Source organism: Thiomicrorhabdus cannonii (assembly GCF_013391695.1).
In the GTDB taxonomy this organism is placed as follows: domain Bacteria; phylum Pseudomonadota; class Gammaproteobacteria; order Thiomicrospirales; family Thiomicrospiraceae; genus Thiomicrorhabdus; species Thiomicrorhabdus cannonii.
Genome location: NZ_JACBGH010000003.1, coordinates 57672 through 115342, shown reverse-complemented (window position 1 = coordinate 115342; position 57671 = coordinate 57672). Strand labels below are relative to the sequence as shown.

Sequence of the window (57671 nt, the reverse complement as noted above, 5' to 3'; positions counted from 1 at the left end):
GATTTTCAATATCCCCGGCAGCATTACCGAACTGGCCGAATCGGTCAAGGTCGCCTCCGGACAATATAAAGAACTCTCGTATCTCAAAGGCCCGCTGACGGCGAGCTTCACGCTGATTCTGTCGATGGTGCTGCTGCTCACGGTCGTCACCGCCCTGCTCTTCACGATTCAGGCGGTGCAGAACCTGACACGTCCCATCCGCACGCTGGCGCGCGGTACCGCCTTGGTCGCACGCGGCGATTACAGCGTCAAAATGCCGGCCGACCGCCATGACGAATTCGGCAACTTGATCGACTCCTTCAACGACATGATCCAAAAGATCGCGCAGGCGCGTAACGACATCAAGATCGGCCATCAGCAGACCGAGGTGCAGAAACTCTATCTGCAAACCATCATTCAGAACCTCTCCAGCGGCGTACTCACGTTTGACATGAACAAACGCCTCAGAACCTGCAATGACGCGGCGGCCGTGATTCTCAACACCGATCTTAACCGCCATCTGGGCAAACGCCTTTTCGAGATTTCCGAACGCGAGGACAGCGGCCACTTGCACCCTTTGTTCGAAATGATCGAACCGATGTTCGACAAAGATGCCAAACCCTGGAGCCTGCAACACAAGTTTTCCTGCAAACAGGGCCAGAAAATCCTGCTGCTGCACGGTTCCACCCTGCCGAGCCTGGATAAAAAAATCGGCGGCTACGTTATCGTTATCGACGACATCACCCAACTGGTTCAGGCCCAGCTCAACGCCGCCTGGAGCGACGTGGCGCGCCGTTTGGCGCATGAAATCAAAAATCCGCTGACGCCGATCCAGCTGTCCGCGGAGCGCCTGCAATACAAACTGCAAGACAAGCTGACGAACGGCGACCGCGATCTGCTGGAACGCATGACCCATACCATCACGGAACAAGTCTCTACCATGCAAACCTTGGTACAGGCCTTCTCGGACTACGCCAACACCCCCGAAATCCAGCTGCGCAAGACCGATATCAACCGCCTGATCGGCGACATCACCCTGATGTACCAGGGTTCCAACGCCAAGTGGACGATTGAAAACCAGCTCGACCCGGAATGCCCCTTCATCCGCGCCGATGCCTCGCGCCTGCGCCAGCTGTTCCACAACCTCATCAAAAATGCGATTGAGGCCACCGAGAACACGCCTTCACCGACCATTACGGTGACCACCGACTGCGCCATCAACGCCACCGACCTTGAAATCCGCATTTGCGACAACGGCCCGGGCATCGATGAAGAAGCGCAAAACTGGATATTTGAACCCTACGCCACCGACAAACCCAAAGGCACCGGGTTGGGTCTGGCCATCGTCCGTAAAATCGTCGAAGAACATAACGGCCAAATTCAGTTACACTCTACGCCCGGCGAAGGCACCTGTTTTATAATTTATTTACCGATTATTTTGAGCGACACGGATACATGAAACCAGGCAAGATTCTGATTGTGGATGATGAAAAAGACATCCGTAACCTGATGCAGGAAATCTTTGAGGAAGAAGGCTATCAAATCGATACCGCCGGCAACGGCGTGCAGGCCAAAAGCGCCTGGAAAGCCAGCGTGCCCGACGTGATCTTTCTGGATGTCTGGATGCCGGACATCGACGGCATCACCCTGCTCAAAGAGATGCAGCAGGATCCGCTGCTGGAACAGACCAGTATCGTCATGATGTCCGGCCACGGCACCATCGAAACCGCCATCGAGGCCACCAAACTCGGCGCCTATGATTTCCTTGAAAAACCGCTTTCGCTGGCCAAATTGATTGTGGTGGCCGAACGCGCCCTGAAGCACACCCGCCTCAATCAGGAAAACCGCCAACTCAAACAGACCCTGCCCGAACAGATTCTGCCCATCGGCAAAAGCAAACTGATGAGTGCGCTGCGCGAATCCATCGAACGCCTTGCCAAATACAGCATGCCCATTCTGATTACCGGCGAAGCCGGCAGCGGCAAGAAGCACTTTGCCCGCGCCGTGCACAAAAGCAGCGAACGCAAGGAAGCCGGCCTGTTGACTTTTTACGCGCGCGATTTCAACACGCTGGTGCAAAAGGTGCTTGAAGCCGACGATCTGGAACTGCTCAACCAGCTGCGCCAGATCGACGGCGGCACGCTGGTGATTACCGACAGCGAACAGCTCAGCGAGGCGGCGCAGAGCCTGCTGATGCACCTGATTCAGCAACACAGTTTCATCACCCCCAATCACCGCGAAGGCACCCAGCTCGACCTGCGCCTGATCGCCTTGAGCAAAGCCGGACTGGAAGCCGCGCATGAACGCGGTGCGATTCGCGACGACCTCTATCAGCGTTTTCAGGTCATGACCATCGCCATCCCGGCACTGCGCCAGCACACCGAGGATGTACCCGAACTGATCGAGTATTTCATCAACTACTTCGTCACCCATGAAGGGCTGATCTACCGCCACTTCAGCGTGTCGGCACAGAACATCCTGCGCCAGTACGCCTGGCCGGGCAATATGCGCGAACTGCAGAACCTGATTCAGAAACTGCTGATTCTGGGCAGCGGCGATGTCAGCGACAGCGAAATCAAGTCCGCGCTGACCCAGTCAGAAAGCGCCGAACTGGGTTGCACCTCGGTGGACACCAGCCTCAATCTCAAGGACGCCAAAGACCAGTTTGAAAAGGCCTATTTAAGCCAGCTGCTGCGCGAAACCGGCGGCAATGTGTCCGACACCGCCAAGCGTTCCGGCGTGGACCGCACCAATCTCTACCGCAAGCTCAAAGCGCTCGGTATCGATCCGAAAAATCCGTTGTAAGAGGGCATGAGAACATGGTGGCCAACACAAAAAAACCATACAATAACCCGCACAATTTGTATTCAAGAAGATTCTGTCTATGAACATCGTCATTCTCGGTGCCGGCCAAGTCGGCTCTTCGCTTGCTGAACACCTCGCCAACGAAAACAATGATGTGACCGTTGTCGATCTCGAGCAAGCCAACCTGCAGCGTCTGCAGGACCGCCTCGACATCCGTACGGTCAGTGGCCACGCTTCTTACCCGGATATACTTGAAAAAGCCGGACTTGAAGAAGCTGATATGCTGATTGCCGCCACCCAGAACGACGAAACCAATATTCTGGCCTGCCATATCGCGCACTTGCTCTACAAAACCCAGACCAAAATCGCCCGCGTCCGCAGCCGTTCCTATCTCGACCACCCCGAACTTTTCAGCCGCAGCTACAACACCGACACCCTGCCGATTGACGTGTTGATCAGTCCGGAAACGCTGGTCACCAACTACATTTTGCAGCTCATTGAATATCCCGGCTCCCTGCAGGTCATCGACTTTGCCGGCGGCAAAGTGCGGTTGGTCGCGGTACGCGCCTTCAAAGGCAGCATCCTGGTGGACAAGCAGATCAAGGAACTCAAAAACTATCTGCCCAAAGGGGTCACAACCCGCATCGCCGCGATCTACCGCAAAGACGAGGTGGTCATGCCCACCGGTGAAGCCACCATCAAGGCGGACGACGAAGTGTTCTTTTTGGCCGAACCCAAGCACATTCCGTCGATCGTGGAAGAGATCCGCCGCCACAAGGAACGCCCCTCGCGCAACATCATGATCGCCGGCGGCGGCAATATCGGTTTCAGTCTGGCGCAGGGGCTTGAAAAGCACCACCAGGTCAAACTCATCGACCACAACATCCACCAGGCTCGCCGCGTCGCCGAAACCTTGGAAAAAACCATTATCATTCACGGCGATGTGGCCGACAAGGAACTGCTGCTGGAAGAGAACATCGACGAAATCGATCTGTTCGTCGCCGTGACCAACTCCGATGAAGCCAATATCATCTCCGGCATGCTCGCCAAAAAACTCGGCGTACGCCGCGTCATCGCGCTGGTCAACAACCAGTCGTATATCGAGCTGATCCAGCTCAACAGCATCGACGTGGCCATTTCCGCCGATCAGATCACCACCAGCAAACTGCTGCACTATATGCGTCAGGGCGACACCGTACAGGTCGCATCGTTGCGCCGCGGCGCCGCCGAGGCGATGGAAGTCATCGCCCACGGCAGCGAAAACTCCTCGCAGGTCATCGGCCGCCGCATCGGCGAGATTGATTGGCCCAAGGAGATCACCATCGGCTGCATTATCCGCGAAGAGCAGGTCATCATTGCGCACCGCGATCTGGAAATCGAAGCGGAAGACCATGTCATCCTCTTCCTCACCGATCCACAGGTCGCCCCGCAAATTGCCAAACTATTCTCACCGACAGAACCCAGGAGCTGGTTCGGTTAACAACTTGTCAGATCAGGATTTCTCAACCCAATGCAATCGACGCTCATCATCAAAATTCTCGGACTGCTGCTTATCATCTACAGCTTTAGTCTGGTTCCGCCGCTGGCCGTCTCATTAATCTACGGCGACGGCGCCACTTTTGCATTTGGCAGCGTACTGCTGGGCGTTTTGGTCACCGGATTGCTGTTGTGGTATCCGTTACGCCGCCACAAACGTGATCTTAAGATACGCGACGGCTTTCTGGTCGTAGTCATGTTCTGGACGGTACTCGGACTGGTCGGCGCCCTGCCACTCTATATAGAAGAGGACGTTCCGCTGAGCGTCACCGACGCCATCTTTGAATCCTTTTCCGGCCTGACCACCACCGGCGCGACCGTCATCAGCGGGCTGGACACCCTGCCGCACGCGATTCTGTGGTATCGCCAGCAATTGCAATGGCTTGGAGGCATGGGGATTATCGTTCTGGCGGTCGCCATTCTGCCGATTCTTGGCGTAGGGGGCATGCAGCTTTATCGTGCGGAAACGCCGGGACCGGTCAAAGACAACAAACTGGCTCCGCGCATATCCGAAACCGCCAAAGCACTTTGGTTGATCTACCTTGGATTGACCATTGTCTGCGGACTCGCCTACTGGTGGGCGGGCATGAATCTCTTTGATGCCATCGGCCACAGCTTCGCTACCGTGGCCATCGGCGGATTCTCCACGCATGACGCCAGTTTCGCCTACTTCAATAACCAGACGATTGAAACCATCGCCATCTTTTTCATGTTCTTTTCCGGCATTAATTTCGCGTTGCATTTCAGCGCCTTCCGTCACATGAGCGTCAACCCGTACCGTCTGGATCCGGAATTCAGAGTCTACACAGCCATGCTTCTGGTCGGCATCACGGTCAGCACCCTTTACCTGTACTTTCAAGACGTCTTCGCCAGCTTCAGCGAGGCTTTGCGTTACGGCGCCTTTATGACGGTTTCGGTGGCGACGACGACCGGTTTTGGCAACACCGATTTCGCCTCCTGGCCGGGCTTTTTACCGGTCATGCTGATCTTTATGGCGTTTATCGGTGCCAGCGCCTATTCCACCGGCGGCGGCATGAAAGTCATCCGCTTTATGTTACTTTTCAAGCAGGGCATCCGCGAAGTGCATCGTCTGCTACACCCCAATGCACTCATCTCCATCAAACTCAACGGCAGGCCGGTCGAAGAGCGCATTATCAGTGCGGTATGGGGCTTTTTCTCGATGTACGTGGCGATTTTTGCAGTGCTCATGCTGCTGCTCATGGCACTCGGACTTGACCAGGTCACCGCCTTTTCAGCGCTGGCGGCCACCATTACCAATCTCGGCCCGGGGCTGGGCGAGGTGGCCAGCAATTTCAGCAGTCTGAGCGACCCGGCCAAGTGGATTCTGACTTTTGCGATGCTGCTGGGTCGTTTGGAACTGTTTACCCTGTTGGTGCTCTTTACCGCCGCTTTCTGGCGCAAATAGACAGACGTTCATGACGATAACAACCGCCGAAAAATGGGATCAAAAATATCAACAGGCCAGTCTGAGCACGCCGGCCAACCCCTGCTTTGCGCTCAAGCAGCACAGCCGGCTGCTGCCCTTCAAAGGCAGGGCGCTGGAAGTCGCCTGCGGGCTGGGCGGTAATGCCCGTTTTCTGGCACAATGCGGTTTGAAAACCCAGGCGTGGGATATCTCCGATAACGCCCTGACCGTGCTCAACAACTGGGCGAGCCTCAACAAACTGCCGATTGAACCGCTGATTACCGACCTCACGCAGATGCTGCTGCCCTATCAGCAATATGATGTGATTGTGGTGAGCCGCTATCTCGACCGCACACTCTTCAAACAGCTGGAAAGCGCCCTTAAACCCAATGGACTGCTGATCTACCAGACCTTTCTGGCGCCGGTGCAAAGCAACGCGCCGCAAAATCCCGACTTTTATGTGCAACCGGGAGAACTGGTGCGCCTCTGCCCCCATTTGCAAACCCGGGTGTACGGCGAAGGCTGGCTGGCCAATGAAAACGACACCGCCGAACAGCCTGCCAAGCAGCGTTACGCCTGGTATATCGGCCAAAAGACGGCTTAACGTCATCTAACGCCATACGCACAAAAAACGCGCAAAATGCGCGTCAGAAAAGTGAACAGGCCGGGTCAGGCCTTGTAAATATCGTCGATTCCGGCCGGCGGTTTGCGGTAGCGTTTGTAGGCCCACAAATACTGGGCCGGAGCGATCTGCACGCACGCTTCCACCCCGCGGTTAAGCGCGGCCGCAGCCACCACATCATCGTCGGACGCGATATCGGCCTCTGCCGGCAGAAAATGCAATCGGAACCCCTCCGTCCCCGGCAGACGCTCCGCCATCACCAACAGACAGGCACACTGCGCCTTTTGCAGCAGTTTGGCCACCAATGTCATGGTGCGCGCCGGACGCCCGAAAAACGGCGCATAGACGCCGCCGTTATCGCCCGGATCCTGGTCGGGCAGAATACCGGTCACGCCGCTGTGCTTGAGGGCTTTGATAATCTCGCGCACGCCGCGCAGCTCGGCGGGAATATAGTGCCCGCCGAAACGGTTGCGCGAATCGAGCATAAAACCTTCCACACTGGCGATATTGGGCGGACGGTACATGGCGGTCAGCGGATAATGCAGCGCCAGCCAGTTGCCCACCAACTCCCAGGCACCGATATGCGGCCCCAGAAAAATCACACCGCGCCCTTCGGCAATGGCGGCGTCCAACAATGCTTGTCCCTTGACCTCTTTGACCAACGGCATCAATTTGTCTGCCGACCAGCACCACATCGGCCCCAGCTCGGCGGTGGCCATGCCCAGTTGCAACAGACTTTCGCGGCTTAATTGACGCTGCTCAGTCGGATTCAACTGCGGAAACGCTGCCTGAATATTGCGTTCGGTCACCTTTTTATTGCTATTGGGAATCCACCACAGCAGGCGCCCGATAAAACGCCCCAACAGGCGGTTAAGCGACAGCGGCAGCCAGCCCAGAAAACGCACCAGACCAATCAGCAACGCACCCTTGATGCGGTCGCCCCACCCGGCCTGTTGAGATTTTTTGGCGGTTTTTTGGCGCACGCTGCTCACCCGATCTTCTCCTCGGTGGCCGCGTCATCCACTGAATCCTCTGCGGTAAGATGCGCCAGACCGGCATGATTATCGTCGGCAATCAGCGGCTGCATCGCCGTCCACAGATTGGCATAAAGATGTTTGTTCTTTTTCTCCTGCTCTAGCAGCAGCGCCTTGGTTTCGGCGCGCGCCTGCGGCTTGGCATAACAGGCCGGGCAGTTGTCGGGAATGACCGGCAGGTTGGCGGCCTTGGCGAAATCGCGCGTCTGATTCTCGCGCACCCGCACCAGCGGACGGATAATGCGGATATCGCCGTCGTCGTTGAGGTAATGCGCTTTCATGGTGCGCAGCTGACCGGCATTGAAAGCCGACATAATGAAACTTTCCGCCAGATCGTCGAGATGCTGCGCCAAGGCCAGGACATTATAGCCTTCGCGGCGGCACACGGTGTAGAGTTTGCCGCGCTTCTGACGCGCGCAGAAACTGCAGAAGGAGTCGCCTTTCATATGCTGGTTGGCGAGCGCCACCAGGTCTTCGGCTTCATAAAAATAGGGCACGCCCAGCTTGGCGACCCACTCCTTCAGCGGGGACGGATCGAAACCGGGGATTTCCGGATCGATGGTGCAGGCGGCCAACTCGAACTTGATCGGCGCATGACGCTGCAGATGCTTCAGAATCACCAGCAACGCCAGCGAATCCTTGCCGCCTGACAACCCCAGCAATACGCGGTCGCCGTCGCGCAGCATACCGAACTGCGCCATGGCACGACCCACCGGCTTCATAATCGCCTTGGGCGGAATAATCCAGTCTTTGGTGCGCTCTTTTTTACTGGGTTTGGCCGCCCCCTCCACATCCGGGGTGATGGCCAGAGCCGTTTGTTCGACCATAATCTTGCTGTGTCCTTTGCCTTTTTTGAATCCTTATCCCGCGGAGTGAATTTTGAGCAACTCCAAAATCGCCTTGCGCCATGCCTCTGCCAACGCCGGATGTTTCACGACGGACTGCAGTATCAGCCATTCCTTCTCATTATGGTGGTAGAGTTTGGCGCGATACAGGTCGTACACCGTGATGCAACTGAAGGTGCGTCCCAAGGCTTCGGAATAGGGCTCCACCGTCACGCTATCGCCTTTATGCAACAAACCTTCCTGCAGCACGCGGCAGTAAAAACCGACACACCCCTTCTGCGAATAGGCGTTCGGCTCCTGCTCGTCCAGATTCCAACAGGGGGCACGCGGCTGCGACACCTCCAGCAATACACTGCCGATGCGCAAATGATCGCCCAAACAGACCTGACGCTCATCCAGACCTGAAATGGTGAGGTTTTCACCCAAGAATCCAAACGGCTCGCGCAACCCCAAGCGTTCGTATGCCTGGGCCGGCATCACAAACACCGCCTTGTCTTCTCCATCCTGCGGCTTCCCGACTTTAGAATCGCCTTCAAGACCGGTTTTATTGACCCTCACCAGACCGTGAAGCGCCCGGGGATGCACCCCCGACTCCTCACCATCGCGCCAGCGCAATGTTTCTACCGCGCCGACATTAATGGATTCGACCCGCATACGCCCCCCTTATAAGCGCTTGTCCGCATCACTCTTGCGCCGTTTTAATGTCAGGCGAAGAGAGTCGGCAGGTTTTTATAGAGAATAAAGACCCCCATCAGAATCAGGAAAACAGCAAAGCCTTTTTTGAGGTGTTCCTGATTCACTTTACTACTGATTTTATGCCCAAGCCAGCCGCCGATCACCCCTATCACCGAGAACAGACCGATGACACCCCAATCGAGCGTCAGATTCAATGTCTTCAGCACCGACAGGTACTCGATAAAACCGGCAAACGATTTGACCGCAATAATCACCAAACTCGTGCCCACCGCCAGGCGCATCGACAAACCGCCGAGCAGCACCAAAGCCGGAATAATCAGGAAGCCGCCGCCCACGCCGACCAGGCCGGTGACCGCCCCCACAATAAAACCGTCCAATGCGATCTTATACATGGCGCGCTCAACCTGCTCGCCTTCGTCGAGCTTCATCGGCTTATACATCAGGTAAGCCGCACCGATCATCAGCACCGCAAAAATGAGCATCTGCAGCGCATCGGCGACATAATGCGCCAGCCAGGCTCCCGCGACCGCACCGGCCATACCGGGAATACCAAACAAGACGACCGTGCGCCATTTAACCAGCTGCTGACGGGCATAGGGAATGGCCGAGAAGACACTGATGACACCGACGATCATCAAGGAACTGGCAATCGCCACCTTGGTTTCCTGCCCCACCAGATAGGTGAGCACCGGTACGGTCAGAATCGAGCCGCCGGAGCCCAACAAACCGAGGGTAATGCCGATAAAAAGTGCGCCAATCCAAGCTAATAACATCTTTTTTCCTTACAACTTACGCTTTACGTTTCAGAAACACGCCGCTTTCAATGTGGTGGGTATAGGGAAACTGGTCAAACAGCGCCGCTTCCAGCACATCGTGCGTTTGTAAAATGCTTTCCAGGTCACGCGCCAGGGTTTCCGGATTACAGGAGATATAGAGAATATGCTCATACTCCGTGACCATGTGACGCGTCAGATCGTCCAGCCCGGCGCGCGGCGGGTCAACCAGAATCGCCTGAAAAGCGTAACTGGCCAGATCCACCGCCTGCAAACGGTTGAACGCTTTGCCGGCCAGAGCCTCGCTGACCTCTTCGGCGGCCATTTTGATAATCGTCAGGTTTTCCACCTGATTGGCGGCGATATTGAACTGCGCCGAGGCCACCGACGTCTTGGAAATTTCCGTGGCCAGCACACGGCGGAACTTGTCGGCCAACGCAATCGAAAAATTGCCGTTGCCGCAGTATAGCTCGATTAAATCGCCCTGACCATCCAGATAGTTGGCGGCCATGCCGCGCGCCCAGCCGAGCATCTGCTGCGCCACGTAGGCATTAGGCTGGGTGAAGCTGTTTTCCACCTGCTGGTAAACAAAGGTTTTGTTATCCACCGTCAAACGCTCGACCACATAATCGCTGTCTTTGAGGACTTTCTGTTTGCGCGCACGGCCGATCACATGCGTAATCGGCAGCTGCGTTTTCAAACGCGCCACCGAATCCGACCAGGCCGGGTCCTCCTCGATCGGACGGCGGTAAATCAAGGTCACCAGCATCTCGCCGCTCAGGGTCGCCAAAAAATCGACCTGAAACAGCTTGTGGCGCAGTGCGGCATCGGCATTGATCGCGGCCATCAGTTCAGGCATCAGCGCATCAATAGCCTCAATCGCCATCGGACAACGATCCACCCGCACCTTCTGTTTGCTGTCGCCGTCAAACATAATGTAAAAGGATTCGTCACCCTCGTGCCAAACGCGGAACTCCGCACGCGCACGGTAATGTTGCGGAGGCGACGGGAAAACCCTTACCTCGGTCTGCGCAGGCAGCAGCGCTTGCAAACGTGCCACTTTATGGTCAAGTTGCGTTTGATATTCTTCAGGAAAAACTTGGCAGAGCATAGACGTTCCAACTACATGAGGCCACCGCCTTGTTTGCAAAGGCTTGCGCGACACCCGGCTGTTTAAAATCGCTTATTATAACAATTACCTGGCGCCATTGAGACGAACTTGCCGCCCGATATTGCCGCCACATATCGCCGCCCGACACTCCCGGGCAAAAAACCCGGCGATTCGTTCGCTTGCGCCATAGCATTTAAAAAAATAAGCATTTATACTTTAGGGCATTCCCAAACTCCTTAATTCCAGCGGAAACCAACATGCGAGAAGATGTTTTTTTAATTATCGACGACCAGAAATCCATCGCCCTGTTTTTAAAAGATCAACTCGAACAACTCAGCCCACTCCCCGTTCTGACCTGCCACAGCCTGGCCGAAGCCAAAGCCGTTCTCAATACCGACATCAACGTGGTGGTCTGCCTAAGCGATTTACACCTGCCCGACGCGCCGCGCGGCGAAGCCATCGACCTGCTCAACAGCCATCACATTACCACCGTGGTACTGACCGGCAGCTACAGTGAAGAGATTCGCAAGGAGATGTTCCAGAAAAAGGTGGCCGACTACGTCATTAAAGACAGTCCTTCGTCAATCCGTTACGCCTTGCAAACCGTCATCACCCTCTATAAAAACGCGCAACGCACCTTGTGGATTCTGACTTCCGGCAAATCGGCCTACAGCAACAAACTCGTCGGACTGTTACGCATCCACCGTTTTCAGGTCAAACTGTTTGAATCGCCCGAAGAGCTGTCCACCCAGCTGGCAAAATCCCAGCCCGACCTGATTCTGCTTGAAGACGTGGACAACATCCGTCACAGCAACATCTATGAATTCATCAACAAGGTCCGCGAACGCTTCAGCCAGAACCAGCTGCCGATGATGGCCTGCGAACCGAGCGACAACATCGCCACCGCCATCAAGATGATGAAATACGGGGTCAACGACTTCTTCAACACCACCTTCACGGCGGAAGAGCTGTATGTGCGCATCAAGCAGAACATCGACCACGCCAATGCCTACAACGAAATCGAGTACATCTCGCAGCGCGATGCGCTGACCGGCGCCTACAACCGCGGCTACTTCTTCAAGCAAGGCCATGTGCTTTTCAACCAGCTAAAGCAGATGCGCAAATACTTTTTTGTGGTCATGGCCGATATCGACCACTTCAAACTCGTCAACGACAACCACGGCCATCAGAAAGGCGACGAGGCCATTATCTTTATGGCCGATGCGCTGCAAACGGTCTTTGCCGACTTTCTGGTGGCGCGCTTCGGCGGTGAGGAGTTCTGCGTTTTGGGCGAAGCCAAGGATGCCGCCAAAATCGAAGAACTCTGCGCGCAGCTCAGAGTCATGGTGGAAGAGGAGTCACCCAAAAAAGTCGGCATTCCGTTTACCGTCAGTCAGGGCCTGACCTTTTCAGGCGAAGACCTGGAGGGCGCGATTGCACGCGCCGACAAAGCCTTGTACCGCTCCAAAGAAAACGGCCGCAACCGTGTGAGTGTCGAGTTTTAACGTTCAAAAGCCATCCCCCCGCGTCAAAAGCCATTGCAGAAACCGCGCGCCTCTCAGCTGAAATTAGTGCTCAAGTGATAAATCGGGTAAAATAGCCCGATTATTTTTTGCCATTGATGGAATCAGTTATGAGTCAAAGAACCGAACGCCTGCAAACCCTGAAAACACTGCTACAAGAACGCATTGTCGTGCTTGACGGGGCGATGGGCACGATGATTCAGGGCTTCAACCTCAGCGAAGAAGACTTCCGCGGCGAGCGTTTTGCCGACTACCACATGGACATCAAGGGCAATAACGACATTCTGGTCATTACCAAACCGGACGTGATTCGTGACATCCATCTGAGCTTTCTGCGCAAGGGCGTGGATATTCTTGAGACCAACTCCTTCAACGCCACCACCATCGCCCAGGCCGACTACGAAATGGAAGCCCATGTCAGAGAAATCAATCTGGCGGCGGCGAAAGTGGCGCGCGAAGCGTGCGACATTGCGGAATCCGAAGACGGCAAACCGCGTTTTGTGGCCGGCGTTTTAGGGCCGACAAACCGCACCGCCTCGATTTCGCCGGATGTGAATGACCCAGGCTTCCGTAACACCTCTTTTGACGAGCTGGTGACCGCCTACAAACAAGCGACTCACGCGCTGCTGGAAGGCGGCGTCGACACCATTCTGATTGAAACCGTATTCGACACCCTGAATGCCAAAGCCGCTATTTTTGCAGTTAAGGAAGTGGAAAAAGAGGTCGGTTATGAAGTGCCGATTATGCTATCTGGGACAATTACGGACGCCAGTGGAAGAACCCTTTCCGGTCAAACCACCGAAGCCTTCTACAACGCCGTCGCGCACGCCCAACCGCTGTCGGTCGGCCTAAACTGCGCCTTGGGACCGGAAGAGTTGCGCCCTTACGTGCAGGAACTGAGCCGCGTTTGCGAAACCTACGTTTCCGTACACCCCAATGCCGGTCTGCCCAACGAGTTCGGCGAATACGACGAAACCCCCGAACAGATGGCCGCCGAAATCAACCATTGGGCGAAAAACGGCTGGATCAATATTATCGGCGGTTGCTGCGGCACCACGCCCGACCACGTTGAAGCGATGGCCAAGGCCGCGCAGGCGCATCCGCGCCGCGAACTGCCAGACGTACACCCGGCCTGTCGACTTTCCGGTTTGGAACCGTTGAACATCGACGAGAACACCCTGTTTGTGAACGTCGGCGAGCGTAACAACGTCACCGGTTCGGCGCTGTTCAAGCGTTTGATTATCGAAGAGAACTACGAAGAGGCGATTGAAATCGCCGTCAAACAGGTGCAGGACGGCGCGCAGATTATCGACGTCAATATGGACGAAGGCATGTTGGACGCCAAGGCTTGCATGGTGCGTTTCTTGAATCTATTGGCCTCGGAACCGGAAGCGTCGCGCGTGCCGATTATGATCGACTCCTCCAAATGGGAGGTCATCGAAGCCGGTCTGAAATGCATTCAGGGCAAGGGCGTGGTCAACTCCATCTCGCTGAAAGAGGGCGAAGAGAAGTTTATCGAGCAGGCCAAGCTGGTCAAACAATACGGCGCAGCAGCGATTGTCATGGCGTTCGACGAAACCGGACAGGCCGACACGCTGGCGCGCAAAATCGAAATCTGTCAACGCTCTTACGACGTGCTGACCCAGAAAGTGGGCTTTTTGCCGCAGGACATCATTTTCGACCCGAACATCTTCGCGGTGGCGACCGGCATCGAAGAACACAACAACTACGGTTTGGATTTCATCAACGCGGTCACCTGGATCAAGGCCAACCTGCCGCACGCCAAGATTTCCGGCGGTGTCTCCAACGTCTCCTTCTCGTTCCGCGGCAATAACCCGGTGCGTGAAGCGATCCACTCAGTATTCCTCTACTACGCCATCAAAGAAGGCATGGACATGGGGATTGTCAACGCCGGTCAGATGGCGATCTACGACGACCTGCCCGAGAAACTGCGTTTGGCCGTTGAAGACGTGATTTTGAACAAAGACCCGGAAGCCGGCGAACGCTTGCTGGAAGTCGCCGCCGAATTCCGTGGCGATGGCTCTGCCGCTGGCAAAGAAGCGGATTTGGCGTGGCGCGATGCACCAGTCGAGAAACGCCTGGAACATGCCCTGGTCAAAGGCATTACCGACTTTATCGAAGCCGATACCGAAGAGGCCTATCAAAAACTAGGCTCCGGCTTGAGTGTAATTGAAGGGCCTTTGATGGACGGCATGAACGTGGTCGGCGACCTGTTCGGCTCGGGCAAAATGTTCCTGCCGCAGGTGGTGAAATCGGCACGTGTGATGAAGCGCGCGGTGGCCTATCTTGACCCTTACATTCTGGCCGCCAAAACCGAAGGCCAGGCCAATGGCAAGATCGTCATGGCGACCGTTAAGGGCGACGTGCACGACATCGGCAAGAATATCGTCGGCGTGGTGCTGCAGTGTAACAATTTCGAGGTCATCGACCTGGGCGTCATGGTGCCGGCCGAGAAGATTCTGGATACCGCCATCGAACAGGGCGCCAACGTCATCGGCCTGTCCGGTCTGATCACCCCGTCTTTGGAAGAGATGGTGAATGTCGCCAAACTGATGGAAGAGCGCGGCATGAACCTGCCGCTGCTGATTGGCGGTGCGACCACCTCCAAAGCGCACACGGCGGTCAAGATAGAACCGCAATATTCGCACCCGGTGGTTTACGTGAAAGACGCCTCGCGCGCGGTGGGCGTGGCGCAAAGTCTGATTTCCAACGAACTCAAAGCCGATTTTGCCGCCAAAATCAAAGCCGAGTACGAACAGGTGCGTGAAGAGCGTAAGGCACGCGCCAAAGAGGTCAAACGCATCCCGATCAACAAGGCGCGCGAAAACCGCATCGAAATCGACTGGAACGGCTACCAGCCGGTTAAGCCTTCCTTCCTCGGCACACGCGTGATTGAAGACTTCCCGCTGGAAAAACTGCTGGAGCGTTTCGACTGGTCGCCGTTCTTCCAGTCCTGGGAACTGCACGGCCTGTTCCCACGTATTCTCGACGACCATGTGGTTGGCGAAGAAGCGCGCAAGGTCTATGCCGATGCGCAGGCGATGCTCGAGAAAATCGTTGCCGAAAAATGGATTACCGCCAAAGCCGTCTACGGCTTCTATCCCGCCAATGCCATCGGCGACGACATCGAAGTCTATACCGACGAGTCGCGCAGCGAGGTGCTGACCGTACTGCACAACCTGCGCCAGCAGGCGGAGAAAAAACGCGGCGGTTACAACCAGTGTTTGAGCGATTATGTGGCGCCCAAAGAAACCGGTATTGCCGATTATGTTGGTCTATTCGCGGTGTCCGGCGGGATCGGCGTGGATGAAAAAGTCGCCGAGTTTGAAGCCGAACACAACGACTATGAGTCGATTATGCTGAAAGCGCTGGCCGACCGTTTTGCCGAAGCCTTTGCCGAAACTTTGCATGAAATGGTGCGCAAGACCGAATGGGGCTATGCGCCGGACGAAGAGCTGAGCAACGAAGAGCTGATTAAAGAGAAATATCTCGGCATACGCCCGGCGCCCGGCTACCCGGCCTGTCCGGAACACACCGAAAAAGGCACGATCTGGGAACTGCTCAAACCGGATACCGCCATCGGCCTGCAAATCACCGAAAGCTATGCGATGTATCCGACCGCGGCGGTTTCCGGCGTTTACTTCTCGCATCCGGAATCGAAATACTTCGGTGTCGGCTCCATCGGCCGCGACCAGGTCGAAGACTACGCCAAACGCAAAAAATGGAGCATCGAAGAAGCCGAGAAATGGCTAGCACCGAATCTGGGTTACGATCCGGAAGATTTTGCGCAGTAGACTGCACCTGCCGTTTCTCTGGCTGAGTGGTTCGGTTTTAAATCGTCAAGGAGTTCTTATGTCGCAGCGCACTTGGTTAAATATTATGGGATTTACCGCCGCAATGGCGGCGCTGGCAGGCTGCACCAAAGTACCGGACAAGGTTGAGCCGGTGACCCCTTTTGAGCTGAACCAATATTTAGGCAAATGGTACGAAATCCCGCGTTTGGATCACTCGTTTGAACGCGGCCTGAGCGAGGTAACCGCGACCTATTCGCTGCGCGAAGACGGTGGCGTGCGCGTTATAAACCAAGGCATTGACGAAAATGGAGAGGCCAGTTTGGCCGAAGGCAAAGCTTACTTTACAGGCGCGAGTAATCGTGGTGCCTTAAAAGTCTCTTTTTTTGGCCCTTTTTACGGCGGTTACAATGTGGCGATGCTGGACAAGGAATACAGCATGAGCCTGGTGATTGGCCCAAACACCGATTACGCCTGGATTTTAGCACGCTCCCCCAATCCGCCTAAAGCGCAGTGCCAGGCGTACTCGGATAAAGCCAAGGCGATCGGCGTTGATACCCAACAGTGGATTTGGGTAAGAGAGTGCCAATAACCATCCGCCGACACTGATAAAGAATCGGGGCCAGAATGAAAAATTCTTTTCCGTTTTCCCCAGCTTCAAATTCCACTGGCTTCTTTTTAGCCAACCTTTAAAATAGCGCACGCGACCATGTCGGTCGTTTCTTGAGATTCGATATGCCACATCTAAGCCGCGCCGCGCTATTTCAAACCGCCCTGTTTACATTTTTGTCGATGGTCGCTTTCGCCACCAACGCGATTGTCTGCCGATGGGCGCTTGACGGTCAGCTGATCGATCCGGTGAGCTTCACCAATTTACGGCTCGGTTCGGCCGCGGCGATGCTGTTTTTGGTGATGCTGTGGATGTCACGCCGGCAATCCAACACGGTTTTGCGGGCTGAAAAAACAACCCATGCCAGCAGAGGCAGTTGGCGATCAGCGGTGGTGCTGTTTGTCTACGCGATTACATTCTCTTACGGTTATGTGGCCATCAGCACGGCAAACGGCGCTCTGATTCTGGCGGTGGTGGTGCAGTTGACGATGATCGTTTATGGCGTTCGGCAAGGCCACAAACTTCACGCGGCGGAGTGGATCGGCGTGGCATTGGCGTTGTTCGGTCTGCTGTATTTGGTCTACCCGAAACTGAGCACTCCGTCTTGGTGGGGATTGGTGATGGTGGTCATCTCGGCCTACACCTGGGCGCTGTACAGTTTGTACGGCCGCAAATCGCTTGATCCTCTGCGCGATACCGCGTTCAACTTTTACCGCACGCTGCCGCTGGTGGCGCTGGCTACCGTCGTCAGCCTGTTTTTTCTGCCGAACATTCATTTTACGGCCAAGGGAATCGGTTTGGCGCTGTTTTCTGGCGCGGTCACTTCGGGCTTGGGTTATATCTTGTGGTACAAGGCGTTGACCAATCTTTCCCCGAGCATGGCTTCCACCTCGCAACTGCTGGTGCCGCTGCTCGCGGCCGTCGGCGCCAACTGGCTGTTGGCAGAACCGATTACTTTGCGCTTTATCTTGGCCGCCCTGCTGATGCTCGGCGGCATCGGTTTGGTTATTATCGGTCGCAATCAACACCGCAAAGCGGTACTGCAAAAAACCAACGCCGGATAACGTTACTCTAACCCCGGTTATGTTCAGTATTTTCAGGATGGCGATGCGCAAATCGAAGATGCAGCCGCATCAGAAACAACGTGATGATGTTAGACAGGTGGCAATTGATTGGAACGAGCAACCCGAGGGCAGCTATGCTCCCGACAATGAGCGTGAGAGCATAGGAATCAGGCTTTGAGAAAGGCCTAGCGAACTGAAAGCATTGGCATCAAAATTTCAGCTGCCAGAATCACCGGAGCGGCGGCAAGTAATACGCCGATTGCGCCGTATTTAATCGCCATGCGGCTTTTTGAAGGTTTTGATTGGGTGTTTTGCATATTATCAGACATGGAATATCCCTCTACCGAGTTGAAAAAAGCGCCACTATAAAGCATTTATTTATGGCCTTCCGTTGGTAATTTTTATCCCACCCAAAAATAATTCAATACCCAAACAAATCGATAAACCTGCGGCCCGCAGCCATCTTAAATAACCGGCAGCCCGGTGGTTGTTCCCAGCGCAACACGCTTTAATTTCGCGCTGAACCAAGCTACGAGTCGTTAATATTACAAAAGGCATCCACTTTCTTGGCAAGGGTCTTGCCTTTTCTCTTTCATTGGCGTTTTGGATGCCCTTATTCTGACCCCGGTTTCGTTCTATTCCGGCGTTGGATTTCACGCTGGGTAAACAGATAAAGCTGTTCAACTTTCTCACGCGCCCAAGGCGTTTTGCGCAAAAAAGTCAGTGCCGATTTTAGCGTTGGATTGTTTTTAAAACAGTTCATCGGCGCTTTTTGCGCCAGTCCCTGCCAACCGCCATAATAGTCATGCAATTCGCTGACAATGATTTTGAGGGTAATGCCGTGCAACGGATTATTGCGCTGGCTGGCACTCTGCTCCAGACGAGGCGGCGAATTCGAAGCCTTTGACGATTGGCCCTCCGACTTGTTCTGCGATGATTTATGCGATTTATCCGTCATTTTCCGGCTCCTAAAAAATAATCGGTTTCAGAGTAACGTTAAATTTACGCCTGCTCCTGCAAAACTTCCCAATGCACTTCGCACTCGCCTTTGGCGGTGGCGATGTACGCCGAATTGCCGCTGATCGTCACCGAAAAATCCATGGTGCGCTCCAACATGGCGGCAAACGTCTGGATTTCGTTCCAGTTAAAGCGACAAACATCGGCAGCCAGTTGACCGAACTGCGCCTTGCCCTGCTCCCACCAAACATCGGACTTGGTGTTGAAGCTATAGACTTTTGTCTGTTTGGCTTTGCGGGTGGCTTTTTTCATGCGCTCAAAAGCGGGTTCGCCCACATCGACCCATAGGGCAATCTGGTCATCCAGGGTGGTGACTGAAATCGCCGGATCATCGACCTCACTCAGCCCCGCCCCAAAGCTCAAGCCTTCTTGCGCATTGATGCAATAGGCTAGCAGGCGCGTCATCATGCGCTCGTCGTTTTCCGAGGGGTGTTTGGCCACCGTCAGACTCAAGGCGTCAAAATGGGAACGGTTGAGGTCTGACAGCGAGATTTTGAATTTATAAACGGTTGGTTTGAGTGCCACAAAATACCCTTTTAAGATTACAACACAGTAAACAGGCGCACATCATGCCACAAAAAAGCGCCCTATTGATAAGAGCATCGACAAAGGGGCGGCAACGGCTTAAAACAAATCGGCAAGTGCAAACAAAAACGATTTTCAATTAATAAATTGCTTTAGCTTCAAACTGTCTCTGCTGTAGAATAACGCCTTAACCATACAAATAATGTGCAATTTACGTCTGCGGGCTGAACGGCCTGTTGGTCATGGCGATTTATGAATCAAACCCGATCAAACAATAGCATTAAACGAACCATTCTTGTCGGCGCAATGACAGTGTCATTGCTGTTATTTGCGGTTTCCTACCTGTTTTCGTCGAAGCTGTTCGAGCACGCCATCAGCAACAACAGCCATCAGAACGCCGCCACCTTCTCGCGTCTGACGTTTGACAATATGTACCAGATCATGAGCCAGGGCTGGAGCCGCGAGCAGCTCAACGAATTCATCAAGCAGACCCAGGATACCTACCGCCTCTCCAATATTCAGATCGAACTGTATCGCAGCCGCCTCGTGTCTGCACAATACGGCGAATTCGACCCGCACGAATCGCTCAATGCGGTGCAGCTGGACCGTCTCGATTCGGTTTTCGCCAGCGCGCAGGAGTCGGTGGAACTGCGCGACAATATTCTCGACAGCATGCTGCCGCTCCAGGCGGAAACGCGCTGCCTGAGCTGCCACAGCAACGCCAAGGTCGGCGACGTGCTGGGCGTGATGCATTTTCGCCAGGATATGGCGAGCACACTCAACGCCGCCAATCAGAATTTTTTGATGTTCTTTTTGCTGCTTCTGCCGCTGCCGATTCTGATTGCCTACTTCATCAGCCATAAACTCAGCGATTTTATGCAACAGGTCATACAGGCCTTGCACGAAAAAATAGAGCATGTAGACAAGGTGCGCGACCTCAAGGAGATTAAACCCTCCGAACTGCTTTCAAAATATCAGGAGCTGGAAAAACTGGGGCAAGAGTTTGAGCAGCTTGCAGAAAAACTGCAAACCATCGCGGTGGATCGCGACATTCTCGAATTTGAAATCAAACTGCTCGATAAGTTCATTATCACCTCCGAGGTGGTGCGCGACTGGAAAGAGCACGTCAACCAGATGATTCTGGAGATCACCAAGATTTTGCCGATGTACGCGCTGTTTGTGGTGTTCCGCACCGATGACGAAGAGCGTTTCGGCATGGAAATATTTTGGGCAGGCCGGCCTTCGGAAACCATGCGCGACCACTTCCAGAAGATTGCCGAAGCGCGCATCAACGATCACCCGATCCTCAAACAGAATCCCACGGTAGATATTCACCACTCCATCGCCAACCCCGACTTGCACCTGGAATATGTCGAGGAAGCGATCGACCTGCAAACCAAGAGTCTGATGCTCGAAACACCGCGCGTTGGCGGCGTGGTGGGCATCGGCATTCAAGGCTATAAACAGGATTTGACGCGCACCATTGTCATCGAAAGTATTCTGACGACCCTGGTGAACGTGGTCGGCTCGATCAAAGCGATCAACAAATACACCCGTGATCTCGAATACTATGCCACGCGCGACCCGCTGACCAACCTCTACAATCGCCGCGTCTTTCAGGAGTTGCTGGATTACGAAATCCACCGCGCCGATCGCCACAATTACGCCTTCTCGCTGATGATGATCGACTTTGACAATTTCAAGTTCATCAACGACCGCCACGGCCACGCCTTCGGCGATCAGATGCTGCAGGGCTTTGCCCGCGAACTGCAGAAAGCGTTGCGCAGCGAGGACGTACTGGCACGCTACGGCGGAGACGAATTCTGCATCCTGCTGCCTGAAACCGACAGCACTCAGGCGCACCATCTGGCCGAACGGGTGATGACCAGCATTCACCATATCGAGGAGATCTCTCCCAATATGGAACGCGTCCACCTGACCTGCTCGATCGGCGTGTCGAGCTATCCTGAACATGCTAAAACACCGCAGGATCTCTACATCGTCGCCGACAACATGATGTACAAAGGCAAGGCGAACGGCAAAGACCAATATTGCGTGCCCGATGCGCACGAACTGGCCGAACTCTACCGCCGCAACACCGAAAAGAGCGCGTTCTTACTACAGGCGCTGGAAGACGAGAGTTGCATCGAGCCGCATTTCCAGCCGATTCTGGCTTTCGCCGACCACAACCCGCATATCGCCGTGCATGAGCTGCTGATGCGCATCCGCAAAGACGGAAAACTGATTCCGGCTGGCGAGTTTATCGATGTGGCGGAAAATATGGGCATCGTCCACAAACTCGACTACCTGCTCATCAAAAAAGCTTTCCAGGCGGTGCGCGAGCAGCATTACGAGGGGCTGCTATTCATCAACCTGTCGCCCAAGGCGCTGATTCTCAACGAATTTATCAACGAGGTCAAAACGCTGGCCAGAGAGTACGGCATCCGCCCCAACCGCATTGTTTTCGAGATTACCGAACGGGAAACCGTGCGGAATATCAGCCTGCTGGAAAAGTTCGTCCGCGAGCTCAAGTTCGAGGGCTTTATGTTTGCCATCGACGATTTCGGTTCGGGCTTCTCTTCTTTCCATTATCTGAAACGCTTCCCGATTGATTACCTCAAAATCGAGGGCGAATTTATCTGCAACATGGTCACCGACCGCATCGATCTCGCGTTTGTGGAAAGTGCGGTGACCTTAGCCAAATCGATCGGCATCAAAACCGTGGCCGAGTTTATCGAATCCCCCGAAGTGCTGCGTGCCGTCCATGAAAGCGGCATTGAATTTGCACAAGGTTATTTTATCGGCGCGGCACAACCGCTATTCCTGCAAGCCGTGCCCGATCAGGTTCTCGATGCGCTGCACGCCGACCAAAAAGATCGCCTTTAAAACTCAACAGGCCGGGTAGCGCGGCTATCGGGCCGCGCGGAACACACCAAAAAGGGCATTATTTGGGATATAATTCCGAAGATTCCGCCAACGACTCTTTTTGAATGGGCCCGACGAGAGCGCATAATAAAACCAGCTTCCCTTATTTTTCCTGCGCTGCAAAACTCACCGGCCTCATCCTCAAAGAGCAATCTGCATCAAATTAACTTCTTGAAAATACGTAAATTACAGTACAATAAAACCCTAAGCGTAGCCAATGCCAGTATCACATTTCAGGGAGATACGCCTAATGAAAGCCAGAACACTGACAATCTTTACGATGCTATGGGGCTTCTTGTTCTTTGCGGCGCCATTTAGCACACAGGCACAAACCCAACAGCCGGAATTTCAGGAAGTGATTGCCACCCCCGCCCTGTTAGAACAGTTGAAAGCCGGGGGCTATGTTATCTATATGCGTCACGGCAACACCGACAACAGCCGTCCCGACCGGGTGCCGAAAGTAGATTTGAACGATTGCAGCACACAGCGTGTGCTTAATACCAAAGGCCAGCAGGTGACCGAAACGGTCGGCGAAAATATCCGTAAGGCGGGAATTCCGGTGGGTGACGTGTTTGCCAGCCCGATGTGTCGTGCCAAAGATTCCGCTGCGAACGCATTTCATCGTTACGCCATAGAAATCGGGCTGATGTACTCCGGCAGTATGACAACCGCCGAAAAAAAACCGGTGATTGCCAAAACGCGCAGTTTGATTTCCGCCCCGGTGCCCGCCGGGACCAACCGCTTTCTGGTAGCTCATGCGCCTAATATCATGGATATGATGGGATACTTCCCGGAGGAGGCCACTTTGGTTATTTTTAAACCCAAAGAGCATGGCCAATATGAATACCTTGGCAGCATCCGCCCACGAGACTGGACTGTACTGCTTACACAGCCCTAAAACCTAATGAAGGGTTAATTGCATTATGCTGCGACCAAGTTATTCGGCACTTCTGCTTTTTTTACTGCCTGCCTTGATTGTGCTCATCTTGGTCGCAGCCATAAACGCATTTAGCCTGACCGAGTTCTCTCGTGTTCAGGAAAACAGCCAGCAAAACGTCAAAAAAATCGTTGAAGAACTCAGACAGACCATCGGTTTCATCGAGTCGGTCGGCCAACAGTACAACCTCTTAAATCAACTGCTTGAACAAACCCATGAAGGCGCGCTCAGCCATGCAGAGGCCTATCGCATTCACTCCCACATGGTCGATGAGCTGGCCGAAACCGAGCAGAATCTCAATGAGCTGCGCCAACACTTGGACTCACTGCACCTGGCCAATCTTGACCTCAATCATTGGCAAAAAAGTTTCATTAACTTTAAAAACTTTACCCTGATGGCTTCCGACATCGTCGCGATTGACCCGCAGACCTCCAAAAACTACATCCAGTCAGCACAAACGGAATATTTTAAATTCGTCTACCAGTCCAATTTGCTATCGAACACACTTTCCGAATACACCGATACAACGATGCAACATGCCAGCCAACGTACCCAGAAGGCGCTGAACTCGATTTATTATCTGGGATTTGCAGGTTTTGTACTGGCCTTTGTAATAGCCCTTTTTTCCGCCTCGCGACTGACGCGCTATTTACAAATCATTCTTTCCTCCTTGCATGAACTGGCCAATATGAAACAAGAGGTTCCCCGACTTGAGGCCGTTGACCGTATGATTCGCCAGACCAACGGCGAGCTACGCCTGCTTGGTGAATCAGTGCTTAAATTCAAAGAGAGTTTGCTGCTTAATCAGGAGGAGGAACAGCGCGTTTTCCGCCTCGCTTTTTTTGATGAATTAACCGGCCTGCCCAATATACAAATGCTGAATAAAGACCTGGAGGGTGAACTTGAAAAAGCGCGCCGCAAAGCTCTTAAAGGCGTACTGATCAAACTCAACATCAACCGCTTCAAGGTGTTTAACAACGCGCTGGGCTATAGTTTCGGCGATGAAATACTCGCAGATTTCGCCAAACGCCTCCGCCAATTTTCCGACTACGACTGTAAATGCTATCGCGGCAGTGCCGATGAGTTTTTTATTTTGATTCACCCCACGGTGATACCGCACGATCAGAAAAAAATGCTGCTTGATACGCTCTCGGCAAAAATCCAAGGTCTGGTCGCCGAGCCTTTCAAAATCAAGCAGGAAAGCTTTTCGCTGACCTGTAATCTGGGATTAGTGACCTTTCCAGATTCCAGCCACGACTCCGCACAGGACATCATCCGTAATGCGATGATTGCATTACACAAATCCAAAGAGTTCGGCAGTGGTCAGAACGTCATCTATCAGGCCGAACTGTCGCAACAGGTCAGCGACTATTTTGCGCTGGAAAAAGATCTGGAAAAGGCGATTGAAGAAAATGCGCTAGAGTTCTATCTGCAGTCGCAGATCCATCCTTATGACGGCATTGCCCGAGCGGAAGCGCTGATTCGCTGGAAACACCCGACGCGCGGCTGGGTTGCCCCCGACCTTTTCATTCCGCTTGCCGAACAGTCAAACTTGATTATCGCCATCGACAAATGGATGCTGTCGCAAGTCTGCGCATTCCTTGTGGAGCAAAAACGGCACGACAAGATTTTCCGCATTTCCATCAACCTTTCCGGCCACCACCTTCTGCACCCCGGGTTTGTCGATAATCTAGAAACCATTTTTAACCAGACCGGTGTCGACCCGCAACAACTCACATTGGAAGTGACGGAAAACATCTTTTTAAGCGATTACGAAGCCGTCATCAACAAAATGCAGCGTTTAAAGCAGCTCGGCGTGCATTTTTCGATTGACGATTTCGGCACCGGCTACTCTTCGCTGTCCTACCTGAAACGCCTCCCGGTGGATGAAATCAAAATTGACCGTTCCTTCATCCAAAACATCACCCACAAGCAGGAGGATCTGACCCTCGTCAAGGCCATGTTTGAACTGGCCGACACCTTCGGACTCAATGTCGTGGTCGAAGGCGTTGAAACCAAAGAACAGGAAATCATCTTGCAACAACTGGGCACGCCGATTATTCAAGGCTATCTCTATGCCAGACCGATTCCGCACCAAATGTGGCTGGACACCCACCCATCCGCATAACCCTACCCGGCCTGTTCAGTTTTTTTAACCCTCTTTTATCAGCCTCAATAAATCCCGCTTATCCCTTTTAAAAAATCCTTGTTTTGACAGCCCGCCGAAAACGCAACAAAATAAGCGTCATCATAAAAATAATTTATTAGGAAATACTAATGGAAGTGGTTGTTTGGGCCGGATGGCTTGGAGGAATCGCCATCGGTTTTTTTGTTATTCTGCATTTTTGGCTCATGGGCAAACCGGCTGGCTGCTCAACCGGCTATGGCAATGTTTGCGGCTTGATCTGCAAGAAAATGCAGTACTATCAGCAAGGCGAATACAGCAATCTCAACAATACCAAACTGTGGTTTTTGATCGGAATTCCGCTGGGTGGGTTATTGAGCGCGCTGGGGGCGCCTGGTGAATGGCATATGAGCTTTGACATGGGCATGTACGAAGCGATTCTGCCTCAGTCGGACGCAGCCAAGGCACTCTGGCTAACGTTCGGCGGCATGCTGCTGGGATTCGGTGCCCGCCTCGCCGGGGCTTGTACGACCGGTCACGCGTTGGTAGGTGGCGCCATGATGAACCCGCCGAGCCTGCTGGCAGGCGCGGTGTTTTTTATCAGTGCCATGGTCACCACCCAACTGCTCTTTAATTTCTGATAGTTTCTGATTGGACAGACATTGAACATGTATAAATTTCCGATTTTTAAAAGCATCAAGCTCTTCCTGATCTCGTTCAGCTTTGTTTACCGCGCCAATTTTCTGGCGCTGTTGATGGGCGTGCTCTTTGGCTTCCTGATGAGCCATGCCGGTGCGACCACCTATGACTACCACGCCAAAATGTTCCTGCTGATCGACATGCAGTTGATGGAGGTCATCGGTTCCGCTGTGGTTGTGGCCATGCTGGGCGTTTGGCTATTGAAAAAATTCCACGTGCGTGCAGTTACAACCGGCGAAGAGGTGGATTTTGTCAAAAAACCTTATCAGAAGGGGCTGATTGCCGGCGCCTTGCTGTTCGGTATCGGCTGGGCGATGACTGCCTCCTGCCCCGGCACGGTGCCGGCCATGATCGGAGAGGGCAAAATGGGGGCCTTATTCGTGCTGGCAGGACTTCTGTTGGGAACCATGGCCTACGGTGTACTGCAAACCTTTGTGTCCAACAACGGCCGCCTGAGGGACACGCTAAAAGACGGCTGCGATTAAGCTGTTCGTAAGCGTTTTTCAGGCCGAACCATTCTTGCAACCCCCTGAAAATTCGCCGTTGCCATAAAACATTCACCAAAGGCAACGGCAAAATTCCGCTTTTAGTCTATAAATTCCTTTAATTTTCATTATAATACCCTCTTTTTCAAACACTCAGGTTCTAAGCGATTGTTTTTAGAACGGTTTAGACATTCAACCGCCTTAAACGACACACTCGCCCATCAGTCGGCCTGAGCTAGCATAAAGAGCACCCCTGCATGACCACACAACACATCCGCAATATAGCCATTATTGCCCACGTTGACCATGGTAAAACCACTCTGGTTGACCAGCTATTGCGTCAATCCGGCACACTGGACGTACGTAAAGACACCGGCGAACGTGTCATGGACTCCAACGACCTGGAAAAAGAGCGTGGAATCACCATTCTGTCCAAAAACACGGCCATTAAATGGAACGACTTCCGCATCAACATCGTGGATACCCCAGGCCACGCGGACTTCGGCGGCGAAGTGGAACGTATCCTGTCGATGGTTGACTCGGTATTGTTGTTGGTGGATGCGGTTGAAGGTCCGATGCCGCAGACCCGCTTTGTAACCGAAAAAGCGTTGAAACAAGGTTTGAAACCGATTGTGGTCATCAACAAAATCGACCGTCCTGGCGCACGTCCTGACTGGGTTCTGGATCAGACGTTCGACCTGTTCGACCGTTTGGGTGCGACTGACGAGCAGATGGATTTCCACGTGCTTTATGCTTCCGGTCTGAACGGCTTTGCCGGTTACGACGAAACCGTACGCGAAGGCGACATGACACCGGTCTTTGAAACCATCATCGACAAGGTATCCCCTCCTGATGTTGATCTGGGCGGGCCATTCCAGCTGCAGTGTATCTCTTTGGATTACGATAACTACAAAGGCGTTATCGGTACTGGCCGTATCAAGCGTGGTTCAGTACAAGTGGGTATGCCAATCACTATCATTGATGCCAAAGGCAACTCTCGTCGCGGCAAAATCGGTGAACTGTTCGGCTACCACGGCCTGCAACGTATTAACGTTGACGAAGCGCATGCTGGTGACATCGTCGCTTTCAGCGGTTTGGATCCTCTGAATATCTCCGATACTTTGTGTGATCCTAACCACCCTGAAGCTCTGCCTCCGGTGAGCGTTGACGAACCGACCGTAAGCATGACATTCCAGGTTAACGACTCTCCATTCGTCGGTAAAGAGGGTAAATTGCTGACGTCACGTCAGATTCGTGAGCGTTTGGACAAAGAATTGTTGACCAACGTAGCGTTGCGCGTAGAAGACACTGAAGATGCTAACCGCTTCCGCGTTTCAGGTCGCGGCGAACTGCACTTGTCTGTTTTGATTGAAACGATGCGCCGCGAAGGTTTTGAAATGGGCATTTCCCGTCCGGAAGTAATCTTCCGTGAAATCGACGGCGAAATCCAAGAACCTTATGAAAACCTGACGGTTGACGTTCCAGAGGAATCGCAAGGGACCATCATGGAAAAACTCGGTATGCGTAAAGCCGAGATGGTTGACATGGTACCCGACGGACACGGCCGCGTGCGTATCGACTTCGTGATCCCTTCACGCGGTCTGATCGGCTTCCGTACCGAATTTATGACGGCCACCCAGGGTGAAGGCTTGATCTTCTCGAGCTTCTCTCACTACGGTCCTAAATTCTCCGGTTCTTTGGGTGAGCGTATCAACGGCGTGCTGATCTCCAACGGCCAAGGCAAGGCATTGGCGTTTGCGCTGTTCAGCTTGCAGGATCGCGGCCGTCTGTACATCGGTCACGGTGACGAAGTGTATGAAGGTCAGGTCATCGGTCTGCACACCCGTTCAAACGATTTGACGGTAAACCCGCTGAAAGGCAAGCAGCTGACCAACATGCGTGCATCTGGTACGGATGAAGCGTTGATTCTGACTCCGCCAATCCGTTTCTCGCTGGAACAGGCATTGGAATTCATCGATGATGATGAGTTGGTTGAAGTCACGCCGAAGAGCGTACGTATCCGTAAGAAACTGCTAACGGAAAACGACCGTAAACGTGCAGGACGTTCTAAAGAGTAATTCAGCGCCCGCTGCTGCTCTTAAAACCGGCCCAAGAAACCTCTTCGGCCGGTTTTTTTGTATCCAAAATCCGCTATCCTTGCGGTAAACTGTAGCCATTATTTGAGCTGGAAATGCCTATGACGCCTTATGACTGCCTCTATCCCCCTATCGAACCCTACTCGCAGCACAGCCTGCAGGTGGATGCCACGCATACCCTGCACGTTGAGGAGTGCGGCAATCCGAACGGTACGCCGGTACTCTTTATTCATGGCGGTCCGGGCGGAGGCTACAGCGCCATTCATCGCCAGTTTTTCAATCCCGACAGCTACCGTATCGTACTGTTTGATCAACGCGGCTGCGGGCGCTCCCGCCCGCACGCCTGCCTGACCAACAATACCACCGCTCACCTGATTGAAGATATCGAGAAAATCCGCCGCCATCTGCAAATCGACAAATGGGCCCTGTTTGGCGGTTCCTGGGGTTCCACGCTGGCGCTGCTCTATGCACAGGCGTATCCGGAACGGGTTTCGGGCATGATTCTACGGGGCATCTTTTTATGCCGCAAAACCGATCTGCACTGGTTTTACCAACAGGGAGCGGACCGCATCTACCCCGATTTCTGGCAGGATTACATCGCGCCGATTCCCGTCGAGAAACGTCACGACCTGATTGCCGCCTACCATGAGGTGCTGACCGGCACCGATGAAATCGCGCGGATGCGCGCCGCCGAAGCCTGGTCTGTCTGGGAAGGACGCACCTCTACGCTGCAACCCGATCCCAACCTGATCAACCACTTTGGCGACCCTTTCCATGCGCTGGCGATGGCGCGCATCGAGTGCCACTATTTCTACCATGAGGCGTTTATCGAAGAGGCGCAGATTCTGCACAACGCCGCCGTCATCCAGCATATTCCGACCACCATTATCCACGGACGTTACGACATGGTCTGCCCGGTGAACCAGGCGTTTGATCTGGCAGAACGGCTGCCGAATGCCAAACTGGTCATCTGCCACCATGCCGGCCACTCCGCCTTTGAACGCGAAATCTGCGAAGCCCTGCTGCAAGCCACCGACGATTTCGTCAATGTCGGAGGCGTCGAATGATCTGTTTGTTGCAGCGCGTGACCCAAGGCAGGGTGGAGGTTGCCGGAGAAACCATCGGCAGCATTTCAACCGGCCTGGTCGTTCTGGTGGGTTTCCAGCCGGCCGACAATGCCGAAACCATTGCCAAAATGACCCACAAGCTGCTGCATTACCGGGTATTTGCCGACGAGAAAGACAAGATGAATCTGAATGTCCAGCAAGCCAATGGCGAACTGCTGCTGGTGCCGCAATTCACACTGGCGGCCGATACGCGTTCCGGCTTGCGTCCCAGCTTCAGCAGCAGCGCACCACCGAATCAAGCCAGCGCACTGTTTGACGATTTTGTGGCTTGCGTCAAGACACGCTACCGCTCCCCGCAATGCGGCCGTTTCGGAGCGGATATGCAGGTCAGCCTGACCAACAACGGTCCGGTCACCTTCTGGCTGGAAGTTGCATGACTAAGTCCGCCTTCCACGCCATCTCCTTCGCCCATCTTGATGCGCTGCACGCTGCCATCAGCAGCAAATTGCCGCCGATATTGCACACCTATATCAGCAACAGCGCAATCAATCTGGAGAATCTCAGCAACGCGTTTGCCGTGCAAGACTGGTCGCAGCTCGACCGGGAGTGTCACCGTCTTAAAGGCAGTTCCGGCAATATCGGCGCCTTGAAACTGCCAAGCCTCTGCCAGCAAATGCAAAATGAACTGCAAACCACAAAAAATACTCATCAAATGACCCAAATTCTTTCAATGATTCAACGGGAGAATTCGGCGATAATAGCCGACTTACAAACCTTTTTAGATTCGCTCTGATCCATGAGAGCTTCACTCGTGCAAAGCTCTCGCATAGAATTTCAGCCAAGGAGAAGGCCATGCACTATCAAGTGACCGAAGACGAAAAACGCCGCGCCAAAACGCCGCATCATATCTTCAATATCAATGTCATTATCACCCACCTGTTTATCTCGATGATCGTTCTGGAGATCGGCCAGACCGTCGAACTGCTGCTGGTGCCGGTCATCTCTTCGCTGGTCATCGCCTACCTCTTCTTCAAGCGTAAACAGGTGATTGCCAACGACACCTGGTTTGTGGCATCGCACTGGACCATGGCATGGCGTCGCGGACGTATCCTGTTGATCAGCTACGGCATCGCCATCGCCATGGTGTTGATCTACACCCTGATTGACGCGATCTTCCCGGGTGGCTTCAGCATGAACGATTTCTCTATGGAAGGCGGACAGACCAATCTGGGTGAAATCATTACGCTGCGCTTTGCCGCCGTGGTGATCTTTGTGGCGGTGCTGATCACCTTTATGCAGACCGGCATTTCGGTTTACGATGCCGGCAACGGCATCTCCAATCCGGCCATCGCCAAATATCTGCCGCGCGGCGAAAACGCCAATGCCGAGCTTGGCAATGGCGCGGATGAAGCCAACCCCAACGAAAAGAGCGGCGCATGAAGCAGACTAAAAAACGCGGTATTCCGCCTTTCCTGATCGTTCTATTCGGTTCTTTTGCGCTGCTGGCGCTGTTTATCTGGATGCAGCCGCAACGTGAACCGCTGGATGAAGCACAGCTGCCGTGGAACGCGCGCTTTGACGAGCAGGGCCGTTTGCACACCCTTGGCGTGGTGCTGCAGCAAACCACACTGCGTGAAGCCATGACGATTTATGGCAAGGATGTGGAGATTCGCCTGTTCACCGACCATGACGGCAGCAATAAAACCGCCGAGGCTTATTTTCCGGCGATTTATATCGGCTCAATCAAAGCGGCCATCGCTGTGCGTCTGCAGGTGCCTGCGGAGGAGTTGGAGGTAGTCTATAACCGCGGCGCCAAAATCAGCCCGACCGGTTCGGGTGCCAAGGAGATCAAACTCGCCTCCGACGACAATCTGGCCTTCCTCGATAAAACCATCGTCAGCGCCACCCTGATTCCGCGCAATAATCTGACGGAGCGCGGCATTGCCTTGCGCTTTGGTGAACCGGAACGCAAGGAAAAGCAATCTGACGGTCTGGACCATTGGTTCTTCCCCAAACTGGGGCTGGAAATGATCATCGACCCTGAAGGGCCGGAGGCGCTACAATACAGCGCGCATTAATCTCGGGTTCTGCATAAACAACAAAGCCTCGGTTGCAGCATAGCAACCGAGGCTTTTTTATGGGCAGCAACCCTACCCGGCCTGTTGAGTTTTTTTATGCCTCAATTCTTGGCGTTTTGCTCCAGGGATTGCGCCTGCGTATCGGCCTTAGTGGCGTCGCTTGCGTCAGTCTGGGCATCCGACCCGGCCTGTTGAGTTTTTTGTGCGCCGTTTGGGCGCTCCTCCGGAAAGTCGTCATCCATAAAGATGCGATTGGCGGCACCGTCCAGATCGTCAAACTGGCCGCTTTTGGCCATCCAGATAAACACCACAACGACCAGAAAGCCAAATAACAGCATCATCGGAATCAGACCATAGATGACATCCATCAGTGTTCTCCTTGCTGCGGACGGCGGCGTGCCGCAATCGCTTTAGGGGTGAAAAAACTGCGAATCCGCGCGGCGTTGCCAATCACCACCAGACTGCTTAGCGGCATGGTGATCGCCGCAATCAACGGCGTCAGCACGCCGCTCATCGCCAAGGGCACCATAATCAGGTTATAGGTAATCGAGCTGGCAATGTTCTGCTTAATCGTCTTCAGGGTGCGTGCCGACAATGCCACCGCGGTGTCTACCGCCAGAATATCGTTCCCCATCAAAACAATATCGGCACTGTCCATGGAAACGTCGGTTCCCGAACCCAGCGCTATGCCGACATCGGCACGCACCAAAGCCGGAGCGTCATTGACGCCATCACCGATCATGGCGACTTTCTGTCCCTCTGCCTGCAGGTCGCGAATCACCTGGTTTTTATCTTCCGGCAGGACTTCGGCAATCACATGCATGCCGCCGAGTTTCTCTGCAACGCTGTCGGCCACGACCTTGCAGTCGCCGCTTAACAGGGTGACGCGTTTGCCCTGAGCCTTGAGGCGCGCGACCAGTTCCGCCGCTTCAGGACGGATTTCGTCTTCCAGAAAGAGCACCCCCTGCACCTGACCCGCTTTGGCAACCCACACGGCCGTTTGCGCTTGATAGGCACGCTGTTCTGCCGCGTCCTGCAAGGCTGGCGGCAAGGCTACGCCTTCGCTCTGCAGCCATTTGGCGGTACCGATCTGCAGAGCAACGGCGTTGACCACTCCATACACCCCTTTGCCGGGATGAGCCTTAAAGCTTTCGACCTCCAGCCAGTCACGGCTGCCGAATCCATAACGCTGCTTGACCGACTCGGTCAAGGCGTGCGCCAGACTGTGCTCCGATCTGAATTCGACCGACGCGACTTGTTGCAACAGGCGCTTTTCATCAACCTCTGCTTCCCATAGCGCATCCACCAGCTTCATCTGCCCTTTGGTCAGGGTGCCGGTTTTATCGAAAACAAAATGCTCAATTTGATGGAGGGTTTCCAGCACCGTGCCATTCTTGATCAAAATCCCGTTGCGTGCCGAAACGCCGGAGGCGACGGCTATCGCCATCGGCGTGGCCAAACCGAAGGCGCAGGGGCAGGTAATGATCAATACCGCAGTGCCCGTCATAATCGCAAATTCGATGCCGGCATTGAAATACCAGTAGACAAAACTCATGGCGGCCAGGGTAATGGTGGTGCTGACAAACCACGGCATGATCTTATCCGCGGTGCATTGAATAGGCGCTTTCGAGCCCTGCGCTTCCTCGACCAGATGCACGATGCGCCCCAACTTGGTATCCTGCAAAATCGAATCCACCGCAACGCTCAAAGTGCCATCGATATTCAGCGTACCGGCAGACACCGCATCGCCTTTGCTTTTTGGAATTTCCCGGGATTCGCCGCTCAACATCGCCTCGTTGACCATGCTTTCGCCGTCGACGACATGCCCATCCACCGGAAACTGGTCGCCCGGTTTGACCAAAATAGTGGCGCCTTTCAACAAGGTGCGCACCGGCACAATTCTGCTCTCGCCGTTTTCCCATAAGCGCGCCACCTTGGGTTGCAGGTCCATCAAACGCCGCGAGGCGTCAATCGCTTTGTTTTTGGAGATGGCCTCCAGGTAACGGCCTATCAGCAACAGGAACATAAAATCGATCAGCGTATCAAAGTAGACTTCGCCGACGTTTTCGGGGTGCATCGTGACCCACAACGAGTAGAAATAGGTCGTCAGCATGCCAAGACTGATGGACACATCCATGCCGACGCTGCGCGATTTGATGGACGTCCACGCGCCTTTCAGGAAAGGCTGTCCGGAGTAGGCGAGTGTCGCCGTGGCGATGATAAATTCCAGCCAGTGGAAATAATTGCGGTATTCCAGATCGTCGGCAGCGCCGCTATACAGGGCTACCGAGAACCACATGACGTTCATCATCGTAAAACCGGCAAATCCCAGTCGGTAAAGCAGTTCACGATTGGCTTTGCGATAGGCGGCTTCGCTGGCGGACGGGTCGTAAGGCGTGGCATCGTAGCCGATGCTGTTGAGTTTTTTGATGATATCGGACAGCTTGACGCGCTGGTTATCCCAGCGCACCTTGATCTGCTTGTTGGTGAAGTTGACGGTCGCCAGCAGTACACCGTCCATTTTAGCCATGGTGTGCTCGATCAGCCAGACGCAGGCGGCACAGTGGATGGCTTCGGACATCAACGTGATTTCGCGGCGATCGCCTAAATCGCCGACATACTGCGATTGAACCTCATCATGGTCGTAGAATTCGATATCTTTATTCGGCGGAGGCGGCGGCGAGAGCAGTTCGCCGTCAGGTGTGCGCTGGTAGAAACTCTGCATACCGGCTTCATAGATGACCTCGCAGACAGAAGCGCAGCCGTGACAGCAGAAGGCTCTTTCTTCACCCTGAATAGGTCTGAGAACCAATTCGCCTTGCGGGATGGCCTGACCGCAATGAAAGCACTGCTGCGCCATGACTTACTGAGGGTCCTGTACCATGATGGATCGCCCGATATTAAAGCGCTCTTCGCCTTTATTGACCTCGACCATCAGATCCCACTTGCCTTTAAGCGGCAGTACAAAATCTACCGCGTATTGCCCGGTGATGCCGGTTGAATGTAAAGCCACTTCACCGTCCAGCTTCTTGTCCGACGGACGGTAGTAATAGAGCATCGCCGTATCCACATCCATGGGTTGATGCTCCTTATTCAATACCGTAAGGGTAACTCGCTGCACCTTGCCTTCGGAGAGGATAGGCATATCGACATCCAGTTGCCAGCCTAACTGCTCCATGCGCTTGCGCGCCGCCAGCACCGCATCCATGTTTTTGCCTTTCTCGTAGAAATCGTCAATGACCAGACCGGGGTTGGTGACAATCGCCATGCTCACCATAAAGAAGTTCACCGCAAGGACAATGGTCAGCAGCACAAACCAGGCAATCACAAACGGATTTTTCCACGCATTGCTCCAATCACGGCGATCTTCATTTGTATAAGACATTGTATTTTCTCCTGAAAATAAAAAAGCCCTTGTAAAAAGGGCTTTCATTATACAGCATCCTTATCTCTTGTCTTTAACCGTAAGCCGTCGACTTGAGACAATAAGATTAATAACCTTATTAGCGCACGCGTGGGCCGATAAAGGTCGTTTCATAATACTCAACAACAACTGGGTTATTGAGGTCGACCACTTTAATGACAATCGGCGTATTGACATCCTTGAGCTGCGTTCTCGGAATGCGCACAAACAGATTGGTGGAGCCAACGTTACCCGGCTGAATATCCAGCACCTTGTCGACATTGAAGGCCATACCTTCTGGCCCTTCAACCGTGATTTCGGCCTTCATCGGCATATTGCCCTTGTTGACGACTTTCATGGTCCATTTGTTCTGGATATTGCCGTCGCTCATCTGCACAAATAAAGGCGCGCGCTCATGCAGGGCTTTGACATCCATCGGCGACATAGTCGTCAGTCCCCACAAAATCATGACCGCAGCAAGCGTCATAATCGAAGAATAAACGACCACTCGCGGACGCTTCCAGATCGCAGGCAACTCTTTACCGGCAAACTCAGCCAGCGAGGCGTAACGGATCAAGCCTTTCGGTTTTTTGATCTTTTCCATGACCGAGTCACACGCATCGATACACAAGCCGCAGGTGATACATCCAAACTGTTGACCGTAACGAATATCCACCCCGGTCGGACAGACCGCCACACACAGGTTACAGTCGATACAATCCCCCAATTCAGGCGCTTCTTCACCCGGCTTGACGCGTTTCATACGCCCGCGTGGCTCACCGCGCTCCTTGTCGTAGGTTGGCACCACCGTTTCGGTGTCGTACATCGCACCCTGGATACGCGCATAAGGGCAGAAACCGATACACACCTGCTCACGCAGAATACCCGCAAAGAAGTAAGTCGCCAGTCCCAACGCTATAACCGTTGTAGTTTCAGTAACCCCCCAGTCCAGAGTGAACAGGCGTTGCCACAGGTCAAACGCATCCACAAAATAAGCCACAAAACTGAATGAAGTTGCCAGGCCAATCAACAACCACAGCGCATGTTTAGGCACTTTGACCTTTAACTTGGACAGACTCATCGGTTCTTCGTCCAACTTCATGCGCTTATTGGGTTGACCTTCGATTTTTTCTTCAATCCAGGTATAAACGTCTGTCCAGACGGTATGGAAACAGAAATACCCGCACCATAGGCGCCCCGCAATAGCGGTAGAAGCGGCCAACAACAGCGCAAAAAACAGCAAAATCATTGCCAGAATCCAGATATCCTGCGGCAGAATGGTCATGCCAAAGATATGAAATTGGCGATTTGGCAAATCAAACAGAATGGCCTGATGCCCATCCCAGCGAAGGTAAGGGCCAACAAACAGAATAATCCAGAATGAAGCTGCCCACCATTTGAAGGTACGGAACGCACCTGGAATACGTTTCGCATGCACGGTTCCGCCAGTATGCACCGGGAGGATTTCTACCCCGATGCTCTGCAGATTCTTATTGGTGGTTTCCACATCATCAAATACTGAGGCTGCGGTAGCACTTTTGTTTTTTACTTCTTTGTTTTCAGTAGACATAAGGCGATCCTTGCAATCCTAATTCCTTTCGGCTGACATTCTATAAAAATTACCCTACCAGTGATAAGTCAATATTTTTATTGTGGCTTATAAATAAAAATAGGCCTACATCTGTAGGCCTATTTTTATTCACAAGAACCGAATATCAGTCCTTTGTGTTTTCGTCTTTTTCAAGACCTTCAATTCCGCGCGTTGCTTTCCATCCAAAGGCAACCAACGCTACGATTGAAAGTACCAGCGCGCCAATAGAGCCCCATAGTACCCAGTCATTATTTAAATCACCCATATCTATACTCCTCAGTATTCTTGATTTAAATCAAGTTAATGAACGACCGAAACAAAGAAGGGAGAACAAACGCCCTCCCCTCCTCTTTCAGTTAAGCGATGATCACATCAATCACCTTACTGTCCACCGCCAAGCGCGTGAACATAAACAGCTAGACGTTTAACGTTAACTTCAGCATTTGGCAAACGCTCTTTGAACGCCGGCATTACCGCTTGTTTTGTACCAGCTAGGTAAACACCGTTTTTCTTCACGTTTACACCGTTTGTGATGACGTTAATAACTTCATCACGATCAGCACTGAAACGCCAAACCTGGTCTGTTAGGTTAGCCGCACCTGCTGGAGCCAATGGCTTACCGGCCGGGCCATGGCAAGCCATACACATACCTTTGGTGTAGACTGCCTTACCTGCAGCAAACGTAGTGTCATTGCCTTTACCTTCAGACAACGCGATCACGTAATCAGCAACGTCAGCGATTTCTTGTTCAGTCAAGTTACCCATCATGCCTTTTGCAGGCATATTACCGATACGGCCATTGTTGATAGTCGCTTCGATTTGAGCCGCTTTACCGCCCCACAACCAATCATCATCCGCCAAAACCGGGAAGTTCGGGTTACCTTGACCGCCCGCGCCATGACACGCCGCACAGTAGTCACCGAAAAGCATTTTTGAAGTAGCCACTGCATAAGACTTCATATCTTCGTCTTTCAGGATTTCATCAACCGACATAGTCGCCAGTTTTTCTTCCTTGTCAGCGAATTTGGCCTTACGCCAGTCTTTAAGTACCGTGTAATCATCATGGTACTCTTCAACCTGTGTCCAACCTGCCATACCTTTGGTGAACTCACCGGAGTTATCCGTCAACGGAATAGTTGGGTAGTACAAAGCATAGAAAACGATCATGATAAAGCCTGCGTAAAACGACAGCATCCACCATAGCGGCGGCGGGTTGTCTAGTTCACGTAGATCTTCATCCCAAATATGGCCGGTATTCCCTTCATCTGGCCATGGATTGTGTAGTGCCATAGTTAGTCTCCTCAGAATAAATTAGTCATCTTTCAGTATTTTGTATTTTTCTTCTTCAAGCTCTTTACGCTTACCGGGACGCAGAGTCATCCAGAAGGTAATCAGCATTCCCAAGAAAACCAAGACTGTGATGATTAATCCAGCCCAGTCCTGGCCTGTCATTGCAGACCAGTCCGTGCTCAGATATTGTTCAAGATTGCTCACGCAGTTTACTCACGATATGTTTTGCTATCGTCAAGCTTAACCATTGTTCCAAGAACTTGCAGGTAAGCTACTAGTGCATCCATCTCAGTATGCCCTTTGATAGCCGCATTGGCGTTTTCAATTTCCTCATCAGTGTACGGAACACCCAGAGTACGCATTACTGAAAGACGCTTGTTCATATCACGCTCAGTACCAAAGAAATCTTTTTCAATACTGTTCTCGACCAACCAAGGATAAGCCGGCATAACTGACTCGGGCACCATGTCTTGTGGACGGATCAAGTGCATAACGTGCCATTCATCTGAGTATTTGCCGCCAAGACGAGCCAAGTCAGGACCAGTACGTTTTGAACCCCACTGCATCGGGTGATCGTACATGGACTCAGTCGCCAAAGAATAATGACCATAACGCTCGCGTTCATCACGGAACGGACGGATCATTTGCGAGTGACAGATATAGCAACCTTCACGAAGGTAGATGTCACGGCCAGCCAACTCTAGAGGAGTGTATGGACGCACGCCATCTCCGGCTTTCCAGTCCGCCATAACCGCTTTACCGTTTTTATCCAACTTGTAAAGCGCCTTGTCGGCTACCAGTTTACCGTTTGCGTCTTCAGTGAAAGTACGTTCCCAAACCAATTCTGGGAACTTTTCGTTTTTAGCGTTACCGTATTTATCTGTTTGCTCGGTGTAATCCACAGCAGATTTGAGATAAAACAGCGGTACGATTTCAACAATACCCGCGATAGAAACCGCGAATGCCGTTGCCAGGAACAGCGCAAAAATATTGCGCTCCAAACCATCCTGAAGGTTTTTTGGTTGTTGATTGTCAGCCATGAGTTTGTGCTCCTCAACTCATTAGTTTCAGTCAAGCGGTAACGTTACTTACCGCTTATGCTCTATCGTTATTATGCGTGTGCACCGACTTGGCTTGTCGCTTTAGCGTTAGCCATACGGATTGTCATCACAACGTTGTACAACATCACCGCAGCACCACTGAAGAACAACAGACCACCTAGTGCACGCATTGCATAGTATGGGTGCATTGCTGCAACAGACTCAGCAAAGGTGTAGGCCAAAGTACCGTACTCGTCATAAGCACGCCACATCAAACCTTGCATGATGCCTGATACCCACATTGCAACGATATAGAACACCGTACCAATCGTAGCCAACCAGAAATGGAAGTTAATCAGTTTCATCGAGTACATTTCAGTGTTCCACAATTTCATTACCATGTGGTACAACGCACCGATAGAAACCATCGCAACCCAACCCAAAGCGCCAGAGTGAACGTGACCAACCGTCCAGTCAGTGTAGTGAGATAGTGCGTTTACAGTTTTAGAAGCCATTACAGGACCTTCGAACGTTGACATCGCATAGAAAGCCAATGAGATGATCAAGAAACGAAGAATGTAATCCGTACGCAGACGGTCCCAAGCACCTGAAAGCGTCAACATACCGTTAAGCGCGCCACCCCATGAAGGGATAATCATCGCCAAAGAAATAACCGCACCCAACGAACCTGTCCAGTCTGGCAGTGCCGTGTATTGCAAGTGGTGAGCACCCAACCATACATAACCGAACATCAATGCCCAGAAGTGAATGACTGACAGGCGGTATGAGTAGATTGGACGCTGTGCTTGCTTAGGAACGAAGTAGTACATGATCGCCAAGAAACCAGCCGTCAAGAAGAAACCTACCGCGTTATGACCCCACCACCACTGAATCATGGCATCTTGCACACCGGCAAACATAGAGTAAGAACGGAACAGAGAAACAGGAATTGCCAAACCGTTAACCACATACAAGTAAGTGATTGCGATCATCATACCCAGGAAGAACCAGTTAGAAACATACACGTTCGGGTGAGTTTCTTTGTTACGTGACGCAATGGTCATTACAAAGTTGAACGTATACAAAGTCCATACAACTGCAACCGCGATTGCCAGCGGCCACTCTTGCTCATGGTACTCTTTACCAGTCGTCATCCCTAAAGAGATGGTCACAACAACGGCCAACAGACCAATTGTGAACAAAATCGCTGTCCACCAGGCCATTGAGTTGCTCCACAGCTTCACACCGTTCGTACGCTGTACGGTATAGAAAGCGGTCGCCATCAAAGTCATACCACCAAACGCGAAGATAACGGTGTTCGTATGCATTACACGCAAACGAGCAAACGTAATTTCCGCAATGTCAAAATTTAACGCAGGCCATGCCAACTGCGATGCTGCAAACGTACCCATAAAAGTACCCAGCACCAAGAAGACGATTGCACCCACCGTTAAATACTTAACCACCCCATTGTCATATTGTGGTTTTGCTACAGTATCCATCAGTCGGATTCCCCTTTATAGTCTTTAAGTTTTACCCCTTCCGTTTTGAAAATTGCATTTCATTAACAAAAAGAGGCTCCTCAGTCGAGCTTGATTATACAATGCTCGCTTCCGGCCTTTTTTTATTAAATGCCGTTCAAACTTGTTTCACATCAAGATTTTGATGCAATCCAAACCCAAACACTTTCAAAACGAAACAGGCGATTCCAGAAGTTAAACCCCGCAATTATCCCAAACATACCTTTTATTCTGTACTAAAAAAAATTTATATGGGTATATCAAACAATCTTTACCAAACTTGCAAGCTACCTGGACCACCCTGCCAGGTACAACCGCTTTAACCGGCCGTCAACGCAAAATCCCACCCTATGGATTGACTGACATCTAACCGACATTATTCACAATTTTCAGTTATTATATTGCCACTTACAGTTGTACAGGATTCAAGCAATGCGCACAGCCACGATTGAACGCAATACTTTAGAAACCCAAATCAAAATTTCTGTCAATCTTGACGGCCAAGGTGAAGCCAAGCTCAACACTGGCGTGCCTTTTTTTGAACATATGCTCGACCAGATCGCACGTCACGGCATGATTGACCTAGATATCCAAGCCAATGGCGATCTGCACATCGACGACCATCATACCGTTGAAGATGTCGGCATTGCATTGGGCCAGGCCATCAAAACCGCCGTGGGCGACAAAAAAGGCATCACCCGCTACGGACATGCCTATGTACCGCTGGACGAAGCCCTGTCGCGCGTCGTCATCGATCTGTCGGGTCGTCCCGGTTTGCAATTTCACTGCGACTTTACCCGTGAACAGATCGGCACGTTCGAAACACAGCTTGTCATGGAATTCTTCCAAGGCTTTGTGAACCACGCGCAGGCCACCTTGCATATCGACAACATTCGCGGCATCAACGCCCACCATCAGGCCGAAACCATTTTCAAAGCCTTTGGGCGTGCATTGCGCATGGCGCTTTCCACCGATGAACGCATGGCCGGCAAAATGCCGTCAACCAAAGGAAGCCTGTAATGAATCAGAAACTCGTCGCCGTCGTTGACTACGGCATGGGCAATCTGCGTTCGGTTTCCAAAGCGGCTGAGCACATGGCCGACGCGCAGACGCGCATCATCGTCACCAGCCATCCTGGTGAAATCGAAGACGCCGACGCCATCATTTTCCCCGGCCAGGGCGCGGCCAAAGCGTGCATGAAAGCCCTGATGGATACCGGCATGATTCACCCCATCCAGAAAGCCGCCAAAGAAAAACCTTTTTTCGGCATCTGCATGGGCCTGCAAGTGTTGATGAGTCACAGCGACGAGAACAACGGCGTTGACTGTTTGGATGTCATCAAAGGCCAAGTGGTACATTTTGATGAAACCGCCCACCCGGAACTCAAGATCCCGCATATGGGCTGGAACCAAATCCATCAAACCAACGATCACCCTTTATGGCATAACATCCCCCAGGATAGCCGCTTTTATTTCGTACACAGCTACTTTGTGCAGCCGGAAAACAAAGCCTACATTGCCGGCGAAACCACGCATGGACAGACTTTTGCCTCGGCACTGAGCCACCAAAACCTATTTGCCATTCAAGCGCATCCCGAAAAAAGCGCCGAACATGGCCTGCAACTGTTTAAGAATTTCCTGGCCTGGAACGGCCACTGATCTGATTTCCTAGGACGTAAACTCTATGCTACTCATTCCAGCAATTGACTTAAAAGACGGCCAATGCGTACGCCTGCGTCAAGGCATTATGGAAGACGCCACCGTTTTCTCCGGCGACATCGTCGCCATGGCGGAACGCTGGGTCAGCCAGGGCGCACGCCGCCTGCACATGGTTGACCTCAACGGCGCCTTCGACGGCAAACCGGTCAATGACTCAGCCGTGTATCAAGTGCGTGAAGCCTATCCTGAACTACCGATCCAAATCGGCGGCGGCATCCGCGACCTGAAAACCATCGAAGCCTACCTGAACGCCGGCGTCAGCTACTGCATTATCGGCACCAAAGCGGTTCACAACCCTGAGTTCGTTGCCGAAGCCTGCCAAGCCTTCCCGGGTCACATCATGGTCGGCCTTGACGCTAAAGACGGCATGGTCGCCATCAACGGCTGGGCCGAAGTCACCGATTTCGAGGTCAAAACACTGGCCAAGCAATTCGAAAACGACGGGGTTGAAGCGATTATCTATACCGACATCGGGCGTGACGGCATGATGCAGGGTGTGAATATCGAAGCCACTCAGGCACTCGCCAAAGCGGTCAATATTCCGATTATCGCCTCAGGCGGCATCACCAACCTGGACGATATCCGCCATCTGGCGACCATCGAAGCCGACGGCGTCAGCGGCGCCATAACCGGCCGCGCCATCTACGAAGGCACGCTCGATTTCCAGGCCGGCCAGGCGCTATCCGATGAACTTTCCCCTTTTAAATAAGGCGCGCCCATGAGTTTAGCGAAACGCATTATTCCCTGTTTGGATGTCGATAACGGCCGCGTCGTCAAAGGCGTGCAGTTTGTCGACATCCGCGATGCCGGCGACCCGGTCGAAATCGCCAAGCGCTACGACCTGCAAGGCGCCGACGAAATCACCTTTTTAGACATCACCGCCACCGCCCACGAGCGTGACACCATGGTGCATGTCGTCGAAGAAGTGGCCAGCCAGGTATTCATTCCGCTGACCGTCGGCGGCGGCATCCGCTGCCTTGAAGACATCCGCCGCATGCTCAATGCCGGCGCAGACAAAGTCTCCATCAACTCGGCCGCTATCGTAAACCCCGGTTTTGTCAAAGAAGCCTGCGACACCTTCGGCTCGCAATGCATTGTCGTTGCCATCGATGCCAAAAAAGTCAGCAGGCCGGGTGACGCCGACAGATGGGAGATCTTCACCCACGGCGGCCGCAAAGAGACCGGCATTGACGCCATTGAATGGGCACAACAGATGGAAGAGCTGGGCGCCGGCGAACTGCTGATCACCAGCATGGACCGCGACGGCACCAAAAGCGGCTTTGACCTGCAACTGATGCATGAAATCACCCGCCGCGTCAAAATCCCGGTGATCGCCTCCGGCGGCGTCGGCAACTTGCAGCATCTGGTTGACGGCGTCAAACAAGGCGGCGCCGAAGCGGTCTTGGCCGCCAGTATCTTCCATTTTGGAGAATACACCGTGCAAGAAGCCAAAGAGGCCATGCAGGCACAAGGTATCGAGGTGCGTCTATGAGCGACATTCTCAAACAACTCGACCTGGTGCTTGAAGCCCGCAAACTGGACGACCCCAGCCAATCCTATGTCGCCAGCCTGTACGCCAAGGGCATGGAAAAAATTCTGAAAAAAATCGCCGAAGAGTCTGTGGAAACCGTCATGGCGGCCAAAGACCTCGAACACAACGGCGATAAAGCTCATTTAGTGTATGAAATCACCGACCTGTGGTTTCACACCCTCGTTCTGCTTGCCTCACAAGGGCTGTCCAGCCAGGACATCACGCAAGAACTACAAAGACGCTTCGGCCTATCCGGCCATGAAGAAAAAGCCAACCGCTCAAAATAAGGAGCCTGTGCATGAACGCTGAAAGCAGCATTTTTACCAAGATCATCGAGCGCCAGATACCGGCGTCCATCGTCTATGAAGACGAAAAGTGCATCGTCATCAAAGACATCAATCCCAAAGCGCGTGTTCATCTGCTGATTATCCCCAAAAAGGAAATCCCCACGCTGTTTGACCTGACGCCGGAGGATCGTGATCTCATGGGGCACATGATGCTCTTGCTGCCGCAACTGGCTCAGTCACAGAACCTGGAAGGCTTTAAAATCCAAATTAACACAGGCGAAGCAGGCGGACAGGAAGTCTTTCACGTCCACATTCACCTGCTTGGAAACTGACGATAACGAGGCACCGCTGCAATAATCAAAAGCCATTGGCACACAAGTATTTTTTGTGCAAAGCCCTTGGGCTTTTTGCTATTATTAGCGGTCATTAATATGTGGCCGTAGACAGAACCGGTCAAACCACAATTTTAGTCGAGAACACGCCAGCATGGCGTGTCCCGGCAAGCAACACATATCACGGAGTACAATATGGGCATTAGCATTTGGCAATTACTGATCATTCTGGCGATCGTACTGGTTCTTTTCGGTGCCAAGCGTCTGCGCAACGTCGGCAGCGATTTGGGCGGCGCCATCAAAGGCTTCAAAAACGCCATGCGTGACGAAGAAGAAAAGAAAAAAGAGGAAGCTGAACAACAGGCACAGCAAGCTCAACAGTTGGAAAAGAAAGCCGACAACGTGTTTGACGTAGCCGCTGAACAAAAGCCTGCACAAAACGCTACTGCGCAAGGCAACACTCAAGCGCCAGCGCAACCCGAAAACAAAGACAAAGCGTAATTGCCTTGGTTTCGTTGGTCGTCTCCTAAAAATGGATACGGCCTTTTCTTTGACGTTTTAGGTAGGTTGTCTGACGATGTTTGACATCGGTTTTCTCGAACTGTTATTGGTACTGGTCATCGCATTGATTGTGATCGGGCCTGAACGCATGCCTGAAGTCGCCCGCAAACTGGGTTCCTTTATGGGCAAGACCAGACGTTTCATCAATTCGATGAAAGAAGACAACGAATGGCAGGACACCGTCCGCGAACTCAAAGCGGCGGTGGACATGCAAGAAGAGAAGAAACAACTCAAAGAGTTGGAGTTCGACTTGCAAACCAGCTTGCAGGAACCGGCACACGACATCGACTTTGAAAGTCTGTCACGCCCCTCATTCGGCGGCACACCGCCACCGGTTGAAACTCCGACCCAAAGTCAATTTTCGAAGGCGCCGCAGCAACCGCAGTTTCCGCCCAAAGCGGAGAGCGCAGCGGGTTCCGCTACCCAAAACCCAGCCGCTGCTGCGACCACGGCGACCCAACCAGCAACCCCACCGGCGCCTGCCGAAACGGCAGCCAGCGTTGCACCGGCACCCGCTGCCAACAACACCAACAACGCAGCCGAAGTTCGTCCTACGGAAACAAAATCCTCATGAGCAACTCCGCTTTGCCTCCACATGATCAGGAAATGACCTTGGTGCAGCACCTGTTGGACTTAAAGAGCAGTCTAACGCGCGGTATTCTGGCCATTCTGGTCTTCTTCGTGATTTTGTTTCCGTTTGCGAATGAGATATACACCTACATCTCCGAACCGCTGACGCGCTTCCTGCCGGAAGGCAGCAGCATGATCGCCACGGCCGTGGCCTCACCCTTCTTGACGCCATTCAAATTGAGCTTGGTACTGGCAATCTATCTGGCCATGCCGTTTCTGCTCTACCAACTGTGGCGTTTTATCGCTCCGGCACTTTATACGCACGAACGCCAGCTGGTCGGGCCGATCCTGTTCTTCAGCTCCTTCCTGTTTTATGCGGGCGGCGCCTTTGCCTATTATGTGGTCTTCCCGCTGGTTTTCGGTTTTCTGTCAACCACTGCGCCGGAAGGGGTCACCATCGCCACCGACATCGCCCTCTATCTGGACTTTGTCATCAAGATGTTCTTTGCCTTCGGCATGGCGTTTGAGGTGCCGATTGTCACCGTGCTGTTGATCCTGACCGGCATGGTCACGCCGGCCAAACTGTCACACGCACGCCCTTACATTATCGTCGGCGCCTTTGTCATCGGCATGTTGCTGACCCCGCCGGACATCATCTCGCAAACCCTGCTCGCCATCCCCATGTGGCTTCTGTATGAGATTGGCGTGCTGGTAGGCGCCACGGTGCTGAAACGCAAAGGCATTCGCGATGAGGATGCGGAGGACGAAACCGACGAAAAGGCAGCCGACACGGCCAATGCCAAAACCACTGGCGCTGCACAGGCTCCTGAATACGAGTTTGACGACCGCTATGCCGACCAGGTCAATGACGACCTCGACTGGGATGCCGAATTTGACCGTATCGATAATGAAATGAACATTCTCGATCGCGAGTACAACGAACGTCAACGTGCCGAACAGGACGCTAAAAACCCGCAAAAAACGCCGACCTCAGACGCAACCGCAAACGGTACAACCACCGATGCACAGGCTTCACAATCGGCGGAAGCGCAAACCAATGGCCAGAACGACACCTCCGCAAAAGGTGACAAAGCCTAAAACGGCGAACTCGGCAAACCGGAGCATGAGAGCCGGTTTGCTGTCGCTTGCTGGTTTGCTATGGCTTGCCGCTTTGCCGTGGATTGTATGGCTTTTGCCAAGCCCCAGCAGTTATGCAGCCGATACCAGCCTCACTCCGCAAACCACGCCTTTACAAAACCATCCGAGCCAGTATTTGGCGATGCACGCCGCCGATCCGGTTCACTGGCTCGACTGGTCGAAAGCCGTTCTGCATCTTGCCCAACAACAGCAAAAACCCATCCTGATCTCCAGCGGCTATTTCGCCTGCCACTGGTGCCATGTCATGCAGCAGGAAAACTATCAGGATCAGGCCGCGGCCGAACTCGTCAATCAGGCCTTTATTGCCGTTAAACTCGACCGCGAGCTGCATCCCGATCTGGACAATTACCTGCTGGAATTTGCGCGCCAAACCACCGGGCGTGCCGGCTGGCCGCAGCATGTGGTGCTCACTCCCCAGGGTTTGCCGTTTGCCGCCTTCGGTTACTTAAGCAATGCCGCCTTTAAAGACCGCCTTACTCAATTAACGCGGCTCTGGCAAACACAACGCCCCTTGATTCAAGAGCTGGCCGCACAAGCCATCAACACCCGCCAGGCGGCCATCGCATCATCCGTTAATCGCAGCGACTTTAAAACGCATCTCTATGCCGCCCTGCACGCCCACGCGGACACCTTAAGCGGCGGCCTGTCACAAGGCAGTTCCAAATTTCCGCAAACACCGTTGCTGCTGGCGCTTATCCAGCAGACGGACTTGGGCGATCTCGACGAATGGCTGCAACTGACTCTCGAACAGATGCAGAACGAACATCTCCAGGACCATGTGCACGGCGGTTTCTTCCGCTATACGGTGGATCCGCAATGGCAGATTCCCCATTTTGAGAAAATGCTGTACGACAATGCCCAGCTCGCCCGACTCTATTTTTTGGGTGCGCAGCGCTGGCACCGTGCGGATTTCTTGGCAACCGCAGAACGTACCCTTACTTATCTTGAAAGCCATCTGTTCGATCCGCAAAACGGGCTGTTCCAAAGCAGTGAGTCCGCACTCGATGCACAGGGACGCGAAGGCGGCGCCTATCTGTGGAGCCTTCCGGCACTCAAAAGCGCATTGCCCACCGAATTGTTCAACGCATTCAACGCCCATAACCGGCTGCAATCCACCTCGCCATTTGAACTGGGCTGGCTGCCGCGCCCCACACAGAACCATTGGGACACCATTCGCCAACGCCTTTCCAAGTCACCGCAGGCGATTCCGCACGACAACAAGCTGATTCCCGGCTGGAACGGCTTGCTGCTCAGCAGTTATGTCACCGCCTATAGTGTCACCGACAAAAACCACTACTTGCAAAGCGCGGAGCGCTTGAGCGCACGTCTGCTAACGCTGTTTGAACGCCAGCAGGTCCCGCGTGCGCTGGATGCGCAGGGCCAGCCGATCGGATGGGCACAACTCGATGACTTTGCCTATGTGCTGCAAGGATTGCATGATCTTCAGCAAATCGCGCCCGAGGCGCCACGCCGGACGGCGATAGCGCGCATCAAGCAACGGCTACAAAACGATTTCCGCAACGAACACGGCTGGCAAAGCAACCGCGACTTCCTGCTGCTGGGGCAACAACGCCAGCTCGCCCTGGCGGATACCGCCACCCCCAGTCCAACCGCCATTCTGGAAGTCTTGCAACCATCATCCAACCTCCTGTTACCGCCCGACTGGCACCAAAATCCGCTGGCGTATGCCAGCTATCTGCAAACTCCGCCGCCCTAAAAAACACGACCTACCCGGCCTGTTGAGTTTTTGGCGCGACTTTTTTGCGGCTTGATCACACAATCCAGTAAACTACCCCCTAGTTTTCTGAACATCTTTAGTACCATGGCCATTCTGCTTGTCGGTTTTATTTTATTGTTTATTCTGACCACGCTGCCGAGTCTGTGGACCAGACATATCCTGCAAAAACACAGCCATCCGCATCCCGATATTCCCGGCAGCGGACTGCAGTTTGGCGAACACCTCATCAAAAAACTCGATTTAAAAGGGGTGCGCATTGAGGAAACCACCGCGGGCGACCATTACGATCCCATCGAAAAAGTGGTGCGCATTTCCAGTAGCAATGCCCACAGCAACAGCCTGACCGCGATTACCACGGTGGCCCATGAAATCGGTCATGCGTTGCAAGACCGGCAAGACTATGCGCCGCTCAAGCAGCGCACCGCCCTGGTCGAACGCGCTGCCGTGATGCAGAAGTTTGCCGGTATCGCGCTGATGATTACCCCGTTGCTGATTCCGCTGGCACACACCCCCTTAATCGCCCTGCTGACCTTTGCCGCCGGCTTTATCGCGATGGGCGTGCCAGTCATGATCCATTTAAGCACCTTACCGGTGGAATTTGACGCCAGTTTCAAGCGCGCCCTGCCGCTTCTGGAAGAGGGGCAATATCTCTCCAAAAAGGATTTGAAATCCGCTCACGCCATCTTGCGGGCCTGCGCCATGACCTATGTGGCCGCCTCGCTTTCCAGCCTGTTCAACCTGTGGAAATGGGTCAAAGCGCTAAAACGCTAAGATCGCCCGCCATAAACAAGCAATAAATTGCACATTTGCCAAAATGTGATAGTCGCTTTACCTAACTCTTGCCTAGAATGGCGTACCAAAATCGAGTACGCCTGCTTTTCAGCTTGCAGGGGTATTGCAAATCACTGTTTCAAAAGGAGTTTCAATGCGCCCCCTATTTCGTCAAACGACAGCCCCCCATCGACTCAAACACCTTTATATGGCGGGTCTGACCGGCATTCTGCTTTGCGGCTTAAGCTTTCCGGCGCAAGCCATCGAGTTGACGCCGACGGTTGAGGACGCAATCCTGCATAACCCTGAGTTGCGTCAGAAAATAAAAGCCTACCGCGCGATTCAAGCCGAACTGGATGGCGCAGAGGGCGGCTGGTATCCGCGCATTGACTTAAGCGCCGGCATTGGCCATGAAGAAGTGTATTCTGAAAACAAAAATGCCAATACGGTAACCGATACCACCGGCGACAAAGCCCTGACGCGCACCGAATCGGCCATCCGCCTCACCCAGAACCTGTTTGAAGGCTTTGCCACGCAAAACGAAATCAAACGCCAGCGCGCCCGTTTAGACGCCGCCGCTTATGACGTCTACGCCAAGGCCAACCAAATCGCGCTGGATATGACGGAAGCCTATATCAATCTGCTCAAAGAGCGCGATCTGGTCAAGCTTTCTGAAGAAAACGTGCTGACCCACCAGAGAATCCTCGATCAGATCACGCAGCGCCGCGAAGCCGGCATCGGCAATCAGGTCGAAGTCGACCAGGCCCAGGCGCGTCTCTTTCTGGCACAATCCAATCTGACCGCGGCACGCAACAATTACGCCGATATGCTGGCGCGTTTTCAGCGCGTTCTCGGACGCCAGCCCGACAGTGCGCTTGTCGCACCGGAAACCAATATCGCCTTGCCGCAAACCAAAGACGATGCCATCAACACGGCGTTGCTAAAACATCCGACCATTCAATCGGCCAACGCCAATATCGGCGAAGCGCAGGCGCAATACGACGCTTCGGCCAGCAACTACTATCCGTCCATCAACCTGGAAATCGAGAAGACCTACGACCACAACCTGTCGGGTATCGAAGGCCGTAACGAAGACTTTCAAGCCATGCTCAGACTGCGCTACAACCTGTATAACGGCGGCAAGGACAAGGCCGAACGCGCCCGCACCGCAAGTGCCATGCATGAAGCGGTTGAAATCCGCAACAACAGCCGTCGTCAGGCGATCGAGAACCTGCAGTACGCCTGGGGTGCCAAACAATATATCGGCGAACAGCTCAACTACATCCAGTCGCACATCAAGCTGACTTACGACACGCTGGTGAGCTACCGCAAACAATTCACACTGGGACGCAGAACCCTGCTGGATCTTCTGAACACCGAAGATGAATACATCAGCGCACAACGCACGCTAGTTACCAGCCAAGCCGACTACCGTCTGGCGCAATACCGCATTCTGAACGGCATGGGCACCCTACTTGAAGAGATGAACATCCATCTCGACATGGTCAACCTGCCCGATGCTCAAGCCCAACATTCAGAGGAAAAAAACCAATGAAAACTCTTCACTCCAACACCACCTGGCAGAAAACCGGTTTTATCGGCCTTAGCCTGCTGCTTACCGCAACCTTTGTCCATGCGCAGCCGAACGACAGCGATGCGGCCGGCAACGCAACGGAAAAACCCTACGCCATCATCCAGCTATACGAGGATGACGTCAGCAAACTCGCAGACTACTACCAGGATTTGGACCAGGACGGCGTTGCCGATGAACTCGACCACTGTCCCAACAGCCGTCTAAAGGAAGCCGTCGATAAAAACGGCTGTGCGTTGATTGAAGAGGCGCCACAGCCTGTGATGGTTCAATGCGAAGACGGCAGCCAAGCATCAAGCCTGGCCGAATGCCCGGCGATCGACAACGATACCGATCGTGACGGCGTATTGAATGCGGTCGATAAATGCCCCAACACCCCCGCCGGCGTTGAAGTCGATGCAAACGGCTGCAAAAAGGGCACTTTTGTGTTGAGCAATATCGTGTTTGACAGCAACTCTGCCAAAATCCGTGACGACCAGATCAACACCCTTAAAAGCAACGCCGCCGCGCTGAATGCCCTTGAGAAAAACGAAGTGCTGCTGGTAACCGGCCATACCGACAGCGTCGGCAGCGATGCCCATAATCTGAAACTTTCCTGGGCGCGTGCCGAAAGCACCAAGCAGTTCCTGCAGCAACTGCCGGCACTCAAAGAGGTGACCATTCGTGTATTGGGTCGCGGTGAAACCACGCCGATCGCCGACAATGCCACGGCAGAAGGGCGGCAGGCGAACCGACGCATCGAATTGCAGATCATAGCTGACACGCAAGTACCTGCAGAGGCGCGCTGACAAGCCCGCGTTTTTACGCGGATAAAAACTCAGCAGGCCGGGTAGGCCTGCTGCTCCCAGATCAATTTTAGATTTGCGTTGAATATGAACCCAATTGTCATCTTTGAAAACCACCCACCCGTTATCGACCACTGGTTTAAAGGGTGCGACAGCCCTCCGATTGTAGTCGAAACCCCTCATCAACTTTCCTCACTCTCCCATCTCACCCCCGGCGTGCTACTCATGCAATATCCGCAAAAGGCGTCTCACTCGCTGATTCAGGATTTTGCCGAAAAAGGTTATCAGGTTGTCGTGTTCAGTCCGTCCCCGTCCGACGACGAAGCCATCACCGCCTATCAACACGGTGCCAAAGGCTATCTGGACACTTTCAGTCATCCGGATCAGATCCAACAGGCCATTCAGACGGTCAAAATGGGCGGCGTGTGGCTGGAAAAACAACATATGCATGCCATGATGAATATCCTGTTTGACGAATCCCCGCCGCCGCTTGAATGGCAGACACGCCTGACAGAAAGGGAAAATGACGTCGTACGCGCGCTTTTGGACGGGAAGAGCAACAAAGAAATTGCCATGGATATGGCCATTACGGAACGCACCGTCAAGGCACATTTGCAAAACATTTTTCAGAAGATGGGCGTCAAGGACCGGCTGGAATTGGTTTTGGCAATCCATCAAACCGGCCAGTAAAGCCTATAAGAGAGCTTTGCACGAGTGGGGCGCGAACCGAAGAACTCGGCTGTAGAGCCGAGAAATAAAAATGAGGAAAAATTGGCTGGTTGAGGCGGAAAACTTGCTAATAGCGAGCTATTAGCAAGTTTTTCAACAAACAAAGAACTCGACGCCCGTAGGGGTAAGTCGAGAAAAATCAGGCGGTTTTTAACCATTTTTATTCGTGTAGCCATCTCGTGCAAAGCTCTCTTAAAACCCTGCCGCGGCAACGCGGCGTCAGTGCATCCGTTTGGCCAGGGTCTCCGACGGGCGTTCACAGAACATCTGCCGGTAATCCTGTGCAAATTTGCCCAGATGCAAAAACCCCCACTGCATCGCAACGTCGGTGACCGAGCGTTCGTTGTGACTGCGCTGCAACTCCGCACGCACACGATTCAACCGCAAAATGCGCAGGTACTTGATCGGACTGATCTGCAGATGTTTGTAAAAACAGTTTTGCAAGGTACGTTGCGACACCTGCAGATAACCGCAAATATCCACCACCGTCGGATTCTCTCCGGCGGCAAACTGCACCTCGATATACTCGCGCGAACGCTTCAAAAGGTAGAGCCAGTCACGGTGCTTGCGCACCTCGCTGAAACTCGCCACATGAAAAGGGTCCGCCTGGTTCAGCATCAGCGTCAAGCTATGATACAGCTCTTTCTGCAAACGCTCCGTAAACTCCGGCGACGCTGCAGGGCTTTCCGCCAAGGTGGCGATGACATCAAGCAGCGCACACATCAGTTGGACTTTTTGCGGCGTCTGAATCAGACTCAAGCGGCGCGGGATTTTACTCCAGAAGGCCGGATTCAGCGTTCTTAAATCCGCCAGCAAACGCGACTGATTCAAACGGACATAAACCGTACGCAACATCGGCGGCACCACCACGTCAAACTGCGCTTTGGCCGGCAGCAAAAAGATCCCTTCCGCCGCGTCGTTGCGGAAATGCGAAAAACGCATGTCGTCATGCGCCCTGCACGCCAACGAAACCGTACAGGTATCGTCCGCCATGGTACCGAGCTTCTGAATCAACTGATTCTGCTGCTCCACCACAATCAAGCTCTCACCCAAATTGGCCACCTGCACATGCCCCCTATAAGGGCCGGGCGAAATCTGCACATATTCCAACGGCAGCCAATCCTGAATCGCGGCCTGTTGCGACGGTTCTTCAAATTGAAGCGTTACCAGTTTCATCGGCCTATACATCCATATTCGAGGCTTGCTCCCAGCCGCTTTCCAGTTGTAACGTCACATGATGCACTTTATGCTCCTGCAGCAGATAGTCTTTGATTTCCGCCAAGGTTTCGTCATTGATATGCGCCAGATCGGTCTTGGCGTGCAACGTCATCATCACCTGATCCTCGGCGATCGCCCAGAGGTGAATATGATGCACTGCCGTCAGATAATCGAAGTGGCGCTCCAGATCGGTCGCAATATTTTTGATCTCATACCCCGCCGGCACCCCTTCCAGCAGCACATGCGCCGACTCGCGCGTCAGACGGTACGCCCCCACACCGATAATCACCGCCATCAGCAGCGACAATAACGGGTCGATCGTCATCCAACCGGTAAAGTAAATGACAATCGCCCCCGTAATAACGGCAACCGAACCGAGCGTATCGCCCAAAAAATGCAAGGTGGCGCCGCGCATATTCAAATTGTGCTGATCGCCGGAGTGCAGAATCCAAAACACCAGCAGGTTATTCAGCAAACCGATCACCGCGATAATAAACATCTCCTTGCCCATGACCTCCTGCGGTTCGATAAAACGATGAATCGCCATAATCACAATGCCGCCGACAATCAGCAGCAGGGTAAAGCCATTGATAAAAGCGGTCAGAATCTGCACGCGCTGGTAACCGAATGTCATGCACTCGTTGGCGGGTTTGCGGCTGATGTGAAAGCCCCACCACGCCAATCCCAGCGCCAGCGCATCGGTGAGCATATGCACCCCGTCGGCCACCAACGCAATGGAGTTGACCCACAAACCGCCGATAATCTCCACCAGCATATAGGTGGCGGTAATGATCGCCGCCAGCAGCACCTTGCGCTGATTCTTCTCCTGGTCGTGACCCAGGTGGTTATGGTGATGCGAAACCGGTTGGACGTCCATCTCGACTCCTAAAAACAACTCTAAGGCAATAATGTATAAGCAATTTGGCTGATTGTATCATTTTGTCTTGGCAACCGCCCAAGCCTGTATGCTTTTCACCTGTGTAACGGTTTTCAGGCTGTGCGCCAGCGCCTGCATGGTCGCCCCGGTGGTCACCACATCATCCAGCAACGCAATCTGTTCAACGCCCTTGAACATCTTTGCGTCCACACTAAACGCCCCGTGTAAATTGCGACGCCGCTGTTCGGCATTCAAAAGCGTCTGCGAAGGCGTATCCTTAATACGCCTGACACCTTTTAACAGCGGAATGCCGGTAATCTTAGACAGCGCCTGCCCCAGCAATTCGGCCTGATTGTAACCGCGTTCCCGGCGGCGTTTGGCATACAGCGGCACCGCGACCATCGCCTCCACCCCTGCAACATCCAATCGTTCCGCCAACAATTCCGCCAGAAGTCGCGCATAGGCGGGCTGGTTGCGATACTTCAAAGCGTGAATCAGATCAGCCAGTTCCGCCTCAAAATAAAACCCGACCTGAGTGCGCTCAAACGCAGGAGGCTGCGTCAAACAATGGCCGCAAACCTCCGCCAACGCCGAGGGTTCGCAACACACCGGGCACACCGCCTCGGGCACACTCCATTTGGCAACCAGAGTATCGGCGATGTCGAGGTGATCGCTGCCCTGGCCGGTCAGCACGCAGCGTGACGGCAAAAACCATCTTTCCAGAGCATTTAACCAAGCGCGCATCCCCACTCCCCTTAACGTGCCTTCACGTTCAGTCCTCTTTATGAGCTATAATACCCCCTTAAAATTTTCTGCCAAGCCGCAACCTTGCGGCCACATCTGAAACGGGAACCGCTTATGAGCCTTGAAAACCTTGGACAAATCCGCCACGACTGGACGCTGGACGAAATCCGCGCCATCATGGACCAACCTTTCAACGACCTGATGTTCCAAGCGCAAAGCGTGCACCGCCAGCATTTCAATCCCAATGAAATCCAGACCAGCACGCTGGTGAACATCAAATCCGGCGGTTGTGCCGAGGACTGCTCCTACTGCTCACAAAGCTCGCGCTACGACACCGGTCTGGAAAAAGAGAAGATGATGGCCGTGCAGGAAGTCCTCGACAAAGCCGTTGCCGCCAAGGAAAAAGGCGCAACCCGTCTGTGCATGGGCGCGGCCTGGCGCAACCCCAACAAAAAAGATTTCCCGACGGTACTGGAAATGGTCAAGGTCGTCAAAGGCCTCGGCATGGAAACCTGCCTGACGCTCGGCATGCTCGACGACGAACAGGTCGCCATGCTCAAGGAGGCTGGCCTGGATTATTACAACCACAACCTCGACACCTCCGAGGCGTACTATCCGAAAGTCATTACCACCCGCACCTTCCAGGACCGTCTGGACACCATCGACAAGGTGCAGAAAGCCGGCATCAATGTCTGTTCGGGCGGCATTATCGGCATGGGCGAAGCCCACTCCGACCGCGCCGAACTGCTGCGCACCTTCGCCAATATGCGCCACCACCCCGACAGCGTACCGGTCAACCTGCTGGTGCCGATCGAAGGCACGCCGCTGGCGGAAATGCGCGGCAAAACCGATTCGTTCGAGTTTATCCGCGTCATCGCCACCGCGCGTATTCTGATGCCGAAATCGTATGTGCGCCTGTCGGCGGGCCGCATGGAACTGAGCGACGAAGCGCAGGCACTGTGCTTTATGGCCGGCGCCAACTCCATCTTCTACGGCGACAAACTGCTCACCACGGAAAACCCCGAATCGGATCACGACGCGATGCTGTTCAGCAAGCTCGGCATCAATATGCAGAAACTCGCCAAAGCGCACTGCGACGATCACGACCACTCGCACTCCGCCGCCTAAATATAACGGCCGGGCTCACGAAGATCACCAAGCCCCCCGGCTTTTTATCTTCGTGGTCTTCGCGAACTTCGTGGTTTAAAAAATGAGTCAAACTTCCATCGCACAACGCTTCGCACCGCGCCTTGCCGAAAGGCGCGAACAGCACCTCTACCGCCAGCGGCCGCTGAGTTTCAGCGCCCAGCAGGCGCAGATGCAAATCAACGGCCTGCAGGTCATCAACTTCAGCTCCAACGACTACCTCGGCCTCGCCAACGACCCGCAAATCAAAGCCGACCTCATTGCCGCCCTGCAGGACGACAATACCGGCTACGGCTCCGGCGCGGCCCATCTGGTGACCGGCCACCATCTGCACCACCACCTGCTCGAAGACGAACTCGCCGACTGGCTCGGGGTGGAACGCACCCTGCTGTTCTCCACCGGCTATATGGCTAATCTGGCGGTGCAGCAGACCTTGATGCAGAGCGGCGATTTGATTCTTGCCGACAAACTCAACCACGCCTCCCTGATTGACGGTGCGCTGCACAGCGAGGCGGAACTCAAACGCTACGCCCACAACGATATGGCCGCACTCGAACGCCGTTTGCAAACATTCGCCGAAAAAAACTCAACAGGCCAGGTATTGATTGCCACCGACGGCGTCTTCAGCATGGACGGCGATATGGCACCGCTGCCCGAAATCCAGGCGTTGGCCAAACGCTACGGCGCCTGGCTGCTGGTCGATGACGCCCACGGCTTCGGCATGCTCGGCCAGGAAGGCCGCGGCAGTTTCGACTATTTCGGCCTCACACCGGATGAAAACACCATCCTTGTCGGCACCTTGGGCAAAGCCTTCGGCACCTCCGGCGCTTTTGTGGCCGGCAGCCAACTCTTAATTGAAACCTTGATTCAGTTTGCCCGCCCCTATATCTACACCACCGCCTCGCCGCAGCTCAATGCCATCGCCACCCGCAGCGCACTGCAACGCGTCAAATCGATGGATAAAGAACGCGCGCTGCTGCAACAGCACATCGCCCGTTTCCGCGCCGGCGCCGAACAGCTCGGCCTCCGGCTCTGGCCGTCCCCCACCGCCATCCAACCGATTATGTTGGGCGACAGCGCGACCGCCCTGCGCTGGAGCGAACAGCTCAAACAGCGCGGCTTCTGGGTCACCGCCATCCGTCCGCCGACCGTGCCCAAAGGCCAGGCCAGACTGCGCATCACCCTCACCGCCAAACACACCAGCGAACAAATCGACGCGCTGTTGAATGCCCTGCACGCCTGTGCCACAATGGACTAAATCCATTGCGCTGCAGGCCTGCA

The 57671-nt window shown here is 53.5% G+C and carries 55 protein-coding genes and 1 pseudogene (1 of these 56 only partly in view); 36 read left to right on the top strand and 20 right to left on the bottom strand.

Annotation, left to right across the window (positions count from 1 at the left end):
- The 5 genes and pseudogenes from HZ297_RS05070 to HZ297_RS05050 all read left to right on the top strand — a co-directional run.
- A protein-coding gene (locus HZ297_RS05070; RefSeq protein ID WP_178861917.1) for an ATP-binding protein crosses the window boundary here: on the top strand, positions 1-1438 show its 3' portion. It extends 752 nt beyond the left edge of the window; only the last 1438 of its 2190 coding nucleotides appear in the window; its start codon lies beyond the left edge, outside the window; the stop codon is at positions 1436-1438.
- The gene (locus HZ297_RS05065) at positions 1435-2784 is read left to right on the top strand and encodes a sigma-54-dependent transcriptional regulator (protein WP_178861916.1); all 1350 of its coding nucleotides are present in this window, start codon (positions 1435-1437) and stop codon (positions 2782-2784) included. The genes HZ297_RS05070 and HZ297_RS05065 overlap by 4 nt, the downstream gene beginning before the upstream one ends.
- 64 nt (positions 2785-2848) lie before the next feature.
- A pseudogene (trkA, locus tag HZ297_RS05060) lies at positions 2849-4264 on the top strand (Trk system potassium transporter TrkA); the annotation flags it as partial.
- Between the two features lie 30 nt (positions 4265-4294).
- Positions 4295-5746, top strand: a complete 1452-nt coding sequence (locus HZ297_RS05055; protein ID WP_178861914.1) for a TrkH family potassium uptake protein — start codon at positions 4295-4297, stop codon at positions 5744-5746.
- Between the two features lie 10 nt (positions 5747-5756).
- Positions 5757-6350, top strand: coding sequence for a class I SAM-dependent methyltransferase (locus HZ297_RS05050; protein WP_178861913.1), 594 nt, complete (start codon positions 5757-5759; stop codon positions 6348-6350).
- 65 nt (positions 6351-6415) lie between these two features.
- On the opposite strand, the gene HZ297_RS05045 is transcribed toward HZ297_RS05050, so the two are convergent.
- The 5 genes from HZ297_RS05045 to trmA form a co-directional block, all read right to left on the bottom strand.
- Positions 6416-7360, bottom strand: coding sequence for an LpxL/LpxP family acyltransferase (locus HZ297_RS05045; protein ID WP_178861912.1), 945 nt, complete (start codon positions 7358-7360; stop codon positions 6416-6418).
- Positions 7357-8124, bottom strand: coding sequence for a tRNA 2-thiocytidine biosynthesis TtcA family protein (locus HZ297_RS05040; protein WP_246261664.1), 768 nt, complete (start codon positions 8122-8124; stop codon positions 7357-7359). Before HZ297_RS05040 ends, HZ297_RS05045 begins: the two co-directional genes overlap by 4 nt.
- Before the next feature lie 138 nt (positions 8125-8262).
- Positions 8263-8901, bottom strand: a complete 639-nt coding sequence (locus HZ297_RS05035) for an MOSC domain-containing protein (RefSeq protein WP_178861910.1) — start codon at positions 8899-8901, stop codon at positions 8263-8265.
- A 50-nt stretch (positions 8902-8951) separates the two neighbouring features.
- Positions 8952-9716 carry a sulfite exporter TauE/SafE family protein gene (locus HZ297_RS05030; protein WP_178861909.1) on the bottom strand — a complete coding sequence of 255 codons (765 nt, stop codon included), beginning with the start codon at positions 9714-9716 and terminating at the stop codon, positions 8952-8954.
- 16 nt (positions 9717-9732) lie between these two features.
- A complete protein-coding gene (gene trmA, locus HZ297_RS05025) occupies positions 9733-10827 on the bottom strand; it encodes a tRNA (uridine(54)-C5)-methyltransferase TrmA (RefSeq protein WP_178861908.1) in 1095 nt (364 codons plus the stop codon).
- A gap of 257 nt (positions 10828-11084) precedes the next feature.
- On the opposite strand from trmA, the gene HZ297_RS05020 reads away from it, so the two are divergent.
- The 4 genes from HZ297_RS05020 to HZ297_RS05005 all read left to right on the top strand — a co-directional run bounded on the left by HZ297_RS05020 (position 11085) and on the right by HZ297_RS05005 (position 17836).
- Positions 11085-12332: a GGDEF domain-containing response regulator gene (locus tag HZ297_RS05020; RefSeq protein ID WP_178861907.1), complete on the top strand. Its 1248-nt coding sequence runs from the start codon at positions 11085-11087 to the stop codon at positions 12330-12332.
- Between the two features lie 128 nt (positions 12333-12460).
- Positions 12461-16165, top strand: coding sequence for a methionine synthase (gene metH, locus HZ297_RS05015; protein WP_178861906.1), 3705 nt, complete (start codon positions 12461-12463; stop codon positions 16163-16165).
- Between the two features lie 58 nt (positions 16166-16223).
- Complete coding sequence (locus tag HZ297_RS05010; protein WP_439333572.1) at positions 16224-16754, top strand: lipocalin family protein; 531 nt, start codon at positions 16224-16226, stop codon at positions 16752-16754.
- A 143-nt stretch (positions 16755-16897) separates the two neighbouring features.
- The gene (locus HZ297_RS05005; protein ID WP_178861905.1) at positions 16898-17836 is read left to right on the top strand and encodes a DMT family transporter; all 939 of its coding nucleotides are present in this window, start codon (positions 16898-16900) and stop codon (positions 17834-17836) included.
- Positions 17837-18021: 185 nt separating this feature from the next.
- Here the strand turns inward: HZ297_RS05005 and HZ297_RS05000 are convergent, their stop codons facing one another.
- From HZ297_RS05000 to HZ297_RS04990, 3 genes are all read right to left on the bottom strand, one after another.
- On the bottom strand, positions 18022-18165 hold the full coding sequence (locus HZ297_RS05000) for a hypothetical protein (RefSeq protein WP_178861904.1): 144 nt from the start codon (positions 18163-18165) through the stop codon (positions 18022-18024).
- A gap of 284 nt (positions 18166-18449) precedes the next feature.
- Positions 18450-18794 (bottom strand): VF530 family protein, encoded by a 345-nt coding sequence (locus HZ297_RS04995; protein WP_178861903.1) that lies wholly within the window; start codon positions 18792-18794, stop codon positions 18450-18452.
- Positions 18795-18838: 44 nt separating this feature from the next.
- Positions 18839-19378: a YaeQ family protein gene (locus HZ297_RS04990; protein ID WP_178861902.1), complete on the bottom strand. Its 540-nt coding sequence runs from the start codon at positions 19376-19378 to the stop codon at positions 18839-18841.
- Positions 19379-19690: 312 nt separating this feature from the next.
- Between HZ297_RS04990 and HZ297_RS04985 the strand changes: the two genes are divergently transcribed.
- The 11 genes from HZ297_RS04985 (at position 19691) to HZ297_RS04935 (ending at position 31790) form a co-directional block, all read left to right on the top strand.
- A complete protein-coding gene (locus HZ297_RS04985; protein WP_178861901.1) occupies positions 19691-22264 on the top strand; it encodes an EAL domain-containing protein in 2574 nt (857 codons plus the stop codon).
- A 289-nt stretch (positions 22265-22553) separates the two neighbouring features.
- Positions 22554-23201: a histidine phosphatase family protein gene (locus tag HZ297_RS04980; protein WP_178861900.1), complete on the top strand. Its 648-nt coding sequence runs from the start codon at positions 22554-22556 to the stop codon at positions 23199-23201.
- 25 nt (positions 23202-23226) lie between these two features.
- Positions 23227-25368: a putative bifunctional diguanylate cyclase/phosphodiesterase gene (locus HZ297_RS04975; RefSeq protein ID WP_178861899.1), complete on the top strand. Its 2142-nt coding sequence runs from the start codon at positions 23227-23229 to the stop codon at positions 25366-25368.
- A 149-nt stretch (positions 25369-25517) separates the two neighbouring features.
- Positions 25518-26006 (top strand): YeeE/YedE family protein, encoded by a 489-nt coding sequence (locus HZ297_RS04970; RefSeq protein ID WP_178861898.1) that lies wholly within the window; start codon positions 25518-25520, stop codon positions 26004-26006.
- 27 nt (positions 26007-26033) lie between these two features.
- The gene (locus tag HZ297_RS04965) at positions 26034-26549 is read left to right on the top strand and encodes a DUF6691 family protein (RefSeq protein WP_178861897.1); all 516 of its coding nucleotides are present in this window, start codon (positions 26034-26036) and stop codon (positions 26547-26549) included.
- A gap of 257 nt (positions 26550-26806) precedes the next feature.
- Positions 26807-28627 carry a translational GTPase TypA gene (gene typA, locus HZ297_RS04960; protein ID WP_178861896.1) on the top strand — a complete coding sequence of 607 codons (1821 nt, stop codon included), beginning with the start codon at positions 26807-26809 and terminating at the stop codon, positions 28625-28627.
- A 119-nt stretch (positions 28628-28746) separates the two neighbouring features.
- Positions 28747-29712 (top strand): prolyl aminopeptidase, encoded by a 966-nt coding sequence (pip, locus tag HZ297_RS04955; protein ID WP_178861895.1) that lies wholly within the window; start codon positions 28747-28749, stop codon positions 29710-29712.
- Positions 29709-30149 carry a D-aminoacyl-tRNA deacylase gene (gene dtd / locus HZ297_RS04950; RefSeq protein ID WP_178861894.1) on the top strand — a complete coding sequence of 147 codons (441 nt, stop codon included), beginning with the start codon at positions 29709-29711 and terminating at the stop codon, positions 30147-30149. The genes pip and dtd overlap by 4 nt, the downstream gene beginning before the upstream one ends.
- A complete protein-coding gene (locus HZ297_RS04945; protein WP_178861893.1) occupies positions 30146-30505 on the top strand; it encodes an Hpt domain-containing protein in 360 nt (119 codons plus the stop codon). The genes dtd and HZ297_RS04945 overlap by 4 nt, the downstream gene beginning before the upstream one ends.
- 59 nt (positions 30506-30564) lie before the next feature.
- The gene (locus HZ297_RS04940; protein ID WP_178861892.1) at positions 30565-31152 is read left to right on the top strand and encodes a hypothetical protein; all 588 of its coding nucleotides are present in this window, start codon (positions 30565-30567) and stop codon (positions 31150-31152) included.
- Positions 31149-31790, top strand: coding sequence for a type 2 periplasmic-binding domain-containing protein (locus HZ297_RS04935; protein WP_178861891.1), 642 nt, complete (start codon positions 31149-31151; stop codon positions 31788-31790). Before HZ297_RS04940 ends, HZ297_RS04935 begins: the two co-directional genes overlap by 4 nt.
- Before the next feature lie 101 nt (positions 31791-31891).
- Here the strand turns inward: HZ297_RS04935 and ccoS are convergent, their stop codons facing one another.
- The 9 genes from ccoS to ccoN form a co-directional block, all read right to left on the bottom strand.
- Positions 31892-32158, bottom strand: a complete 267-nt coding sequence (gene ccoS, locus HZ297_RS12040) for a cbb3-type cytochrome oxidase assembly protein CcoS (protein ID WP_246261633.1) — start codon at positions 32156-32158, stop codon at positions 31892-31894.
- Positions 32158-34650, bottom strand: a complete 2493-nt coding sequence (locus tag HZ297_RS04925) for a heavy metal translocating P-type ATPase (RefSeq protein WP_178861890.1) — start codon at positions 34648-34650, stop codon at positions 32158-32160. Before HZ297_RS04925 ends, ccoS begins: the two co-directional genes overlap by 1 nt.
- A gap of 3 nt (positions 34651-34653) precedes the next feature.
- Complete coding sequence (locus tag HZ297_RS04920; RefSeq protein WP_178861889.1) at positions 34654-35175, bottom strand: FixH family protein; 522 nt, start codon at positions 35173-35175, stop codon at positions 34654-34656.
- A 118-nt stretch (positions 35176-35293) separates the two neighbouring features.
- On the bottom strand, positions 35294-36763 hold the full coding sequence (gene ccoG, locus HZ297_RS04915; protein WP_178861888.1) for a cytochrome c oxidase accessory protein CcoG: 1470 nt from the start codon (positions 36761-36763) through the stop codon (positions 35294-35296).
- 145 nt (positions 36764-36908) lie between these two features.
- Positions 36909-37049 carry a hypothetical protein gene (locus HZ297_RS04910; RefSeq protein WP_178861887.1) on the bottom strand — a complete coding sequence of 47 codons (141 nt, stop codon included), beginning with the start codon at positions 37047-37049 and terminating at the stop codon, positions 36909-36911.
- Between the two features lie 116 nt (positions 37050-37165).
- Entirely contained in the window at positions 37166-38074 is a 909-nt protein-coding gene (gene ccoP / locus HZ297_RS04905) for a cytochrome-c oxidase, cbb3-type subunit III (protein WP_178861886.1), read from the bottom strand.
- 21 nt (positions 38075-38095) lie between these two features.
- Positions 38096-38278: a cbb3-type cytochrome c oxidase subunit 3 gene (locus HZ297_RS04900; protein WP_343034764.1), complete on the bottom strand. Its 183-nt coding sequence runs from the start codon at positions 38276-38278 to the stop codon at positions 38096-38098.
- 5 nt (positions 38279-38283) lie between these two features.
- On the bottom strand, positions 38284-39114 hold the full coding sequence (gene ccoO / locus HZ297_RS04895) for a cytochrome-c oxidase, cbb3-type subunit II (protein WP_178861885.1): 831 nt from the start codon (positions 39112-39114) through the stop codon (positions 38284-38286).
- A gap of 71 nt (positions 39115-39185) precedes the next feature.
- Positions 39186-40616: a cytochrome-c oxidase, cbb3-type subunit I gene (gene ccoN, locus HZ297_RS04890; RefSeq protein ID WP_178861884.1), complete on the bottom strand. Its 1431-nt coding sequence runs from the start codon at positions 40614-40616 to the stop codon at positions 39186-39188.
- 450 nt (positions 40617-41066) lie between these two features.
- Here ccoN and hisB point away from each other — a divergent pair, with 450 nt between their 5' ends.
- The 14 genes from hisB (at position 41067) to HZ297_RS04820 (ending at position 52366) form a co-directional block, all read left to right on the top strand.
- Positions 41067-41654 (top strand): imidazoleglycerol-phosphate dehydratase HisB, encoded by a 588-nt coding sequence (hisB, locus tag HZ297_RS04885; protein WP_178861883.1) that lies wholly within the window; start codon positions 41067-41069, stop codon positions 41652-41654.
- On the top strand, positions 41654-42292 hold the full coding sequence (hisH, locus tag HZ297_RS04880) for an imidazole glycerol phosphate synthase subunit HisH (protein WP_178861882.1): 639 nt from the start codon (positions 41654-41656) through the stop codon (positions 42290-42292). The genes hisB and hisH overlap by 1 nt, the downstream gene beginning before the upstream one ends.
- 25 nt (positions 42293-42317) lie before the next feature.
- Positions 42318-43061, top strand: a complete 744-nt coding sequence (gene hisA / locus HZ297_RS04875) for a 1-(5-phosphoribosyl)-5-[(5-phosphoribosylamino)methylideneamino]imidazole-4-carboxamide isomerase (RefSeq protein WP_178861881.1) — start codon at positions 42318-42320, stop codon at positions 43059-43061.
- 9 nt (positions 43062-43070) lie between these two features.
- On the top strand, positions 43071-43844 hold the full coding sequence (gene hisF, locus HZ297_RS04870; RefSeq protein WP_178861880.1) for an imidazole glycerol phosphate synthase subunit HisF: 774 nt from the start codon (positions 43071-43073) through the stop codon (positions 43842-43844).
- The gene (locus HZ297_RS04865; protein ID WP_178861879.1) at positions 43841-44170 is read left to right on the top strand and encodes a phosphoribosyl-ATP diphosphatase; all 330 of its coding nucleotides are present in this window, start codon (positions 43841-43843) and stop codon (positions 44168-44170) included. Before hisF ends, HZ297_RS04865 begins: the two co-directional genes overlap by 4 nt.
- Positions 44171-44181: 11 nt before the next feature.
- The gene (locus tag HZ297_RS04860) at positions 44182-44502 is read left to right on the top strand and encodes a histidine triad nucleotide-binding protein (protein ID WP_178861878.1); all 321 of its coding nucleotides are present in this window, start codon (positions 44182-44184) and stop codon (positions 44500-44502) included.
- Positions 44503-44697: 195 nt separating this feature from the next.
- Entirely contained in the window at positions 44698-45003 is a 306-nt protein-coding gene (gene tatA, locus HZ297_RS04855) for a Sec-independent protein translocase subunit TatA (protein WP_178861877.1), read from the top strand.
- Positions 45004-45079: 76 nt separating this feature from the next.
- Positions 45080-45637, top strand: coding sequence for a Sec-independent protein translocase protein TatB (gene tatB / locus HZ297_RS04850; protein ID WP_178861876.1), 558 nt, complete (start codon positions 45080-45082; stop codon positions 45635-45637).
- Positions 45634-46731 carry a twin-arginine translocase subunit TatC gene (gene tatC / locus HZ297_RS04845; protein WP_178861875.1) on the top strand — a complete coding sequence of 366 codons (1098 nt, stop codon included), beginning with the start codon at positions 45634-45636 and terminating at the stop codon, positions 46729-46731. The genes tatB and tatC overlap by 4 nt, the downstream gene beginning before the upstream one ends.
- Positions 46732-46756: 25 nt before the next feature.
- Entirely contained in the window at positions 46757-48508 is a 1752-nt protein-coding gene (locus HZ297_RS04840; protein WP_178861874.1) for a thioredoxin domain-containing protein, read from the top strand.
- 105 nt (positions 48509-48613) lie between these two features.
- On the top strand, positions 48614-49300 hold the full coding sequence (locus HZ297_RS04835; protein WP_178861873.1) for a zinc metallopeptidase: 687 nt from the start codon (positions 48614-48616) through the stop codon (positions 49298-49300).
- A gap of 154 nt (positions 49301-49454) precedes the next feature.
- Positions 49455-50855, top strand: coding sequence for a TolC family outer membrane protein (locus HZ297_RS04830; RefSeq protein WP_246261632.1), 1401 nt, complete (start codon positions 49455-49457; stop codon positions 50853-50855).
- Positions 50852-51679, top strand: coding sequence for an OmpA family protein (locus HZ297_RS04825; protein WP_178861872.1), 828 nt, complete (start codon positions 50852-50854; stop codon positions 51677-51679). Before HZ297_RS04830 ends, HZ297_RS04825 begins: the two co-directional genes overlap by 4 nt.
- 84 nt (positions 51680-51763) lie before the next feature.
- Positions 51764-52366, top strand: a complete 603-nt coding sequence (locus HZ297_RS04820) for a LuxR C-terminal-related transcriptional regulator (RefSeq protein ID WP_246261655.1) — start codon at positions 51764-51766, stop codon at positions 52364-52366.
- A 258-nt stretch (positions 52367-52624) separates the two neighbouring features.
- On the opposite strand, the gene HZ297_RS04815 is transcribed toward HZ297_RS04820, so the two are convergent.
- From HZ297_RS04815 to HZ297_RS04805, 3 genes are read right to left on the bottom strand one after another with little or no spacing between them, the layout of a single operon-like run.
- Positions 52625-53581: a helix-turn-helix domain-containing protein gene (locus HZ297_RS04815; protein WP_178861870.1), complete on the bottom strand. Its 957-nt coding sequence runs from the start codon at positions 53579-53581 to the stop codon at positions 52625-52627.
- 4 nt (positions 53582-53585) lie between these two features.
- Entirely contained in the window at positions 53586-54500 is a 915-nt protein-coding gene (locus HZ297_RS04810) for a cation diffusion facilitator family transporter (RefSeq protein ID WP_178861869.1), read from the bottom strand.
- Between the two features lie 57 nt (positions 54501-54557).
- Complete coding sequence (locus tag HZ297_RS04805; protein ID WP_178861868.1) at positions 54558-55244, bottom strand: ComF family protein; 687 nt, start codon at positions 55242-55244, stop codon at positions 54558-54560.
- Between the two features lie 114 nt (positions 55245-55358).
- On the opposite strand from HZ297_RS04805, the gene bioB reads away from it, so the two are divergent.
- Both bioB and bioF read left to right on the top strand, forming a co-directional pair.
- Positions 55359-56372, top strand: coding sequence for a biotin synthase BioB (gene bioB, locus HZ297_RS04800; RefSeq protein WP_178861867.1), 1014 nt, complete (start codon positions 55359-55361; stop codon positions 56370-56372).
- Positions 56373-56454: 82 nt separating this feature from the next.
- Positions 56455-57648, top strand: a complete 1194-nt coding sequence (gene bioF, locus HZ297_RS04795; protein ID WP_178861866.1) for an 8-amino-7-oxononanoate synthase — start codon at positions 56455-56457, stop codon at positions 57646-57648.
- The last annotated feature ends 23 nt before the right edge of the window (positions 57649-57671 follow it).

What these genes read in the sequence shown, in the direction of transcription:
- HZ297_RS04805 (WP_178861868.1), bottom strand. Translation starts at nt 55,244, where the DNA reads ATGCGCGCTTGGTTAAATGCTCTGGAAAGATGGTTTTTGCCGTCACGC.
- hisB (WP_178861883.1), top strand. Translation starts at nt 41,067, where the DNA reads ATGCGCACAGCCACGATTGAACGCAATACTTTAGAAACCCAAATCAAA.
- HZ297_RS05055 (WP_178861914.1), top strand. Translation starts at nt 4,295, where the DNA reads ATGCAATCGACGCTCATCATCAAAATTCTCGGACTGCTGCTTATCATC.
- dtd (WP_178861894.1), top strand. Translation starts at nt 29,709, where the DNA reads ATGATCTGTTTGTTGCAGCGCGTGACCCAAGGCAGGGTGGAGGTTGCC.
- bioB (WP_178861867.1), top strand. Translation starts at nt 55,359, where the DNA reads ATGAGCCTTGAAAACCTTGGACAAATCCGCCACGACTGGACGCTGGAC.
- HZ297_RS04920 (WP_178861889.1), bottom strand. Translation starts at nt 35,175, where the DNA reads ATGTCTTATACAAATGAAGATCGCCGTGATTGGAGCAATGCGTGGAAA.
- ccoO (WP_178861885.1), bottom strand. Translation starts at nt 39,114, where the DNA reads ATGGCTGACAATCAACAACCAAAAAACCTTCAGGATGGTTTGGAGCGC.
- HZ297_RS04975 (WP_178861899.1), top strand. Translation starts at nt 23,227, where the DNA reads ATGCTGCGACCAAGTTATTCGGCACTTCTGCTTTTTTTACTGCCTGCC.
- HZ297_RS05000 (WP_178861904.1), bottom strand. Translation starts at nt 18,165, where the DNA reads ATGTCTGATAATATGCAAAACACCCAATCAAAACCTTCAAAAAGCCGC.
- HZ297_RS04815 (WP_178861870.1), bottom strand. Translation starts at nt 53,581, where the DNA reads ATGAAACTGGTAACGCTTCAATTTGAAGAACCGTCGCAACAGGCCGCG.
- ccoN (WP_178861884.1), bottom strand. Translation starts at nt 40,616, where the DNA reads ATGGATACTGTAGCAAAACCACAATATGACAATGGGGTGGTTAAGTAT.
- metH (WP_178861906.1), top strand. Translation starts at nt 12,461, where the DNA reads ATGAGTCAAAGAACCGAACGCCTGCAAACCCTGAAAACACTGCTACAA.
- HZ297_RS04940 (WP_178861892.1), top strand. Translation starts at nt 30,565, where the DNA reads ATGCACTATCAAGTGACCGAAGACGAAAAACGCCGCGCCAAAACGCCG.
- HZ297_RS04910 (WP_178861887.1), bottom strand. Translation starts at nt 37,049, where the DNA reads ATGGGTGATTTAAATAATGACTGGGTACTATGGGGCTCTATTGGCGCG.
- hisA (WP_178861881.1), top strand. Translation starts at nt 42,318, where the DNA reads ATGCTACTCATTCCAGCAATTGACTTAAAAGACGGCCAATGCGTACGC.
- HZ297_RS05065 (WP_178861916.1), top strand. Translation starts at nt 1,435, where the DNA reads ATGAAACCAGGCAAGATTCTGATTGTGGATGATGAAAAAGACATCCGT.
- HZ297_RS04980 (WP_178861900.1), top strand. Translation starts at nt 22,554, where the DNA reads ATGAAAGCCAGAACACTGACAATCTTTACGATGCTATGGGGCTTCTTG.
- tatC (WP_178861875.1), top strand. Translation starts at nt 45,634, where the DNA reads ATGAGCAACTCCGCTTTGCCTCCACATGATCAGGAAATGACCTTGGTG.
- tatA (WP_178861877.1), top strand. Translation starts at nt 44,698, where the DNA reads ATGGGCATTAGCATTTGGCAATTACTGATCATTCTGGCGATCGTACTG.
- HZ297_RS05010 (WP_439333572.1), top strand. Translation starts at nt 16,224, where the DNA reads ATGTCGCAGCGCACTTGGTTAAATATTATGGGATTTACCGCCGCAATG.
- HZ297_RS04925 (WP_178861890.1), bottom strand. Translation starts at nt 34,650, where the DNA reads ATGGCGCAGCAGTGCTTTCATTGCGGTCAGGCCATCCCGCAAGGCGAA.
- HZ297_RS04840 (WP_178861874.1), top strand. Translation starts at nt 46,757, where the DNA reads ATGAGAGCCGGTTTGCTGTCGCTTGCTGGTTTGCTATGGCTTGCCGCT.
- HZ297_RS04970 (WP_178861898.1), top strand. Translation starts at nt 25,518, where the DNA reads ATGGAAGTGGTTGTTTGGGCCGGATGGCTTGGAGGAATCGCCATCGGT.
- HZ297_RS05040 (WP_246261664.1), bottom strand. Translation starts at nt 8,124, where the DNA reads ATGAAGCCGGTGGGTCGTGCCATGGCGCAGTTCGGTATGCTGCGCGAC.
- ccoS (WP_246261633.1), bottom strand. Translation starts at nt 32,158, where the DNA reads ATGGATGTCATCTATGGTCTGATTCCGATGATGCTGTTATTTGGCTTT.
- pip (WP_178861895.1), top strand. Translation starts at nt 28,747, where the DNA reads ATGACGCCTTATGACTGCCTCTATCCCCCTATCGAACCCTACTCGCAG.
- HZ297_RS04935 (WP_178861891.1), top strand. Translation starts at nt 31,149, where the DNA reads ATGAAGCAGACTAAAAAACGCGGTATTCCGCCTTTCCTGATCGTTCTA.
- HZ297_RS04995 (WP_178861903.1), bottom strand. Translation starts at nt 18,794, where the DNA reads ATGACGGATAAATCGCATAAATCATCGCAGAACAAGTCGGAGGGCCAA.
- HZ297_RS04820 (WP_246261655.1), top strand. Translation starts at nt 51,764, where the DNA reads ATGAACCCAATTGTCATCTTTGAAAACCACCCACCCGTTATCGACCAC.
- HZ297_RS04825 (WP_178861872.1), top strand. Translation starts at nt 50,852, where the DNA reads ATGAAAACTCTTCACTCCAACACCACCTGGCAGAAAACCGGTTTTATC.
- HZ297_RS04865 (WP_178861879.1), top strand. Translation starts at nt 43,841, where the DNA reads ATGAGCGACATTCTCAAACAACTCGACCTGGTGCTTGAAGCCCGCAAA.
- typA (WP_178861896.1), top strand. Translation starts at nt 26,807, where the DNA reads ATGACCACACAACACATCCGCAATATAGCCATTATTGCCCACGTTGAC.
- HZ297_RS04835 (WP_178861873.1), top strand. Translation starts at nt 48,614, where the DNA reads ATGGCCATTCTGCTTGTCGGTTTTATTTTATTGTTTATTCTGACCACG.
- trmA (WP_178861908.1), bottom strand. Translation starts at nt 10,827, where the DNA reads ATGCTCTGCCAAGTTTTTCCTGAAGAATATCAAACGCAACTTGACCAT.
- HZ297_RS04965 (WP_178861897.1), top strand. Translation starts at nt 26,034, where the DNA reads ATGTATAAATTTCCGATTTTTAAAAGCATCAAGCTCTTCCTGATCTCG.
- hisH (WP_178861882.1), top strand. Translation starts at nt 41,654, where the DNA reads ATGAATCAGAAACTCGTCGCCGTCGTTGACTACGGCATGGGCAATCTG.
- HZ297_RS05020 (WP_178861907.1), top strand. Translation starts at nt 11,085, where the DNA reads ATGCGAGAAGATGTTTTTTTAATTATCGACGACCAGAAATCCATCGCC.
- tatB (WP_178861876.1), top strand. Translation starts at nt 45,080, where the DNA reads ATGTTTGACATCGGTTTTCTCGAACTGTTATTGGTACTGGTCATCGCA.
- HZ297_RS04810 (WP_178861869.1), bottom strand. Translation starts at nt 54,500, where the DNA reads ATGGACGTCCAACCGGTTTCGCATCACCATAACCACCTGGGTCACGAC.
- HZ297_RS05030 (WP_178861909.1), bottom strand. Translation starts at nt 9,716, where the DNA reads ATGTTATTAGCTTGGATTGGCGCACTTTTTATCGGCATTACCCTCGGT.
- bioF (WP_178861866.1), top strand. Translation starts at nt 56,455, where the DNA reads ATGAGTCAAACTTCCATCGCACAACGCTTCGCACCGCGCCTTGCCGAA.
- HZ297_RS04860 (WP_178861878.1), top strand. Translation starts at nt 44,182, where the DNA reads ATGAACGCTGAAAGCAGCATTTTTACCAAGATCATCGAGCGCCAGATA.
- HZ297_RS04830 (WP_246261632.1), top strand. Translation starts at nt 49,455, where the DNA reads ATGCGCCCCCTATTTCGTCAAACGACAGCCCCCCATCGACTCAAACAC.
- hisF (WP_178861880.1), top strand. Translation starts at nt 43,071, where the DNA reads ATGAGTTTAGCGAAACGCATTATTCCCTGTTTGGATGTCGATAACGGC.
- ccoP (WP_178861886.1), bottom strand. Translation starts at nt 38,074, where the DNA reads ATGGCACTACACAATCCATGGCCAGATGAAGGGAATACCGGCCATATT.
- HZ297_RS05005 (WP_178861905.1), top strand. Translation starts at nt 16,898, where the DNA reads ATGCCACATCTAAGCCGCGCCGCGCTATTTCAAACCGCCCTGTTTACA.
- HZ297_RS04945 (WP_178861893.1), top strand. Translation starts at nt 30,146, where the DNA reads ATGACTAAGTCCGCCTTCCACGCCATCTCCTTCGCCCATCTTGATGCG.
- HZ297_RS05035 (WP_178861910.1), bottom strand. Translation starts at nt 8,901, where the DNA reads ATGCGGGTCGAATCCATTAATGTCGGCGCGGTAGAAACATTGCGCTGG.
- ccoG (WP_178861888.1), bottom strand. Translation starts at nt 36,763, where the DNA reads ATGTCTACTGAAAACAAAGAAGTAAAAAACAAAAGTGCTACCGCAGCC.
- HZ297_RS05050 (WP_178861913.1), top strand. Translation starts at nt 5,757, where the DNA reads ATGACGATAACAACCGCCGAAAAATGGGATCAAAAATATCAACAGGCC.